55 protein-coding genes (2 of these 55 only partly in view) are annotated in these 57,671 nt (G+C 36.2%); 24 read left to right on the top strand and 31 right to left on the bottom strand.

Annotated features, from left to right (window positions below):
• On the bottom strand, positions 1-1,736 hold the 5' portion of the coding sequence (locus ATE49_RS01590) for a S46 family peptidase (RefSeq protein ID WP_065080807.1). Its footprint begins 400 nt before the window's first position; only the first 1,736 of its 2,136 coding nucleotides appear in the window; it begins with the start codon at positions 1,734-1,736; its stop codon lies off the left edge, out of view.
• A 133-nt stretch (positions 1,737-1,869) separates the two neighbouring features.
• On the opposite strand from ATE49_RS01590, the gene ATE49_RS01585 reads away from it, so the two are divergent.
• Positions 1,870-2,349 carry a copper resistance protein NlpE gene (locus ATE49_RS01585; RefSeq protein WP_065080806.1) on the top strand — a complete coding sequence of 160 codons (480 nt, stop codon included), beginning with the start codon at positions 1,870-1,872 and terminating at the stop codon, positions 2,347-2,349.
• A 49-nt stretch (positions 2,350-2,398) separates the two neighbouring features.
• Here ATE49_RS01585 and ATE49_RS01580 read toward each other — a convergent pair whose 3' ends face one another.
• The 9 genes from ATE49_RS01580 to ATE49_RS20660 form a co-directional block, all read right to left on the bottom strand.
• The gene (locus ATE49_RS01580; RefSeq protein ID WP_059154675.1) at positions 2,399-2,770 is read right to left on the bottom strand and encodes a hypothetical protein; all 372 of its coding nucleotides are present in this window, start codon (positions 2,768-2,770) and stop codon (positions 2,399-2,401) included.
• 11 nt (positions 2,771-2,781) lie between these two features.
• The gene (locus ATE49_RS01575) at positions 2,782-3,426 is read right to left on the bottom strand and encodes an MgtC/SapB family protein (RefSeq protein WP_065080805.1); all 645 of its coding nucleotides are present in this window, start codon (positions 3,424-3,426) and stop codon (positions 2,782-2,784) included.
• Between the two features lie 88 nt (positions 3,427-3,514).
• Positions 3,515-5,236, bottom strand: a complete 1,722-nt coding sequence (locus tag ATE49_RS01570) for a HAMP domain-containing sensor histidine kinase (protein ID WP_065080804.1) — start codon at positions 5,234-5,236, stop codon at positions 3,515-3,517.
• A gap of 5 nt (positions 5,237-5,241) precedes the next feature.
• Positions 5,242-6,351, bottom strand: coding sequence for a histidine kinase (locus tag ATE49_RS01565; protein ID WP_045180765.1), 1,110 nt, complete (start codon positions 6,349-6,351; stop codon positions 5,242-5,244).
• Positions 6,352-6,487: 136 nt separating this feature from the next.
• The gene (locus tag ATE49_RS01560) at positions 6,488-7,576 is read right to left on the bottom strand and encodes a porin (protein WP_179195572.1); all 1,089 of its coding nucleotides are present in this window, start codon (positions 7,574-7,576) and stop codon (positions 6,488-6,490) included.
• A 93-nt stretch (positions 7,577-7,669) separates the two neighbouring features.
• Positions 7,670-8,236, bottom strand: a complete 567-nt coding sequence (locus ATE49_RS01555; protein ID WP_045180759.1) for a potassium-transporting ATPase subunit C — start codon at positions 8,234-8,236, stop codon at positions 7,670-7,672.
• 12 nt (positions 8,237-8,248) lie between these two features.
• A complete protein-coding gene (gene kdpB, locus ATE49_RS01550; RefSeq protein ID WP_065080802.1) occupies positions 8,249-10,288 on the bottom strand; it encodes a potassium-transporting ATPase subunit KdpB in 2,040 nt (679 codons plus the stop codon).
• Between the two features lie 24 nt (positions 10,289-10,312).
• On the bottom strand, positions 10,313-12,007 hold the full coding sequence (gene kdpA / locus ATE49_RS01545) for a potassium-transporting ATPase subunit KdpA (protein WP_065080801.1): 1,695 nt from the start codon (positions 12,005-12,007) through the stop codon (positions 10,313-10,315).
• A 6-nt stretch (positions 12,008-12,013) separates the two neighbouring features.
• Positions 12,014-12,091: a potassium-transporting ATPase subunit F gene (locus ATE49_RS20660; protein WP_165698305.1), complete on the bottom strand. Its 78-nt coding sequence runs from the start codon at positions 12,089-12,091 to the stop codon at positions 12,014-12,016.
• A gap of 500 nt (positions 12,092-12,591) precedes the next feature.
• On the opposite strand from ATE49_RS20660, the gene ATE49_RS01540 reads away from it, so the two are divergent.
• A complete protein-coding gene (locus ATE49_RS01540) occupies positions 12,592-13,617 on the top strand; it encodes an OmpA family protein (protein WP_065080800.1) in 1,026 nt (341 codons plus the stop codon).
• Positions 13,618-13,621: 4 nt separating this feature from the next.
• Here the strand turns inward: ATE49_RS01540 and ATE49_RS01535 are convergent, their stop codons facing one another.
• From ATE49_RS01535 to ATE49_RS01505, 7 genes are all read right to left on the bottom strand, one after another.
• Positions 13,622-14,950 (bottom strand): sigma-54-dependent transcriptional regulator, encoded by a 1,329-nt coding sequence (locus ATE49_RS01535; RefSeq protein WP_059154682.1) that lies wholly within the window; start codon positions 14,948-14,950, stop codon positions 13,622-13,624.
• 110 nt (positions 14,951-15,060) lie between these two features.
• Positions 15,061-15,513 (bottom strand): HAD domain-containing protein, encoded by a 453-nt coding sequence (locus ATE49_RS01530; protein WP_065080799.1) that lies wholly within the window; start codon positions 15,511-15,513, stop codon positions 15,061-15,063.
• A gap of 9 nt (positions 15,514-15,522) precedes the next feature.
• Positions 15,523-15,903, bottom strand: a complete 381-nt coding sequence (locus tag ATE49_RS01525; RefSeq protein WP_065080798.1) for a ParB N-terminal domain-containing protein — start codon at positions 15,901-15,903, stop codon at positions 15,523-15,525.
• A 122-nt stretch (positions 15,904-16,025) separates the two neighbouring features.
• A complete protein-coding gene (locus ATE49_RS01520) occupies positions 16,026-18,011 on the bottom strand; it encodes a heavy metal translocating P-type ATPase (protein WP_065080797.1) in 1,986 nt (661 codons plus the stop codon).
• A 57-nt stretch (positions 18,012-18,068) separates the two neighbouring features.
• Positions 18,069-18,776, bottom strand: coding sequence for a LytR/AlgR family response regulator transcription factor (locus ATE49_RS01515; protein WP_065080796.1), 708 nt, complete (start codon positions 18,774-18,776; stop codon positions 18,069-18,071).
• Positions 18,776-19,930: a sensor histidine kinase gene (locus tag ATE49_RS01510; RefSeq protein ID WP_065080795.1), complete on the bottom strand. Its 1,155-nt coding sequence runs from the start codon at positions 19,928-19,930 to the stop codon at positions 18,776-18,778. Before ATE49_RS01510 ends, ATE49_RS01515 begins: the two co-directional genes overlap by 1 nt.
• Positions 19,931-20,005: 75 nt before the next feature.
• Positions 20,006-20,743, bottom strand: coding sequence for a CPBP family intramembrane glutamic endopeptidase (locus ATE49_RS01505; RefSeq protein WP_065080794.1), 738 nt, complete (start codon positions 20,741-20,743; stop codon positions 20,006-20,008).
• Positions 20,744-20,907: 164 nt separating this feature from the next.
• Here ATE49_RS01505 and ATE49_RS01500 point away from each other — a divergent pair, with 164 nt between their 5' ends.
• The gene (locus ATE49_RS01500) at positions 20,908-21,393 is read left to right on the top strand and encodes a DUF6265 family protein (protein WP_065080793.1); all 486 of its coding nucleotides are present in this window, start codon (positions 20,908-20,910) and stop codon (positions 21,391-21,393) included.
• 4 nt (positions 21,394-21,397) lie between these two features.
• On the opposite strand, the gene ATE49_RS01495 is transcribed toward ATE49_RS01500, so the two are convergent.
• Positions 21,398-21,766, bottom strand: coding sequence for a Fur family transcriptional regulator (locus ATE49_RS01495; RefSeq protein ID WP_065081004.1), 369 nt, complete (start codon positions 21,764-21,766; stop codon positions 21,398-21,400).
• 191 nt (positions 21,767-21,957) lie between these two features.
• Between ATE49_RS01495 and ATE49_RS01490 the strand changes: the two genes are divergently transcribed.
• Positions 21,958-22,422 (top strand): hypothetical protein, encoded by a 465-nt coding sequence (locus tag ATE49_RS01490; RefSeq protein ID WP_059343981.1) that lies wholly within the window; start codon positions 21,958-21,960, stop codon positions 22,420-22,422.
• A 60-nt stretch (positions 22,423-22,482) separates the two neighbouring features.
• On the opposite strand, the gene ligA is transcribed toward ATE49_RS01490, so the two are convergent.
• From ligA to ATE49_RS01475, 3 genes are all read right to left on the bottom strand, one after another.
• Positions 22,483-24,489, bottom strand: coding sequence for an NAD-dependent DNA ligase LigA (gene ligA, locus ATE49_RS01485; RefSeq protein ID WP_059343982.1), 2,007 nt, complete (start codon positions 24,487-24,489; stop codon positions 22,483-22,485).
• A gap of 75 nt (positions 24,490-24,564) precedes the next feature.
• A complete protein-coding gene (locus ATE49_RS01480; RefSeq protein ID WP_065080792.1) occupies positions 24,565-27,021 on the bottom strand; it encodes a DUF5686 family protein in 2,457 nt (818 codons plus the stop codon).
• Positions 27,022-27,149: 128 nt separating this feature from the next.
• Positions 27,150-28,484: a carboxylesterase family protein gene (locus ATE49_RS01475; protein ID WP_065080791.1), complete on the bottom strand. Its 1,335-nt coding sequence runs from the start codon at positions 28,482-28,484 to the stop codon at positions 27,150-27,152.
• Between the two features lie 101 nt (positions 28,485-28,585).
• Here ATE49_RS01475 and ATE49_RS01470 point away from each other — a divergent pair, with 101 nt between their 5' ends.
• Both ATE49_RS01470 and ATE49_RS01465 read left to right on the top strand, forming a co-directional pair.
• Positions 28,586-29,080 carry a thermonuclease family protein gene (locus tag ATE49_RS01470; protein WP_233174420.1) on the top strand — a complete coding sequence of 165 codons (495 nt, stop codon included), beginning with the start codon at positions 28,586-28,588 and terminating at the stop codon, positions 29,078-29,080.
• A gap of 73 nt (positions 29,081-29,153) precedes the next feature.
• On the top strand, positions 29,154-29,867 hold the full coding sequence (locus ATE49_RS01465; protein ID WP_059154775.1) for a 3-ketoacyl-ACP reductase: 714 nt from the start codon (positions 29,154-29,156) through the stop codon (positions 29,865-29,867).
• A gap of 68 nt (positions 29,868-29,935) precedes the next feature.
• Here the strand turns inward: ATE49_RS01465 and alaS are convergent, their stop codons facing one another.
• The 3 genes from alaS to ATE49_RS01450 form a co-directional block, all read right to left on the bottom strand.
• Positions 29,936-32,539, bottom strand: a complete 2,604-nt coding sequence (gene alaS, locus ATE49_RS01460) for an alanine--tRNA ligase (RefSeq protein WP_065080789.1) — start codon at positions 32,537-32,539, stop codon at positions 29,936-29,938.
• Between the two features lie 213 nt (positions 32,540-32,752).
• Positions 32,753-33,601 carry an ABC transporter permease gene (locus tag ATE49_RS01455; protein ID WP_059154694.1) on the bottom strand — a complete coding sequence of 283 codons (849 nt, stop codon included), beginning with the start codon at positions 33,599-33,601 and terminating at the stop codon, positions 32,753-32,755.
• Between the two features lie 5 nt (positions 33,602-33,606).
• Positions 33,607-34,497, bottom strand: a complete 891-nt coding sequence (locus ATE49_RS01450; RefSeq protein WP_059154695.1) for an ABC transporter ATP-binding protein — start codon at positions 34,495-34,497, stop codon at positions 33,607-33,609.
• A gap of 98 nt (positions 34,498-34,595) precedes the next feature.
• Here ATE49_RS01450 and ATE49_RS01445 point away from each other — a divergent pair, with 98 nt between their 5' ends.
• Positions 34,596-35,939 carry an ATP-binding protein gene (locus ATE49_RS01445; protein WP_065080788.1) on the top strand — a complete coding sequence of 448 codons (1,344 nt, stop codon included), beginning with the start codon at positions 34,596-34,598 and terminating at the stop codon, positions 35,937-35,939.
• 171 nt (positions 35,940-36,110) lie between these two features.
• Here ATE49_RS01445 and ATE49_RS01440 read toward each other — a convergent pair whose 3' ends face one another.
• On the bottom strand, positions 36,111-36,677 hold the full coding sequence (locus ATE49_RS01440) for a Crp/Fnr family transcriptional regulator (RefSeq protein WP_059343988.1): 567 nt from the start codon (positions 36,675-36,677) through the stop codon (positions 36,111-36,113).
• A gap of 175 nt (positions 36,678-36,852) precedes the next feature.
• Between ATE49_RS01440 and prfB the strand changes: the two genes are divergently transcribed.
• The 6 genes from prfB (at position 36,853) to ATE49_RS01410 (ending at position 42,393) form a co-directional block, all read left to right on the top strand.
• Entirely contained in the window at positions 36,853-37,962 is a 1,110-nt protein-coding gene (gene prfB / locus ATE49_RS01435; RefSeq protein ID WP_059154698.1) for a peptide chain release factor 2, read from the top strand.
• 9 nt (positions 37,963-37,971) lie between these two features.
• The gene (locus ATE49_RS01430) at positions 37,972-38,448 is read left to right on the top strand and encodes a cupin domain-containing protein (protein WP_059154699.1); all 477 of its coding nucleotides are present in this window, start codon (positions 37,972-37,974) and stop codon (positions 38,446-38,448) included.
• Between the two features lie 94 nt (positions 38,449-38,542).
• Positions 38,543-39,220: a DedA family protein gene (locus ATE49_RS01425; protein ID WP_059343989.1), complete on the top strand. Its 678-nt coding sequence runs from the start codon at positions 38,543-38,545 to the stop codon at positions 39,218-39,220.
• Between the two features lie 95 nt (positions 39,221-39,315).
• Positions 39,316-41,235 carry a DNA primase gene (dnaG, locus tag ATE49_RS01420; RefSeq protein WP_059154701.1) on the top strand — a complete coding sequence of 640 codons (1,920 nt, stop codon included), beginning with the start codon at positions 39,316-39,318 and terminating at the stop codon, positions 41,233-41,235.
• 70 nt (positions 41,236-41,305) lie between these two features.
• On the top strand, positions 41,306-41,989 hold the full coding sequence (gene clpP, locus ATE49_RS01415; protein WP_009091431.1) for an ATP-dependent Clp endopeptidase proteolytic subunit ClpP: 684 nt from the start codon (positions 41,306-41,308) through the stop codon (positions 41,987-41,989).
• 170 nt (positions 41,990-42,159) lie between these two features.
• Positions 42,160-42,393, top strand: coding sequence for a hypothetical protein (locus ATE49_RS01410; RefSeq protein WP_009091434.1), 234 nt, complete (start codon positions 42,160-42,162; stop codon positions 42,391-42,393).
• On the opposite strand, the gene ATE49_RS01405 is transcribed toward ATE49_RS01410, so the two are convergent.
• From ATE49_RS01405 to ATE49_RS01395, 3 genes are all read right to left on the bottom strand, one after another.
• A complete protein-coding gene (locus ATE49_RS01405) occupies positions 42,394-42,810 on the bottom strand; it encodes an EamA family transporter (RefSeq protein ID WP_059154702.1) in 417 nt (138 codons plus the stop codon). It abuts the gene before it with no gap.
• A gap of 17 nt (positions 42,811-42,827) precedes the next feature.
• Positions 42,828-43,526, bottom strand: coding sequence for a VIT1/CCC1 transporter family protein (locus ATE49_RS01400; RefSeq protein WP_065080787.1), 699 nt, complete (start codon positions 43,524-43,526; stop codon positions 42,828-42,830).
• 155 nt (positions 43,527-43,681) lie between these two features.
• A complete protein-coding gene (locus tag ATE49_RS01395) occupies positions 43,682-44,104 on the bottom strand; it encodes a GNAT family N-acetyltransferase (RefSeq protein ID WP_065080786.1) in 423 nt (140 codons plus the stop codon).
• A gap of 142 nt (positions 44,105-44,246) precedes the next feature.
• On the opposite strand from ATE49_RS01395, the gene ATE49_RS01390 reads away from it, so the two are divergent.
• The gene (locus ATE49_RS01390; protein WP_260255533.1) at positions 44,247-45,164 is read left to right on the top strand and encodes a hypothetical protein; all 918 of its coding nucleotides are present in this window, start codon (positions 44,247-44,249) and stop codon (positions 45,162-45,164) included.
• Positions 45,165-45,185: 21 nt separating this feature from the next.
• Here ATE49_RS01390 and ATE49_RS01385 read toward each other — a convergent pair whose 3' ends face one another.
• Positions 45,186-46,106 (bottom strand): DMT family transporter, encoded by a 921-nt coding sequence (locus ATE49_RS01385; protein WP_065080784.1) that lies wholly within the window; start codon positions 46,104-46,106, stop codon positions 45,186-45,188.
• 129 nt (positions 46,107-46,235) lie between these two features.
• Between ATE49_RS01385 and ATE49_RS01380 the strand changes: the two genes are divergently transcribed.
• Entirely contained in the window at positions 46,236-46,706 is a 471-nt protein-coding gene (locus tag ATE49_RS01380) for an Lrp/AsnC family transcriptional regulator (protein ID WP_065080783.1), read from the top strand.
• Between the two features lie 82 nt (positions 46,707-46,788).
• Here the strand turns inward: ATE49_RS01380 and folP are convergent, their stop codons facing one another.
• Positions 46,789-47,649, bottom strand: coding sequence for a dihydropteroate synthase (gene folP, locus ATE49_RS01375; protein WP_065080782.1), 861 nt, complete (start codon positions 47,647-47,649; stop codon positions 46,789-46,791).
• Between the two features lie 53 nt (positions 47,650-47,702).
• Here folP and ATE49_RS01370 point away from each other — a divergent pair, with 53 nt between their 5' ends.
• The 8 genes from ATE49_RS01370 to ATE49_RS01335 all read left to right on the top strand — a co-directional run bounded on the left by ATE49_RS01370 (position 47,703) and on the right by ATE49_RS01335 (position 56,105).
• A complete protein-coding gene (locus tag ATE49_RS01370) occupies positions 47,703-48,239 on the top strand; it encodes a DUF1599 domain-containing protein (protein WP_059154709.1) in 537 nt (178 codons plus the stop codon).
• A gap of 41 nt (positions 48,240-48,280) precedes the next feature.
• Entirely contained in the window at positions 48,281-49,366 is a 1,086-nt protein-coding gene (locus ATE49_RS01365) for a BT_3928 family protein (RefSeq protein WP_065080781.1), read from the top strand.
• Between the two features lie 58 nt (positions 49,367-49,424).
• Positions 49,425-50,894, top strand: coding sequence for a M28 family peptidase (locus ATE49_RS01360; protein ID WP_065080780.1), 1,470 nt, complete (start codon positions 49,425-49,427; stop codon positions 50,892-50,894).
• A gap of 45 nt (positions 50,895-50,939) precedes the next feature.
• The gene (locus tag ATE49_RS01355; protein WP_059154712.1) at positions 50,940-51,293 is read left to right on the top strand and encodes a hypothetical protein; all 354 of its coding nucleotides are present in this window, start codon (positions 50,940-50,942) and stop codon (positions 51,291-51,293) included.
• 33 nt (positions 51,294-51,326) lie between these two features.
• A complete protein-coding gene (locus ATE49_RS01350; protein ID WP_065080779.1) occupies positions 51,327-53,453 on the top strand; it encodes a S9 family peptidase in 2,127 nt (708 codons plus the stop codon).
• A 22-nt stretch (positions 53,454-53,475) separates the two neighbouring features.
• Positions 53,476-54,234 carry a triose-phosphate isomerase gene (gene tpiA, locus ATE49_RS01345; protein WP_034871098.1) on the top strand — a complete coding sequence of 253 codons (759 nt, stop codon included), beginning with the start codon at positions 53,476-53,478 and terminating at the stop codon, positions 54,232-54,234.
• A 36-nt stretch (positions 54,235-54,270) separates the two neighbouring features.
• Positions 54,271-55,098 carry a 50S ribosomal protein L11 methyltransferase gene (prmA, locus tag ATE49_RS01340; RefSeq protein ID WP_065080778.1) on the top strand — a complete coding sequence of 276 codons (828 nt, stop codon included), beginning with the start codon at positions 54,271-54,273 and terminating at the stop codon, positions 55,096-55,098.
• Between the two features lie 62 nt (positions 55,099-55,160).
• On the top strand, positions 55,161-56,105 hold the full coding sequence (locus ATE49_RS01335; RefSeq protein ID WP_222149596.1) for an SH3 domain-containing protein: 945 nt from the start codon (positions 55,161-55,163) through the stop codon (positions 56,103-56,105).
• A gap of 195 nt (positions 56,106-56,300) precedes the next feature.
• Here ATE49_RS01335 and ATE49_RS01330 read toward each other — a convergent pair whose 3' ends face one another.
• Positions 56,301-57,146, bottom strand: coding sequence for a M23 family metallopeptidase (locus ATE49_RS01330; RefSeq protein WP_065081003.1), 846 nt, complete (start codon positions 57,144-57,146; stop codon positions 56,301-56,303).
• A gap of 189 nt (positions 57,147-57,335) precedes the next feature.
• Here ATE49_RS01330 and ATE49_RS01325 point away from each other — a divergent pair, with 189 nt between their 5' ends.
• Positions 57,336-57,671: the 5' end (the start) of an NAD(P)H-dependent glycerol-3-phosphate dehydrogenase gene (locus ATE49_RS01325; protein WP_057267694.1), read on the top strand. It continues 675 nt past the right edge of the window; only the first 336 of its 1,011 coding nucleotides appear in the window; the start codon lies at positions 57,336-57,338; the stop codon falls past the right edge of the window.

The raw sequence follows: 57,671 nt of genomic DNA, 5'->3' as shown, positions 1-57,671 counted from the left end.
TTAGAACCTTTTACTACACCATAAGTTACACGAAGTGTAGAATTAGCGTCCGGGAAGAATTTCTTATCCTTATCAGTTTCCAGCTGTTGCTTCATATACTTTTTCTGAAGCGCATCTATTTCAGTTTGTAAGGAAGTATATTTAGGCTCTACTTTCTGAGAGTAAGCATCCTTCATAGATAAAGCTAATTTGTAGAAAGGATCATTCTTAATAGCAGCTGCAAAACCAGCGTCAGCAAATATTTTGTCAATATTCTGATTTGTATAAGTGCCATTTAAAGCTTTACGCCCACTGATTATAGAGTTTTTAGACCAGTCCTCAACTACTGTAAGGTTTTTGTTTACATCACTGAACTGAGCAAATCCTGAAGGTAAAAATTCAGCCGGAGTTTTCTGTGCATATAAAGCCAATAATTTTGCTGTTACCTTAGCATCCAGTTCTCCTTCATAATCCTTGTAGAAAGAAGTTAAAGTGTTCTTTAGTTTCTTAGTAGATTCCGGAGTAGCTTTTCCGGATTCAACATCCTGAAAATATGTAATGAAATAGTTGGCAAGACGCAATGTCTCTGCATTTTTGGTAACCTCAGTATAGTAAGCATTGTTCAATGCATAAGGAGCCTGCTCATTATACAATTGGCTAAATTTATCAACAGTTGCTTTTACCTCCTGGTTTTTCTGTGCCAGAGTTTGTTCATAAGCCTGCTTTTTAGCTACTGCATTAGATTTTTTCAAACCTTCCACTTCGCCCATCCATTTTTTCCAGTAGTTGGCAACGGATGCATATTTAGATGCATATTTAATGCGGGTTGCATTATCAGTACGCATTTTTTCATCAAGAGTCTTCAGTGCAATATCACGTACTGTAATTTTAGCAGGATCTGTATCGTTGATGATCTTTTCTACAGCAATTGAAGGAAGGTATTCAGTCGTTTTTCCCGGGAATCCGAAAACGAATGTGAAATCACCTTCTTTAAGGTCTTTTACAGATACCGGAAGTGAATATTTTGGAGTGTATGGAATGTTATCTTTAGAATATTCTGCAGGTTTATTGTTTTTATCTGCATAGATACGGAACATAGAGAAGTCTCCTGTATGTCTTGGCCATACCCAGTTGTCTGTATCAGAACCAAATTTACCAATAGATTGAGGTGGTGCTCCTACTAAACGGATATCTTTGAAAGTCTCAATGATAAACGCATAATATTTGTTACCATCATACATGGATTTTATAACAACCTTCTGTGAAGGTTCTAATTTAAAGCTTGCTTTTGCAGCCTCTATATTTTTTTCAATTGCAGCTTTTACATCCTTAGCAGCCAGATTTTCTGTTCCCGGAAGAATTTGATTAGTCACCTCTTTAATATCGGTGATGAAATCTACAACCACACCAGGGTTTGGAAGTTCTTCTCCCATGTTTTTTGCCCAGAAACCATTACTTAGAAGGTCATTTTGTACAGTGGAATGAGCTTGAATCTGTCCGAAGCCACAGTGGTGATTTGTCAATAACAAACCTTTTGGAGAAATAATTTCAGCAGTACAGCCTCCGTTGAATTGCACTACAGCATCTTTGATACTAGGTTTTTGAGTATTGAAAATATCTTTCGCAGAAATCTTCATGCCCAATTCCTTCATTTCCTTTTCATTTAACTCTGTAGGAATCCACATTCCTCCCGCCTGTTGAGCAAAAGCCGTTACTGCGGGGAGTAAAGCTAGTGCTAATAGGATGTTTTTCTTCATAAACTAAAATTTGCCCTAATTTACGAAGAATATTTAGGATAGACGGACTTTATATTAATTTCCGCAAGTAGGTGAAAATGGCTTGAAATTTGGATTGTAGGCGATAAATTTCACACCTAAAATTAACTAAAAGATGAAAAAAAATGTATTACTATTTGCTGTTACAGCAGGAGCTTTATTAATGTCATGCTCACAAAAGAAGGAATTAAAACCAGAAAGTGGTGCCGAAGTTACAACAACTGAGATTAAAACAGATTCTATTGCATCTGTAACTCCGATTACCGATGATGGACACAATGCACAGAATTCTTTAGACTGGGCAGGAACTTATGAAGGAACATTACCGTGTGCAGATTGTCCGGGTATTAAAACGACTATTACATTAAAAGATGATAATACCTATACAATCTCAGAAGAATATCTGGAAAGAAAAACAAAAGCAGAAGATAAAGGAAAATTTGAATGGGATAAAAGCGGTAGCAAAGTATCCTTAATCAGTAAAGATGGTAAGAGACAGTATTTTGTTGGTGAAAATCAACTAATCCATTTGGATATGGACGGAAAAGAAATTACCGGACCTAATAAAGATCTTTATATTCTTAAAAAGAAATAAGGTTTATTGATAACAAAAGAGAACTCCCTGAAATTATTCAGGGAGTTTTTTATACCAGTCTGCATGGAACATCCAGATCCTCTGTCAGATAATAGCTGCTGCATAAACGATGGTATCCATCGGCTATAATTAATTCATTTTGGCCTCTTACCAACAAAATAGGAGAGAGCTTTTTATTCTTTTCTACTTTCTTCAGGTTTTCTTTTACATGAATATTGGTTTCAGGAAGCAATGCTAGTTTGCTCGCTCTTAGTATATCTTTGGATTTTTTCTTTATAGTAGAAGCTTTTTTTAGTTTTGCGACAATTTTCTGTGCTTCATCTGGTACAAAAAGAAGTTCTAAATAATCCTGTGCTGCAGGAAAATCATGTTCTTCCGGTTCTCCCAGCCAGATATCTGCTTTTGGTGTAGTTTTCTTCATTTAAATATGTTTTAGAATTGGTACGAAGTGATTTTTTCATCATCCATCAACTGATGGATGAGGGCCTGGTGATGTCTGTTTTTACCAGAAAGTCTCCATGTTGTGGCCAATATTCCCTGCCCGTATTGTTGTTTGGTAATAGTAAAATTAAGATGGTGCTTTTTAAAAATGCTTTCGCAGTAGATAAAGTCATCTTGTGATGAGGTCGTGATTTTGTATTCCCGGATTTTGTGATGATTGTCGATATAATCCTGAAGATAGGTTAATAAACTAAGAATAGCCATTACCAGTGCAAAGCCTAATAATGCCAGATAAACATAGCCAGAGCCTACGCACATCCCAAGTGATGCTGTAGCCCAGATTGTAGTGGCTGTAGTAATTCCTCCAATTTTATTGTCATCTTTGAAGATAACTCCGGCACCCAGAAATCCAATACCAGTAATAATATTGGCAGCTAACCTATCCGGATTTTCAACGCCTATTTTTATAGAAAGTATGGTAAATAAACAGGAACCGAAACATACCAGAATAAAGGTTCGTAAACCAGCTGATTTATTCCTGTACTCCCGCTCAGCACCAATAATGAGTCCAATAATAACGGAAATAATAATAAGTAATAATTCATTCTGTACAGGAAGTTTATCAAATATATCCATAATGCTGAAAATGATAAATAAATGTACAAAAAAACCTGTTACGTTTTATGGTTTTAGTAACAGGCTTTTTAATCTTGTATATTTTTATTTATGCATCAGAAAGGGGCAGCGTAAAATAAAAAGTACTGCCTTGATTCAGGGAACTGAATACACCGATTTCGCCATGTTGCTTTTCAATAAAATTCTTGGATATTGCCAGCCCCAAACCTGTACCGCTTTGATGTTCTCCAGGAACCTGAAAATAACGGTCAAATATTTGGCGGTGGTATTTTTCGTCAATTCCTTTTCCGCTATCAGAAATTCCGAACCGTACAAATGCACCTTTCTTTTCTATGAGAATGCGGATGCTTTCTTCGGGGAATGAATGTTTGATAGCATTGCTTAGAAAATTATTAATAACCCACACCGTTTTATCAAAGTCCGCAACTACACGGTCATCTTTATTTGTCTTTATCTCTGTGATAACAGAAATATTTTTTTGTTCCACCAGCATTTCTACATTCTTAACGGCTGTATAAACTAATTCTTCCGGATTACAAGATTCAACATTCAGACGGATATTACCGCTTTCTACCTGAGAAAGGTTTAATAACTCACTGGTTATGGTTAATAAACGTTGCCCGTCCTCATCAATACTTTTTAATAATTCCTGCTGTTGTTCATTAAGGGAACCAAATTTCTGATTACCCAATAGCTGAACGCCCATTTTAATAGCCGCAATTGGTGTTTTCAGTTCGTGAGAGATAGTTGCGATAAAATTGGTCTTGGCGAAGTCTAATTCTTTAAAAGGCGTAATGTTGCGAAGGAGAATTACCTTACCAATGTTTTTCTTTTCTTTTTCACCGGTTTTAATAGCACTGATAGGAATTACATCCTGTTCAAAATAGCTCTCTTTATTATCAGCTACAATTTTTATAGGCTCTTCCGAAGGATTGTCAATGTTTTTAAGGAGTTCACGAAGCAAATCATTATTGATAGCCACCTCATGAGCTGTTTTTCCCATCAATTCTTCTTTTTTCAGATTGGTTATTCTTAATGCCTGATCATTGATCATGTAGATGAAATGATTTTCATCCAGACCAATAACAGCATCGTGCATATTATTAACAAGCGCTTCAATACGCTTTTTATCCATTAATTGTTTGGACAAATTGCTGCTTTCATATTCCTCAAGCTTTTCAGCCATAATGTTGAATGAGTCCGCAAGGTCATTGAATTCTTCACTGCCTTTGAAGTGAACTCTTTCATGATAATTTCGTCCGGCAATCTGACGGATACTTGATGTAAGCTGACGAATAGGCTCGGCAATGGTCTGTGGGAGATTAAAGAGAAGTGTAAAGGCAATCATGAAGCATACCGTTCCCAAACTGACAATCCAAAAGGTAGCATTACCAGCTGTAACAATAGCTGTATCACTTTTTCTTTCAATGGCTTTCATATTCAGTGACATGATTTTTGCCAGATCACCGCGGATTTGCTTTTCACCAGCATCTGTCTTTTGTTCCAGGTATTTTTTGAAATGGATATTCAGACTGTGGGTTGCCTCTTTCTCTCCGGGTTCCGAAAGATTTTTGTCCTGAAAAGCATTGTTTATTCTGAAATTTTTTACAGCCTGCGCACTATCTGTATCTATCTTATCCAGTGCCAGCATCATATTTTTAGCGTATTCCAGACTGTTATAATTGGCTGTAAGAATTTTTTCAGTATCGGATTTTAGCTTATTGATATACAATGCACCAATCACTGAGAGTAAAACAATCAGTAAAAACAGAAGCCCGACTCCTAAAGTGAGTTTTGTTTTAAGTTTCATAGTGCTTAAGATAAAATGATAATATCAATATGTTTTTCATTCAGTCGGTTCATTAACGTATAAATCCAGCTGTAGCCGGATATGCGTTGCCATAGTTTATGACGGGGTTTCCCTATACATACTGTGGTAATATTATGCTGGTTAACGTATTCCAGAATCCCCTGGTGAACACTGCTTTCTTTCATGCGTACAACTTTGGCTCCTAATTCCTGCGCTAAGTTAAAATTATTAATCAGGTAACGTTGCTTATCCAGAGCTATTTTTTCAGGACTTTCTGAAGGTTTCTGTATATAAAGGACAGTCCACGGACTACTGTAGTAACTTGCCAGACGGGCTGTTTTTCGGATAATGGTTTTTGCTACTTTTTCATTACTGCTGATACAGGCTAGAAATTTAACCGGTTTAAAATTTTCTGTTTTTATTTCGGCTTCTACCTTTTTTTCTACGTGGGTAGCGACTTCTTTCAAAGCCAGTTCTCTGAGCTGAAGAATATGATTGCTCTGAAAGAAATTGGCAAGTGCAGTTTCTATTTTTTCTTTTTTATAGATTTTACCTTCCTTTAACCGGGTTAGCAATTCATCAGCCGTAAGATCTATGTTTACAACTTCATCTGCGAGTGCCAAAACTTTATCAGGAACACGCTCGGATACCTCTATTCCGGTAATATTTTTTACATCTTCATTCAGACTTTCTATGTGCTGAATATTCATTGCACTGATTACGTTGATTCCGTTTTCCAGAATTTCCAGTACATCCTGCCAGCGTTTTTTGTTTTTAGAGCCTTCTACATTAGTATGAGCCAATTCATCTACCAAAACGACTTCCGGATGATCGTTAATTATAGCCTGAAGATCCATTTCTTCCAGATATTTCCCTTTATAGAAAATCGACCTTCTTTCAATAGTTGGGATTCCTACAGCAAGAGCATCTGTTTCCTCTCTGCCGTGGGTTTCGATAAAACCTGCTTTTACATCGATACCGTTTCTCAAAAGGGTATGTGCTTCCTGAAGCATGCGGAATGTTTTTCCTACTCCGGCACTCATGCCGATGTATATTTTGAATTTTCCCCGTTTGGACTTCTGGATAAGTTGTAAAAAATGGTCTGCTGATGACATAACCTAAATTTATTGATGTTTGAATGAATTGTAAAATTGTGGAATCGTAAAGTTGTTTTTTTGTTATTCTGCAGCTTTACAAATACACAAAAAAACAACTTTAGAGTTTATTACCTCTCTTTGTAGTTGTAATTTTTTAAAACCATACGTTAAGACTTGATGTTATAATAAAATTAGCTTTTTTAAAATTATCATTTTTAGCAAAAACAGCATCTTTAGAAGTAAAGCCTCTTGCTTCTGTACGGAACATTACATTTTTGAAAATAGTGTAATCCACATTTACGGAATAACCAAAAGTTTGGAATCCATTGGGTGTACCGGAATTGATAATTACCCCATTTTTATCATTATAATATTCCAGTCTTCCTGCTACAGCCCAATCCGGATTAAGCTGATATTTTAATAACAGGTTAGGAGAATACCAGATATTATAGGCATCACTACCTTTTACTTTTTGTTCTGCTCCTATATCAAAGCCAGCAATAGCAGAAAATTTATCAGTTAATTGAAAAGTTCCGTATAAATCGTGGAAATACCGCATTCTTTTTTCTTCTCTTGATTTATCGTTTCCGATAAATGAGCTGCTGTTCAGGGTTATTTTCTCTGATGGTTTGTAAGTAACCTGATGTCCGAAAGAAATGCTCTGATTACCTTCAGGTTTGGCTATTCTCTGCCATCCGTTTAGTACAAGTCCGCTGAGGTACCATTTTCCGTTGTCAGTAGTATAAGAAAGTCTGACACCTGTTTCAAAATACGGAGAGTTTTCAGCAGCTATACTTCGGGTTAGCGTGTAGTTGTCTTTGCCAATTGCACTTTCCCATCCAATATGTGATGGCATAATCCCTGCATCGATCCATAAATTTTTGTTTTCAGAAATTTTCACTCCAATATTGGCTTCATTGATGTAGCGCAATGCTCCCTGTTCTGCAACCATATTGTCCTGAGGATAGGTTCCTGCCATTAGGGCTAGGTTGGCTCTTATACGCTTGTCCTGATAAGTTGCTTTTGCAACGGCCAGATTGAGGTTGATCTCATTATGGCGGTTAAAATTGTACAGGAAATTCTGATGTATATGTTGTCTTGGTTCATTGAAATTATAACTGTAAAATACTTCTGCATAGGCAGAGAATGTTATTTTTTTAGCTGTTGAAATACTGTCTGAAGACTGTGCTTTTGCTGAAAAACTCAGTCCCATTACCACAAGGGCTATCATGCTCTTTTTCATTCGTAGATTTTTTTAATTTGCTGCTTTCCTGCAGCTGGTGCTTTTGTCAGATGCAATGCCGCTTTTTAGAAGCATTGCAAAAACGTTTCATGATTATTGGTGAGTACTAAGTTTGTCTAATGCCAGATTCAGCTCTAATACGTTTACTTTAGCAGGTCCCAGAAGGTGAAGAACTGGTGGAGTTGTATTTTGGGTAACAAGATTCTTTACTTCTTCCTCAGAAAGATTACGAACTTTAGCAATTCTTTTTACCTGATAGAGGGCTCCTTCAGGAGAAATATCCGGATCCAAACCGCTGCCACTGGCAGTGATAAGTTCCACAGGAACTTTTGTGTTTTCCATGCCAGGGTTTTCCATTTTCAGCGTATCGAGTCTCTTTTGTACAATATCCAGATACTCTTTATTACTTGGCCCTTTATTGCTTGCGCCACTTCCGTCAGCTTTATAATTTACTGAAGAAGGACGTCCGTGAAAGTATTTTGGAGATTTGAATTCCTGTCCGATATTTCTATAGAACTTTTGACCTTTGTAAGTAATAATTTCGGCATTTCCACCGGTAGGAAGAACTTTTGAGCCAGCATATACGAACATAAGATAAATGCCAACGAGTACTGCCATCACAAATGTGAGTTTTACGGCAGGTAGAATATAATTTTTCATTTTTTTTTAACTTTAAAAGAATACACTGATTAACAGATCAATAATTTTTATTCCGATGAAAGGAACAATGATTCCTCCTAATCCGTAGATAAGCAGATTTCTTCTCAGAAGAGCACTGGCACCTATTGGTTTGTAAGCCACACCTTTTAGTGCAAGCGGAATAAGAATCGGGATAATTACAGCATTGAATATAATTGCTGATAATATAGCCGATTGCGGACTGTGGAGCTGCATAATATTAAGCTTCTGAAGCGCAGGAATAAAGGTGATAAACAAAGCCGGAATAATCGCGAAATATTTGGCAACATCATTAGCAATACTAAAGGTAGTCAGCGTTCCACGGGTCATTAGCAATTGTTTTCCAATTTCCACAATTTCAATAAGTTTAGTAGGGTCATTGTCTAAATCCACCATATTTCCGGCTTCTTTTGCTGCCTGTGTTCCGCTGTTCATTGCTACACCTACATCTGCCTGAGCTAATGCGGGCGCATCATTCGTTCCGTCTCCCATCATCGCAACCAGCTTACCAGATTGCTGCTCTTTTTTGATGTAGTTCATCTTATCCTCAGGTTTAGCTTCGGCAATAAAATCATCTACTCCTGCTTTTTCAGCAATGTATTTTGCAGTTAAAGGATTGTCTCCGGTAACCATTACCGTTTTTACACCCATTTTTCTTAACCGCTGGAAACGTTCCTGAATTCCGGTTTTAATAATGTCCTGTAATTCTATTACACCAATTACTTTTTCATTAAGTGATACCACTAATGGGGTACCTCCGTTCTCAGAAATCTTGATTACCGCTTCTTCTGTTTCTTTAGGGAAAATATTTCCTGCTTTCTCTGTCAGTTTTTTTATCGCATCATAAGCTCCCTTTCTGATTCTGGTATCGTCGAAGTCTACACCCGAGCTTCTTGTTTCAGCTGTGAAGTTTATGTAATGAGGATTGTTTACTTTCAGGTCTTCTGATTTCAGCTGGCTTAGCTCTATGATAGATTTTCCTTCAGGGGTTTCATCTGCAACAGAGCTTAAGGCAGCAGCTCTTACAAAATTATCTTTCGCTACAGCCAGACAAGGGTGAAACTGAGTGGCCTTACGGTTTCCTATTGTGATAGTTCCGGTTTTATCCAGAAGCAGTACATCTATATCTCCGGCAGTTTCTACGGCTTTACCACTTTTAGTAATTACATTAGCGCGAAGTGCTCTGTCCATTCCTGCAATTCCGATTGCAGAAAGCAAACCTCCAATTGTAGTGGGGATTAAACAAACGAAGAGGGAAATGAATGCCGCTATAGTAATTGGGGTTTGCGCATAGTCTGCAAAAGGTTTCAGTGTTACAGTAACGATAATAAAAGTAAGGGTAAAGCCTGCCAGAAGTATTGTTAATGCTATTTCATTAGGTGTTTTCTGGCGGGAAGCTCCTTCTACAAGAGCAATCATTTTATCCAGAAAAGATTCACCAGGTTTAGTTGTAACTCTTACTTTTATTCTGTCGGATAGTACTTTTGTACCTCCGGTTACAGAGCTTTTATCACCTCCGGCTTCACGGATAACAGGAGCACTTTCTCCGGTAATGGCTGACTCATCAATAGTAGCTAATCCTTCAATAATCTCACCATCCATTGGAATCTGATCTCCGGCTTCACATAAGAAGATATCTCCCAACTGCATTTCCGCAGATCTTTTCAATGTGGTTTCTATCTGAAATCCCGGCTGGTTTTTTGTGATAACTTTTGCGGGAGTTTCCTCACGGGTTTTTCGAAGAGAATCGGCCTGTGCTTTGCCTCTGGCTTCAGCGATTGCTTCAGCAAAATTGGCGAAAAGAACAGTAAAAAATAATATAATAAAAACTAAAAAGTTATAAGCAAAGCTTCCCTGGCTTGTATTTCCTGCAAGGCTGAATAATGATACGATAAACATAACTACTGTACCAATTTCTACAAGAAACATCACCGGATTTTTAAACATAATTTTCGGATTCAGTTTTACGAAAGATTGTTTCACCGCTTCGTTTACCAAATCTTTTTGAAATAATGTTTGAGATTGATTTTTCATTTTTTTAATGTTAAAAATGTTCTGTTATTTGGAAAAATATTGAAGCTGTTCTGCGATCGGTCCCAGTGTAAGAGAAGGGAAGAAGGATAGTGCAGCAATTAATATGATGACAGCAAGCGTCATGAATCCAAAAGTTAATGTGTCAGTTTTTAGTGTTCCGGAACCCTCAGGAATGAATTTTTTCTCGGCCAGACATCCTGCAATGGCTATAGGGCCTATAATCGGGATAAATCTTGAAAGAAGAAGGACAATCCCTGTGGAAATATTCCACCAAGGTGTATTGTCTCCCAGACCTTCGAAGCCCGACCCGTTGTTTGCTGAAGAAGAAGTGAATTCATACAGCATTTCGCTGAAGCCGTGGAATCCCGGGTTGTTTAATGTCTTTGTACCAAATTCCGGCAGATAGGCTGTAAGTGCAGTTCCTGCAAGAATAAGAAACGGGTGGAATAATGCTACAATCATAGCGATTTTCATTTCTTTGGCCTCAATCTTTTTACCCAGAAATTCCGGAGTTCTTCCAACCATTAGCCCGCTGATAAATACTGCCAGAATAATGAAGATGAAGTAATTGAGAATTCCGACACCACAACCTCCATAAAAGCAGTTAATCATCATTGCCAGAAGCTCGTTCATTCCGGAAAGAGGCATCGTACTATCGTGCATAGAGTTTACAGATCCTGTAGAAATTACAGTGGTTGCAATGCTCCAGTAACCTGAAGAAGCACTGCCAAAGCGAATTTCTTTGCCCTCCATCGCACCGAGACTGCTATCTGCACCCATCTGAGTAATGAGTGGATTTCCGGAAGTCTCATTGATTACATTAGGAATTGCTAATGCAAGAAAGCCTACAGTCATTACTGTAAATATAATCCGGGATAATTTTTTTCTTTTAAGGTAAAAGCCCAATGCAAATACTAACGCAAACGGAATGATCATCTGAGTAGCCATTTCCGTAATATTGGTAACGTAATTAGGATTTTCTAAAGGGTGAGCAGAGTTAGTACCGAAAAAACCGCCACCATTAGTTCCCAGGTGTTTAATAGCAACAAATGCAGCTACAGGACCTCTTGAAACGTCTGATTTTTGCCCTTCAAGTGTTGTAATATGATCTTTCCCTTCAAAAGTCATTGGACTTCCATTTGCAGAAAGAATAAATGCTACGATAATGGAAATAGGAATCAGGATTCGGGTCATGGATTTCATGAAATAATCGTAGAAGTTTCCTAATTCTGTAGTTGTTTTTTCTTTAAATGCTTTAAATAGTACAGCCATAGCCGCCATTCCGGTTGCAGCTGTTACAAACTGAAGAAACATCAGGAAAAGTTGAGTAAGATAACTGACCCCGGTTTCACCAGCATAATGCTGAAGGTTACAGTTAACAAGAAAAGATATCGTCGTATTAAAGGCTAAATCCGGTGACATATTAGGGTTGTTGTCCGGATTCAGAGGCAGCCATTGTTGGGTTTGCAGGAGGATGAACCCGATAACAAACCAAACCAGATTAATGGTAAGCATGGCATACATATTTTGCTTCCAGTTCATCTGGCGATTGGGATTTATTCCTGATATTTTGAAGAATAACTTTTCAACAGGATTAAAAACCGGGTCTAAAAAGGTTTTCTCATAACCATACACACGGGCAATATATTTTCCTAAGAAAAGACCTATGATTAAGGTTAGAACAAACATGGCAATAATGCCTAAAATTTCTGTATTCATAATAATTTAAAATTTTTCAGGCTTCATAAGCACATAACAGATGTAAATGAATGCCAGAACGGAAAGGATGAATAAACTCCACATGATATGTTATATTTTATCAAAAAATTGAACTGTTTTATACAAAAGCCAGAACAAAACAATACTGAGTAATAAAAGGACTAAAAGCATCATATTATTCTAATAATTAAGGTTAAGACCACGAGTGCTGCCAGAAACGTCAGTAACCAGGTGTAAGAAGACTGGCTGGGCTTCTGACTGGTTTTTTTTAAAGTTGTCATTTTTCATAATTTTTATCTGAACGATATATGCCAAAACCAATTCCAATTAGCTTTAAAAGTTTTTAAATTATTGTTTTATAGTGTTTTATGTTTGTTTTTGGAAGCTCGTTAAATAAGAAAAGCTTATCAAAATGATAGGCTTATATTCAAAATGATAAAAACGGATTACTGAAAATGAGATTTTTTAAGATGATATGATATTTCTTAACAGAGTGAATACTTTGTATTCGGAATAATATTATTAGTTTTGGAGGTAATATTTTAAAATAAACACAAATCATTATTATTTAACTAAAAACAAGTATGAAAAAAATAACCTTTGTAATACTTTCTGTATTAATCGTTTCATGTGGTAAGAAAAAAGAAGAGGTATCAACAGCTCAGGAGGTATCTCAAACAAGTGTTAAAACTTCCGAAAATAATGGTGAATTTGATATTACCAAGATTCCTGTAAGTGATAAAGGCCTGGGTGTGTTTCCTTACCTGAATCCGCCGGAAAATTATTGTTACGGTGTTTGCAGCAACTGGAAAGGAACCGTTGAACAGATGGATATAAAAGATTTTGACAAGGAATACTTTGCTGTTAACGGAAAACTTATTCCGGTAGAAGGGAAAGCGCTAAAGGTTGCGATCGAAAAAAACAGAAGTAAGGATCCTGCGGCTTTTAATAGTCTCTTGGTGGAAAAAGCTTATGAAAAAGCAATATTAGATTTGGGTGGAGTACAGGTTAATAATGTTTCTGTACCGAAAGAAGAAATTGACCGCATAGGAAAAGAAAACCTAATGTCTGCTACATATGGAAATTCAATTGACTTTAATGGATTGGATCGTATAAAAACTTATGTTATCCGTACCAATAGTAAAGAAGTATGGATTCAGTTTTCTCTGCTGAACGAAGAAAGTGGAAAAATTACTATTCTGGAGAAGGCAACAGCTGAAGTTCCAAAGGTTGAAAAAATTACTTCTTCCCAAATGAAAAAAGATATTAACGAGTCTGGGAAAGCTGTATTGAATATTAATTTTGATAATAATAAAGCTACTCTTACAGCAGATGGCAAAATTGTGGCGGATGAGATCCTAAAGCTGTTGAATGAAAATCCTGAATTAAAAATTTCTATAGAAGGGCATACTGACAACAATGGTACAAAAGAACACAATAAGAAATTATCATTGGACAGAGCTACAACAATATATACTTATTTAACAGATAAAGGTATTAAATCTGGTAGACTACAAACAAAAGGTTTTGGACAGGATAATCCTTTGGCTGCTAATGACAGTGATCTTAATAAAGCGAAGAACAGAAGGGTAGAATTGGTGAAAATATAAAATTCTATCTTAACTGGTATTCTTCCAGTTTACGATATAACGTTGCTATACCGATTTCTAAAAGTCGCGCAGCTTCAGCTTTATTACCTTTAGTATATTGTAATACTTTCTGGATGTGTTCTTTTTCAAGAGTCTTAATACTCAATGAATCTGTTTCTGCAGAAGTTTGTTCTGAATATAGAGGAAGGCTGTCGGCATCCAGAATATTGTTATTCATCAGAATAAGACTTCTTTCAACAGTGTTTCTAAGCTCACGAATATTTCCCTGCCAGTTATTTTTCTTTAAGGTTTTATAATAATCTTCGGAAACCTGAACTTTTGAAATCAGATTCATTTTTTTACTGAAGACATCGATAAAGTTTTTGGCAAGAATTTTCAGGTCTTCCTTTCTTTCACGCAATGCCGGCAAGTGAATTTCAAAAACATTGAGTCTGAAGTAGAGATCTTCTCTGAAATTTCCCTGTTTTACTTCTTCCAAAAGGTTTCTGTTGGTTGCGGCAATAAGACGGAAGTTAGAGGTAGATACTTTCGTTTCACCCATTTTAATAAATTCTCCGGTCTCCAGTACGCGTAGCAATTTCGCCTGCAAATCCATTGGCATTTCTCCGATTTCATCAAGAAAAAGAGTCCCGTCATTGGCTTCTTCCACCAATCCTTTTTTATCTTTTACAGCACCGGTAAAAGCACCTTGCTTATGTCCGAATAATTCACTTTCCAGAATTTCTTTACTGAAGGCAGAGCAGTTGATCGCAACAAAATTTTTATTGCTTCGGCTTCCTGTTTCATGAATAGCATGGGCGAATACCTCTTTCCCGGTTCCTGTTTCTCCGGTTAACAATACGGTAGCGTCTGTATGAGCAACCCGTTCTGCCAATTTTTTTGCCTGAAGAATAGATTCTGCAGTTCCCAGGATTTGATCCAGCCCTTTTAACTTACATACCGGGGCTATATTATGGGATTTGTTATCTTTTGCTTTTTCAATAGCTCTGTATACGAGGGGAATAATTTTCTCGTTATCATCTCCTTTTACCAGATAGTCATATGCGCCGTTCTTCATTGCCTGTACAGCATCTGAAATATTCCCGAAGGCTGTCATCAGAATCACTTCTTTTTCAGGATATTTGGTTTTAATAGCCTTTACAAGCTCTACACCAAATGCATCCGGAAGACGGACATCACTCAGCACAACGTCAAAGTCATGCTGTTCCAGCATATTCATGGCTGATCTTGCAGTTGAAGCTTCCTTTACACTAAAGTTTTCCTGAGAAAGAATCATTCCCAGAAGTTTCAGAAGTTTCAGCTCGTCGTCAATGATGAGGATAGTTCCCGGCATATGATAGAATTGAGATGCAAACTTACGTATTATTCGGCATCGAAAAACAGAAGAAGTAATTCAAAATATAAAAAATAGCCAGAAACCTGCTTCTGACTATTTCTATTGATTTATTTCTCGGATAAAATTCTTTTTAATTCCTTAGAATCCATTAATCCTGTATAAGGATTGGTTAGAATTAATCTCTTTTTTAAATTCTCCGGTAGAGCATTTAATGATTTATCATCATCAATAATAATAACATCATTCGAATTAATATGATGATCTGCAATCCATTTTTCTATCTCTGTCTTTCTGGAATATTTATGATTTAAATCTTGATTTATAATAGATACTTTATCAAATCTGATTCCTCTTTTATTAAAAATATGTTTCCATTGGCGGAGATTAAATCTAAATCTATGGGAAGTTGAAAGGACTAATTCAATATTGGTGTGATCAACTGAATTTATAGCATCAACAGCCTTATGATTGAATTTATAGAACCCATCATCTTCCATTTCCACTTGCCTATACGGATTGGCATGAACCATAACACCGTCGATGTCTAAAAAAAGTTTCATATTGAATATTTATAAATCTTTAAGAAAATCATCATTACAATATTTTCTGTTTTTTTCACTATTCATGTCCCAATCTTCATTTGTTATTACTACAAAATCATTGATAGTGTTACATGGATCGCTATAGTTTTTATTCCATGGAATAATCTCAAAATCGAAACTAGCTAATTTATAAGCAATGTATCTGTGATTTCCATCTACAATAAGATTAGTCTTTTGATCTACTTTTATAGGTCCAAACTTAATACCATATCCGTCTAAAACTCTTCTGTGTATTCTTTCTATTATAGAGTAACAGACTTTAGTATGCGTAGTGAAAAGAATATGATCTGTATTTTTAATAAAATCAATTACTCTTTTATGAAAATCGGTATCTAAATTATTTTCCAAATCTTACATTTTTTATTAAAAAAATGTTATTTGTTTGGTAATCAAATTTATAAAAAATATTTTTAAGTACTTAGATATAAAAAAAACGCCAGAAAATATTTTCTGGCGTCTTCTAATTGATGTTAATTTTTAAAATTCATTCTCTGAATTCTTACTGCATTCAGAATAGCTAACAGTGCTACACCAACATCGGCGAATACCGCTTCCCACATAGTAGCTAAACCTCCTGCTCCAAGAACAAGTACAATAGCTTTTACGGCAAATGCCAGTATAATATTCTGCCATACGATTTTCTTAGTCTCTTTTCCTATTCTGATGGCAGTAGGAATTTTTGAAGGTTGGTCGTCCTGAATAACAACGTCTGCTGTTTCAATTGTTGCATCACTGCCTAATCCGCCCATCGCCATTCCGACATCACTTAGGGCAACAACCGGTGCATCGTTTACTCCATCTCCAATGAAAGCAACTGTTTCATTTTGTGCTTTAATGGCTTTTACTTTCTCAACTTTATCCTCAGGTAAAAGGTCGCCAAAAGCATTTTCAATTCCTATCTTCTGAGCTACTTCTTTTACTACAGCTGTTTTATCACCACTCAACATAGTTGTTTTTATATTGAGCTTTTTAAGCTCTGCAACAGCTTTTATTGCATCTGGTTTTATCTGATCCGAAATACTCAGATAGCCTGCAAACTGTCCTCCATAGGCAATAGCAATTAATGTATCTGAAATTGCAGAGTGATTAACCTGATACTGGATACTGAATTTATCCATTAGCTTGAAATTGCCGGCAAGGAAATCTTTTCCGTTGATTGTGGATCTCAATCCATGTCCCGGAATTTCTTCTGTATTTTCTAATACTACGGAATGGTCTACTTCGCCAACATATTCATGTACAGCAGTTGCAATAGGGTGTGTAGATTTACTTTCGATGACATTCAGATATTTCAGTATTTCATCTTTATCAAATCCGGTTTCAATATTTGCTGTTTGTACTTTGAACACACCTTCTGTCATTGTTCCGGTTTTATCCATTACCACATTCTGAATATTGGCTAGTGCATCCAGGAAATTACTGCCCTTAAAAAGGATTCCGTTTTTACTTCCGGCACCAATCCCGCCAAAGTAGCCTAAAGGAATAGAAATAACCAGAGCACAAGGACATGAAATAACCAGGAATATCAATGCGCGGTATAACCAGTCTCTGAATTCATATTGCTGTACAAAGAAGTAAGGTAAAAGACAGATGGCAATAGCCAATACGACAACAATTGGAGTATATACTTTAGCAAATTTCCGAATAAACAATTCTGTTGGTGCTTTTTGAGAAGTGGCATTTTGTACCAATTCCAGAATTTTGGAAAGTTTACTGTCTTTATATTCTTTCTGAATCAGTACCTGAGAGACCGAATTAAGATTGATCATTCCCGCAAGTACAGTTTCGCCTTTTCTTTTAGTATCCGGTTTACTTTCACCCGTTAGTGCAGCGGTATTAAAAGATGCGCTTTCTGAAATCAGTTCTCCGTCCAATGCCAGTTTTTCACCTGGTTTTAGCTGAATAATCTGTCCAACCTGTGCAGTTTCTGCTTTAACGGTCTTAGGAATATTATTTTCCAGAATTGTAATTTCATCCGGTCTCTGATCCAATAGTCCTTTGATATTCTTTTTGGCTCTCTGTACGGCCATCGTTTGGAATACTTCGCCTACAGAATAGAAAAGCATTACGGCAACTCCTTCTGGATATTCTCCGATAGCAAAAGCACCAAGAGTTGCAATACTCATCAGAAAGAACTCTGAAAAGAAATCGCTGTACCGGATACTGTTTATTGCATCTTTTAGTACCGGAAGCCCCACAGGAATATATGCTGCTACATATAATACAATTCTTACCCAGCCTTTGAACCATTCAGGTTTTATATAATTGTCCAATGCGATTCCTACCATAAGCAGAACGAAGGAAATCACAGCTGGCAAAAATAACTGGAAAGTTGTTTTATCGCTATTATCATGAGAATGGTCGTGACCATGATCGTGATCATGTCCATCCCCGTTGTGCTGATGATTGTGTTGTTGCTGCGGTTTTGTGCTGCAGCAGTCGCTATTTGAACTCATAACTTTTAATTTTTATCAAAGATAATGCGGGGAAGCATGCAACCCTATTGCAAAGTTTTATTTTATGCCTAACAGACTGAACAATTCATCTTTTTTATTCAGCGCTATTGATATTGTTTTTCCATTGATAAGTTCTACCATATTGGCATTTACACTTCTTATAGCTTCTGTATTCAGTATAAATGAACGTTGCACACGAAAGAAACCAGGTGAGATCAGTATCTCTTCCATAGATTTTAAAGTGGCTTGTGTGGTGTAAGTTGCAGAATCTATTACAATTTTAAGATAGTCACCCTGAGCCTCCACATACAGGATTTCATCCAGTAATATTTTAATGAGTTTGCCTTCAGATTTTATAAAGATTCTGTCTGTATTAACCTGTTGTATTGAAGGAATCTGTTTTAAAGCGATATAATCCTTGGCTCTGTTAACAGCCTTTAGAAAACGGTCAAAACGTACCGGTTTTACAAGATAGTCTGTGGCTCCGGTATCAAAACCATCCAGTGCAAAATCACGATGGGCTGTAATAAAAATAATGACGGGTGGATTTGATAGTGATTTTACAAGCTCCATTCCGTTGATTTTAGGCATCTGAATGTCACTGAAAACAATGTCTACAGTATTATTCTGAAGATAGAGCAGGGCTTCTGTAGGATCTCCATATGATTTTATTAAACCAAGAAATGGAATCTCCTGTACAAAGGATTCTATAACTTCTCTTCCAAGAGGTTCGTCGTCTATAATTATGCAATTCAGTTTTTCCATTAGTTTTCTAAAACTATTTTTAACGTTACTTTAAATCTGTTTTCAGTGTTTTCTATTTGTAATTCATGCTGGTCAGGATATAGTAATACCAAACGTTTCCGCATATTTTCCAATCCTATTCCGCCAACGGATATGCCCTGGTTTATTTTTTCTATATCGTTTTCCAGTTGAAAATAAAATATGTTTTTTTCTGTTTTTATATTTAAAAGAATAAATTGTTCTTTTGAGCTTCTAAGACCATATTTGAAAGCATTTTCTATACAGCTGAACGTGAGCAAAGGTGCTATATATAAACCTGAATTTCTACCTTCATTAGAAATATTTATCTGAATATTGTTATCGGCCGGATAGCGCATTTTTTCGAGTTCAAAATAATTTTTGATGAAGTCTAGTTCTTTGTCCAGAGAAACTTTATCCGTATTTGATTCGTATAAAGTGTAGCTCATCATCTCCGAAAGATTAAGGATAACCTCCGGAGTCTGATTGTCTTTTTTTATAGCCAAGCCATATAGGTTATTTAGTGTGTTAAACAGGAAATGTGGGTTAAGCTGGGCTTTCAGAAAATCCTTTTCCATATTAATATTCTGAATTTCTACCTTCATTTTCTGCTCTTTCAGTTTTAATGTTCTATTATACATTCTGAAAATTTCAAAAAGAATTTTAACAAAAAAGAAAGGTGATAAGAGTGAAATGACAATAATAATCTGAGATAAAACTCTTCTGAAAGATAAAGCCTGTGCAAAATTTTGTTCAGCGGCTTTAGAAATAACGCCTTTTAGTTCGCCTGTAGGTATATCGAATCCAAAATTATTGTAAACCAATGTAATAAAGTAAGTGATGGCCATCCACAAATAGATACAGAATGGAATACTAAGAAGTAATAATACAATAGCCTTTATTTTCCCGCTTTCAAAGATTCTGGGTAAAAGAATATAGAAGAAAGTATAAAAAACTGCCATATTACAAATTGTCATGCGCAGGGTTAGAATCAGACTATGAAGTGGTGGAACATCATAAGCTAGAATATAGCTGAGCAGTAAAAAAGTGGCAAAAAGCAACCACATAGTATTGTGGAATAAGATTCTTCTTTTTTTAGTATAAAACTGGTCAAAATCGAATGTGGCAATTTTATCCGAAAAGTTATTATTAGACACTGGTATATTTAGTATTTTGCATATTTAAAAGCAACTTCAAATATAGTTTTTTGAAGTTGCTTTTTGAGATTTGTATTATAGAATTCTTATAATGGCGTTGATGGTATTAATCAGATTATGCCCCAATACAGGGTAAATAAGATTGCCGGAGAACTTTCGCAAAATACCAACGCTAAGAGAGGAGATGATAGCAAGGTAAACAATCGTGATAATATCTGTTCTCAGTTGGTAGGTGTCAGTCAGTACAACGCCATGCATCACTGCAAACAAAATAGTTATAATAATAAAGCCCCATCCAAATTGAATACCTTTGAAATTCCATTGAGATGGAAAAGCTTTTTCCAGCATCCATAAGAGAATTCCCCTGAATAATATTTCTTCACTCAGACCAGGCATTGTCGCCTGGAAGATGAAAGTTTCAGCATCAAAAGCACCTCCTTTTGGAAATAAAATTAATTTGAATATAATATCGAATATTGTAAATCCCAGAAATACTAAAAGACCATACCGGATTTGTTTTTTGCTATTTGTTTTTGTTGTAAATCCAATAGCTTCCCGTTCACTTTTGGATGCTGAAAATATAAAGATTAAAGCAATGCTAAGGCTTATTAATTTACTTGCCCATGCAAATTTTAATCCTATAAATTCAAGATTTATATACTGTTTTCCTAATATGAGCAGATATGAGTCTGCAAGAAAATAAAGAATAAAATAAGCCAGGTATTTAATGTTTAGGCTTTTAGACTTTATAAACGCTAAAATGATAATCGGAAGAAGAATTAGAATCCAGATAAAGGGGGTAAATAATGACATAGTTTTTGATTTTTTTTCAAAGGTATTTTTATCCCGTATGGATATCGAAAGCTACCGATGAAACCCTCTTATTAAACGATAAAAAGATGTTATTAGCAGATTAAGATTTTGGGGTTACAGAGGTGAAGTGTGGTTTCTGTATATTTGAAATAAGAATCATTGGTATGAAAACGAAGTCTGTAAAAACATTTTTGTCTGCAATTATTGTAGTATCTGTTGTGAGCAGCTGGGCTCATTATTATGTAAAACCAATTGATAAGGCTATGTGGCTTATTGGTACGTGGGAGAATAAAACCTCTCGTGGAAGTGTTTATGAATCCTGGAAAAAAATAAACGAAAATGAGCTGTCAGGAAAAAGCTATACTGTTAAAGGTGCAGATACTATTATATTCGAAACAGTACAGCTAAAGCAAGAAGAGGACAACTTATACTACATTCCGACAGTAAGAAATCAGAATGACGGCAAACCGGTTAGTTTTAAAGCTTATACTATTACAGATCATAAAATGGTTTTTGGAAATCCTGAACATGATTTTCCACAATCTGTTTCTTATAGAAGACTGAATCATGATTCTTTGATAGCAGAGATTTCAGGCATTCAAAATGGAAATGTACGCCATGAGACTTTTCCTATGAGAAGATTAAAATAACTGATTATTGAATAGTTTCACGACATTCTTTACAAATACCTGTGGCCAGAAACTTTAACTCTTTTACCAGATAGTCATCCGGAAAAGGTACATTATTGAAGCTTACTTCTTCCAGACAAGTCGTTTGCTTGCATTCGGTGCAATAAAAATGCAAGTGATAGTCATGATGGATTTCCTCATTACAGTCATCACTACATAAGAGATACTGTGTCGTATTATGCTCCTGGATACCATGAATAAGACCTTTCTTTTCAAATGTTTTCAGGGTACGGTACAAAGTGCTACGGTCGGACTGTGCCAGTTTTTCTTCCAAATCGGACAGCGAAAGAGCTTGTGGAGCCTCTAGAAAAGCATCCAGAACCAGCATCCGCATAGAAGTAATGGGAATCTTTTTATTGTCGAGGATATTTTCTATTCTTTGCGTATTCACCGGATTAATAATTAGATTTTTGATGTTATAACAAATTTAAGGATAAATTTTAAATTTTTGTTAAAACAAATATTTTATAATTGATTAATAATCAGTTTTTTATAAATTGTATATGGATATGTAAAAACCTGATTATGGAAAATACTAAAAAAAGACTGCAAGAGTACTCTTTTGATAATTATAAACTGGTTTTAAACTTTGCGACTTTCGAGGATGCAGAATTATATGCTCAGGAACATCAGGGAGATCTTGTGGAAATAGGATTTACAGACGGTGCAGATAATCCGTTATTCGATGATTTTGCGAAGCTCATTAGTAACCGTGCTGTGTTCAGAGTGAAACTTCCTGCAGAGTATGAAATTTTATATTCTCATGATGAACGTTTTCAGGAGCTGGCAGAAGATATTCTGGAAGCTATGAAACGTAAAGAAAATGATGTAGCCCCGGAAGACTGGCTTGCCGATCAGAATATAGCGCCAGGAGACAGAATTATTATTCTGAGGGACGGTAGTATTAATACAGTAACAACAAGAGAGAGAATTAAATTCCTAATGGCCGGGAAGCTTTATGAGATCGCAGTGCAATTGCCTAAAAAATAATAAAAAACGCCTCACAGACTTAAACAGTTGTGAGGCGTATATTTTTATAAATTATTTCTCTTAGCTATTGACAAGATCCAAAAATTGCTGTTCATCCAGAATCGTAATAGTTCCGATATCCTGAGCTTTTTTCAGTTTGCTTCCGGCTTTTTCTCCAACAATCAGATAGTTTAGGTTTTTAGACACAGCAGAAATATTTTTGCCACCATGTTTTTCTACCATTTCTTCAGCCTGCTCTCTGGTGAAAAGAGATAATTTCCCAGTGAAAAGAAAAGTCTTTCCGTCCAGAACATTACTGATTACGTCATTGGTGTTTTCCCCCTTTTCCAGTTGTACACCATAATTTTTCAGACGTTCTATCATCAAAAGGTTTTCCTGATTCGCAAAAAATTCGGTAATACTTACAGCTATTTTTGCACCGATATCTTCTACCTGGCAAAGCTCTTCTTCAGTCGCATTCTTTAATTCCTCTATGCTTGGGAAGTTTTTAACCAGTTTTTTAGCAACTGTTTCCCCTACATGCTTGATGCCTATTCCGTACAATACTTTTTCAAAAGGTATTTCTTTTGATTTTTCCACACCATCCAGAATATTTTGTGCAGATTTTTCAGCCATACGCTCTAGCGGAAGCAATTGTTCTTTGGTTAGGGTATAAAGATCGGCTGGATTTTCAATTAGCTTTTCACGGTAAAGTTGTTCGATAGTTTCACCTCCCAGATTTTCTATATTCAATGCTTTACGGGAAACATAGTGGATCATTCTGCCAACTACCTGTGGCGGGCAATGCAGTTCATTGGGACAGAAATGTATCGCCTGATCTTCTATTTTTACAAGTTCGGTCCCACATTCCGGACAATGCTTTATATATTCTATTTCTTTACTTTCAGATGTTCTTTTTTCAGTATTGACGCCTACAATTTTAGGAATGATTTCACCACCTTTTTCTACATAAACAAAATCGTTCTCATGAAGATCTAATTTTTTGATAATATCCTCATTATGCAGTGATGCACGTTTTACAGTTGTTCCGGCTAATAAAACAGGACGAAGATTGGCTACAGGAGTAATAGCACCAGTTCTTCCGACCTGATAAGAAACGCTCAGAAGCTCAGTTTCTACTTTCTCAGCCTTAAATTTATAGGCCATAGCCCAACGTGGTGATTTGGCAGTATAGCCCAATTCACGCTGGTGTTTTAGAGAGTTTACCTTTATTACAATACCATCAATTTCAAAAGGCAGGTTATGTCTTTCCTGATCCCAGTAATTGATGAAATTCTTTACATCGTCTAAAGTTCTGCATAATTTTGCCTGATCTTCAGAAACTCTGAACCCCCACTGTTTTGCATTGGCTAATAAATCCCAGTGGGTTTCCGCAGGAAAATTCTCTGCGATATATTGATATAATACTGCAGAAAGTCCACGTTTTCTTACCTCACCGGAGTCCTGCATTTTAAGACTTCCGCTGGCTGTATTTCGTGGATTCATAAAGGGATCAAGTCCCTCTTCCTCACGAAGTGCGTTAAGTTTATCAAAATTTTTACGGGTAAGATAAATCTCACCACGCATATAAAAACGTTCAGGAAATTCACCTTTCAGTTTCAACGGGACATCGGAAATAGTTCTTACATTACCTGTAATTTCATCACCCTGGAATCCATCTCCACGGGTTACTGCCTGAATAAGTTTTCCATTTTCATAAAGAATGGAAATAGAAGCACCATCATATTTTAGTTCTGCAACAAACTCTACAGGCTCGTCAATAGTTTTTATTATCCTTTTTTCCCAATCTTCCAGATCATTGAAGTCATAAGAATTATCCAGAGAGTACATTCTGAACTGGTGTTGTACAGTGGGAAAGTTTTTGGTAACCCCACCGCCAACTCGTAAAGTAGGTGAGTTAGGATCATTGAATTCCGGATGCTGAGTTTCCAGATCCTGAAGTTCCTTCAGTTTTGCATCAAATTCAAAATCCGAGATAGAAGGTTCATCCAGAATATAGTAATTGTAATTATGCTGATGAAGCTCTTCTCTTAGCTCTTCTATCTTTTGTTGAATATTTTCGGACATAGGGTCAATAAATGTTTTTACAAAAATAAACAATCTGTTATTTTAATCATATTGTAAACTCTAAAAAGAAATTTTCTAAAAAGCATTTAGTTTGATTTGGAATCCAATATTGTCTTTGAATGCCGGCATCTGATAGTAACCTAATCTGTAAGAAAAACCTACACCAAATTTACTGCCCAGAAATCTGTTCCATATAATCCCTACTTCCTGATAGTTGTGATCTAGCACTCTAAAATTGAACTGATGATCTGTACTGTTTTTAAAATTACCTACTACAGTCTGATATTCCAGTTCTATATTAGAATAAGCTTTTCCAAGAGTTCTGAATCTGAATGGCAGATATTGAGAAATCTGAAAACCAACAAATTTGTCTGCATAGAATGTTCCAGCTGGCATGGTAACAAATCCCAGATTAGAAGGCTTATTGATTTTTGAGGCCCAGTTACTGCTGATATCTCCGGTTTGTCCTGTTATCTCGAAGTTTTTCCAAATAGGGGCTGTTCCGGAAGAAAAACCACCAAAAACTTTAATATTGGTATAGCCTAATTTGGTTCCGAACTGATGAATGGCCAAGGCATCTAGTCTGTGATAATTAAGATCTCCGTCGAATATTTTGCTTCCTTTTTCATAGTTTACAAAGAAATATGGATAATGCTTTTCATAGGTAAGTTTTCCGCCAGGTGTCATCAGGTTTTTATCATTCGGAGCATATTTCAGAGACAGGGTAGTGCTGACATTTTTAAAGCTATTGCCCATATTCTGATACTGATAGTCGAACATAGCATTTTGATTTTCGTGATTAACACTGATTTTGGCACTTAGTGTATTGGACAGATCGTATAAAAAAGAAGCACCCCATTTCTGACTCCGGTAAAAGTTTGCATTGTGCATATCAACAAGAATATCTTTTAGCCTCATTGGATTGTCCCAGAATGTAGTATTAATTCTTCCGGCAGGAAAAACATCGTCAAGATAATCTATACGGAAAACAGATGTTCTTTTATCCGAAAGCTTCATATCCAAACCTGCACCATATTTCCAACGGTGATCTTTGAAACCATAGCCGAAATAAGCATCAGGAGAGAACGTTTTACTGAACTTTTCATTCAGTTTGACACTGGCTCCCAGTCTTATTCCCTGATATTTATCGTAATTAAGAATTTTGGTCAGGTCAAAATCCAACATTTTATAGCGTAGATTTCCTTTCATCAGATTGGTGAAAAGACTTACTTTTTTATCGAAATCATATTTTTGAACAAGGCTGTCTATTTTTACATAGGTGCCTTTTTCTCTTTCTGTAAGGCTGTCTGTTCTGTACTCCTGCAGAAGCTTTCCATCGGAATTTTTAACAGTCATAGTGTACCCCCGGAAATCTTCAGCTTTTTGTTCTTTATTGATTTCAAAACCAAAGAACTGATTCTTAATAAAAAGATAGTTGCCAAACCTCTTTCTTTTTAGTTTAGGTTTTTCGGAGGTCTTAGCGCTGTCTTGTACCTTTCCGGTAGTAAAACTTTGGTCACCCATTTTTATTTTCAGGTTTTCGTAATCCAGAAACCATTTGTTGTTGATTGGTCTCCATACAGAAACTACGTTTCCCTCGTTTGTCTTTTTACTATTGCTTTCTATTTTCTTTAAAGCATAATTTTCAGCATCTACATAGATGAAACCATTATATTTTCGTGGATTCTGCCTTAGTTTATTGTTGATCTCCTTGAATTTAATTACATAGGTTTTCCTGTTGTCTATAGTTGTTGTATCCGATATATAATAGTTGTAAATAGTTCTGCTTTCAGGTCTTATCTGTCTGGGAATTTTGTTGAGGTTAGAAATATTCAGTGCCAATGCTTCATAAATAGGATTAGGAAAGCCGGACATTCTGTTGTCCAGTATATTTGTTTTTTCTCCGTATTTTTTAGAAAAAAGATATTCCGAAACCTTCTCCCAAAGAAAATATTGGTTGTGACTTACAGTACTTATCAGATCCTCTTCGGCTAATGAATCTTTCTTTTTAGTTTCCGGGGTTTTCAGATTTCTCTTCTGAATTTTACCAATAGAGTCTTTTCTTTTAGCAATAAAATCCTGATAAGCACTAATAGAGTCTTTATCAAAGTCAATAGATATTTTGCTGTAAGATTTGAAATTGTAAGAGTCTAATGACTGCGGACTGTTTTCTTTGTAGCGCTTTAAAAGCTCATCAAGAATTTTTAAGGCACGCGGATCGCTTTTATCGGCGATAGTGATCCGATTGATACTCTTTGTTTTTTCGGAAGTTGGTTTCAGGGAAACAAGCATTTCCTTGCTTACTGCAGCCTCTTCGTCTTCAAAGTCATTAGCCAGAATATCAACTTTCTTACATTTGGTTTTAAATGTTAGAATACCGTTCTGGCTGGTTTTTCCAAGTAAATTGTCATCACAGTAAACAGAAGCATCTGGAACGGGTTTTTTATTATCAGCATTAATAACTTTTAGTTGGGTCTGACTAAAATAAAAGCTTACAAAGAAAAGGAGTAGAGTGGATAAAGCTTGTTTCATATATTGTTTTTATATAAGACAAAGCTATGTGTAAGAAAGTTACAGAAAACACAAACAAAATTTAAATTTTTGTTAAAGTAAATATGCCGGAATGCTTATTAATAAGGTGTTTGGCCCGAAATGTATTATTAGTCCCTTATTTGTGATATTTTTAAAACTTCGGGTTTGTCAGAATTTTCTGAAACAGATCCATTTTTGGCAAACTCTGCCCAAATAGCCCGTATTTTCTTTCCAACTTTATCAATTTCCGCCCATGGAATACCTTTTAATAGTTCTGCATGTTTCCATGCTTCTTCATTACCAAATAACAATGGAAGATCTAAACAATGAGCCGCCCCTATTTTATTGCTTTCCAGCTTTGAGAAAATCCTGAATAAATATACATTTCCTCCGGCCTTTGCATAGGATGAAGCAAATTCAGCCGCAGGTTTTCCATAGATATTTTCAGTAGTCAGACGTATTGTTTTATCCAGTATTTTTTTTCCGAAGCCTTTCTCTGTATATTTTTGTAATGCTCCGGAAGTCCTTAGGTAGAATGCTGTCTCTTCATCATTCAGTCCAATCAGGACATCATATTTTGCAGCATGATCCTTCCATAATTTCCGAATCTTATTTTCTGGTGCCATAGGGGGAAAACCATATTGCAGACCGAATGGCATAGCTGCTTTTAAACCGTATTTTAAAAGAGAGGGACGAAATTTTGAATATTCGTCTACCATTTTCATAAAATCTGAATCATCTTTGATAAGGCTTGTTTTCAAAGAAAACTCTTCTGACATTTTTTGTCGTTTCTCACGAAGTCCTAAGGGAGCACTTTGGATAATAGCTCTCTTAAATAAACCTTCGGCACCTTCAGCAATCATAAGGTGGGTGACAGCATCACCTCCGGAAGATTGTCCTAGCAGAGTTATATTTTCGGGATTTCCTCCGAATGCTGAAATGTTGGTTCTAATCCATTTCAATGCTTCGATAATATCAAATAATCCCAGATTAGCAGGTCTTTCATCATAGCCGCCTAAAAAACCAAATAGCCCCAGGCGATAGGAAACCGAGACAACAATAATGCGCTGTTCTTTTACCCAAACTGAAGGATCTGAAGTGGGAAGACTTCCACATCCTATCTCATAAGATCCGCCATGAATCCATACAATGACAGAGAGTTTTTCATCTGGTAAAATGTCTTTTGGAAATGTAATGGAAAGATATTGCGGAGATTCCTCAACCAGAAAATCTTCAACATGGGTAGGTTCAATCAGTCTTTCCAACATTGCGCTTTGGTGCTGGGGACAGACAGGTGTCAGTACAGGTATATCAGCTAACGCTTCAGTAATGCTTACGGGGATTGGCAGCTGATAGCGTTCTGATTTGGCATACCGGATATTTTTGGCTTTAAAAACCCCGTTTACTTCCTGAATTTTAATCTTTTCTGAACCAATACTGAAAGTGTAATCTTCCAAAAGCATAAATACTGTGTTTTTTGACGATTAAAAATACGGACAAATTTCAAATAAACAGCGTTAGTAAAAGAAACTAATTCGCATTGTATATGCTTATATTTGCGACCATGAAAAAAATAATAGCACTATTATTATTTCCTGTTTTATTGTCTGCACAGACAGTAGCAAGAGTAGTAGGAATTAAGGATGGGGATACTGTTGTGGTTCTTTTAAAGGGTAATGTCCAGAAAACATTAAGACTGGCAGAGGTAGACTGCCCGGAAAGCAGGCAGCCTTTTGGTAAAAATGCTAAAAAATTTACTTCTTCAGAAATTTTCGGAAAAAGCATCACTTATGTAGAAACTGATACAGACCGCTATGGAAGGTCAATAGCTAAAGTATATTATGACAATGGAAAATATCTTTCTGCAGAACTTATCAAAGCCGGATTGGGCTGGTGGTACTTTAATTATTCAAAGGATAAATCTTTGGGTGATTTACAGGAGGTCGCTAAGAATCAGAAGTTAGGGTTGTGGCAGGATGTTCATGCAATAGCGCCGTGGGAATACAGAAAGCAACAAAGAAATAAGATAAAGCAAAGCAATAACGGTTTCGGAGGTTAAGGATTTAATGTTTTGTAAACATTAGTCTATAATGCTTTTTGTAAATTTGTATACACAGATAAAAAATAACATAATGGATCTTAAGGGAAAAAACGCCATTGTAACCGGTGGTGGAAAAGGATTAGGTAAGGCAGTTGCTTTAGCACTGGCTAATGAAGGAGCAAACGTTGCAATTACCGGAAGAAATGAAGAAAATTTAAAGAGTACTGTAGCTGAATTGGAGCAGTTGGGTGTAAAATCGGCTTATGCAGTATTCAATGTAGATCAGGAAGCTGAAGTACAAAAAGGTATTGCTGATCTTGCAGGCCAGTTAGGAAGTATAGATATCCTGATAAACAATGCCGGCATTGGAAATATGGGAACGCTTGAAGATATGTCTTCGGAGGTTTGGGAGCAGGTAATTAAGACCAATCTTTTTGGTGTTTATTATGCGGCTAAAGCAGTTTATCCATTCATGAAAGAAAACGGACAGGGAGATATAGTAAATGTGGCTTCTACTGCAGGTTTAAAAGGTGGTGGCGGAATGTCTGCTTATGCGGCTTCCAAGGCAGCAGTAATATCACTTTCTCAGTCGATGATGGCAGAGTGGAGAAAACAAAATATCCGTGTGATTACGCTTACGCCAAGTACAATAGCTTCTGATATGAGTATCGGAGCTGGCTTAACGGATGGTAATCCGGATAAAGTATTACAGCCGGAAGATTTTGCAGAGTGGGTTAGAGATATCTTGAAAATGAACAGGAGAGCATTAATTGCCAACGGTTCTATTTTCTCTACCAATCCTTAGTAAATAAAGTTTTACAAAATAAAAAAGCTACCTGATTCAGGTAGCTTTTTTATTTATCAGTTTTGGTATTATAACTGTTGTGCTTTCTCAAAAGCTTTTTCCAGTCCGTCTAGGTTTTTACCTCCGGCTGTAGCAAATGCAGGAGCACCGCCACCGCCGCCTTGTATCTCTTTAGCAAGATCTTTAATTAAAGCTCCGGCCTGGTAAGTCTGAGTAAGATCATCAGAAACTCCGATTGTAATCATTGGTTTGTCACCAGCATTAGATAAGATAATCGTTAATGATCCCGGAATCTCTTTTTTCAACTGGAACACAATATCCTTAATAGACCCTGCGTCCATTGATGTTTTCTTTACCAATAGCTTTTTATCACCTTTCTCCTGGTATTCATTTTTCCATTGTAAAGCTTCTTGTTTCGCTTTTTCAGCTTTAAAGCTTTCAATTTCTGATTTTAAGGATTGGTTTTCTTCTACCAGTTTCTGAACAGACTTCAATACATCTTTAGATTTCAGGAACTGTGCTATTTCCTGATAATTTTTCTCCAATGTTTCGAAATATTCTCTGGCTTTAGATCCGGTGATTGCTTCAATTCTACGGATTCCGGCTGCAGCCGAACCTTCAGATTCTATTTTGAAAAGTCCTATTTCTCCGGTATTTTTTACGTGTGTTCCTCCACATAATTCTTTGGATGTTCCAAATTCTATCATGCGGACATTATCACCGTATTTCTCACCAAATAAAGCCATAGCACCTTTGTCCATAGCTTCCTGAATCGGAATGTTTCTGTATTCCTGAAGTGCTATATTTTTTCTGATCTTTTCATTTACCTGTTGCTCTACAGCAACCCATTCTTCTTCTGTCATTTTGCTGAAATGCGAGAAGTCGAAACGTAAATAATCTGGACCTACAAATGAACCTTTTTGTTCTACATGCGTTCCTAATACATTTCTTAAAGCTTCGTGTAAAAGGTGAGTAGCAGAGTGGTTGTTTTCTGTATCCTTTCTTTTGGAGAGATCAACCTTTGCTGTAAAGCTTGCTTTTACATCCTGTGGAAGAGTAGGAATTAAAGAGATGTTAAGGTTATTCTCTTTTTTAGTATCCAGGATTTCAATGCTTTCGGCAGCATTTTCTAGCACACCTTTATCACCTACCTGGCCACCACCTTCTGCATAGAAAGGAGTCTCATCCAGTACGATCTGATAAAACTCACCATCTTTATTCTCAATCTTTCTGTATCGGGTAATTTTTACTTCATTTTCTGTAAGATCATAACCTACAAAATTTTCAGGTTTCTCTTCCAGTATTACCCAGTCATAAGTTTTAGAAGCTGAAGATTGTTTTGAACGTTGCTTTTGCTTGTTCATTTCCTCCTCAAAACCAGCTTCATCTATGCTTAAACCTTTTTCTTCAGCAATGATACGGGAAAGGTCAGCCGGGAATCCGAAAGTATCATATAATTCGAATACCTGCTCACCCGGAAGGTTTTTCTCGTTATTATTGATGGTAGCCTGGATAATTGCATCCAATCTTACCAATCCGTGTTCAATAGTTTTCAGGAATGAATTTTCCTCTTCCTTAATCACTTCAGTAACCAACTTCTCCTGTTTTATAATTTCCGGGAAGAAAGATCCCATCTGATCTTTTAGTATAGCTACAAGTTGATAAAGGAAAGCTTCCTTCATATCCAGGAATCTGTAAGCATAAGAAATAGCACGTCTTAGGATTCTGCGGATAACATATCCGGCACCACCATTGGATGGCAGTTGTCCATCGGCAATAGCAAATGCTACCGCACGGATATGGTCTACAACTACACGAATGGCAATGTCCTTTTCGTTTTCCAGAATACCTGTATATTTTTTACCTGAAATTTCTTCTACTTTGGAAATTAATGGTGTGAATACATCTGTATCGTAGTTAGACCCTTTTCCTTGTAAAGCCATACAAAGACGTTCGAAGCCCATACCTGTGTCTACATTCTGTTTCGGTAATTTTTCCAGAGACTTGTCAGCTTTTCTCAGGAACTCCATAAATACAAGATTCCATACTTCAACTACTTGAGGATGATCCTGATTTACTAATTCTCTTCCCGACACTTTTGCTTTTTCTTCTGCACTACGAATATCTACATGGATTTCAGAACATGGTCCGCATGGTCCGGTGTCACCCATTTCCCAGAAGTTATCTTTTTTGTTACCATTAATAATTCTGGATTCATCGATATGTTCTTTCCAGAAGTTGTAAGCATCCTGATCTCTTTCCAGATTTTCGGAAACATCACCTTCAAAAATAGTTACATACAAATCGTCTTTGGAAATTTTATATACTTCTGTAAGAAGTTCCCACGCCCAGGCTATTGCTTCTTTTTTGAAATAGTCACCGAAAGACCAGTTACCCAGCATTTCGAACATTGTGTGATGGTAAGTATCGCGGCCTACATCATCTAGGTCATTGTGTTTTCCGGAAACACGAAGGCATTTTTGTGTATCGGCAATTCTAAGACTTGAAGGCTCTTTGTAGCCTAAGAAAAAATCTTTGAATTGCGTCATCCCCGAATTGGAAAACATTAATGTAGGATCATCCTTTAGCACAATTGGTGCAGAAGGGACGATCTGGTGTCCTTTTTCTTTAAAAAAATCTAAGAACCTTTGGCGTATTTCTTGTGAAGTCATATGAAAATTTGATGTGCAAAAATAATGATTTTAAAAGAAAGTGATGTACTGTATATGATGATATAAAAAACTAATATCAATAAAGTGTTGAATAAACAGAATAGTAAACTGTTTTGGGTAAAAAAATAAAGGAGCTTTCTCCTTTATTTTCGGGGAAAACTCCTTTTGAATATGGTCTGAATTTATGCTGATATAATATCGATCAGAATGGATTTACCAGTCTCTTTTCTTCAGAATATAGTAAGAACCATAAACGAAGAGTATACACCAGAAAATACATGCAATAACACTTTCGGTAGGGTATTCAAATTTATAAGGAACACCAAAGATTTTCATGGCTTTTAATCGCATTACCGGGTTTGGAATTAGTTGTGACATGCTTTCCAATGGAAGAACTTTTGAAATAAAGAATGAATCGTGCATTACAGTTGCTGCCTGCTCATTATTCAATCCTTTGAATTTGGAATAGCTTTCAATACCACCAAAGATAGCCTCGGCAATCCACCACATAAAAGATGCAAGCAATACAAAGATTGATTTTCTTAACAGAATCGACAGGAACATAAGGAAGCTAAAGAACGTAAACAGCTTCAGGAAATAGTGACCTATGAAAAATATTTCTTTGAAAATTAATTCGGATTGTGTCGACTCTGAATAGGAAAGACCTATTGCCAGGGTAATACCGAAAACAATAAGAGTGGAGATAAAGGTGAATATAAAAATAGTAAGCAGTTTTGAGCCTATAAATTCCTCTCTGCTGAGTCCGTCAATAGTATTTTGTTTAAACATTCGGTTTGTGAATTCCTGGCAAATAGAAAAGACAATAATAAGTCCAAGGAATATTTTCAGGAGAGCAACGATCCAGGTTGTAAAGTTCCAGATTTCCGGAAAATTATAAATTCCCTGATCTTTTAAATTGATCTGAAAGCCTTCTGAAAATTTTATATCGACAAGTCCGATAAACAGAAGAGCTATTAATATAATGAAATATAAGGTTGTAAATACTTTGAAAGGCCTGTAAGTAAGGTTTTTATAGTATTCTATTGCAATTAATCTTTTCATCGTTGTTATTTTTTTACAAGTTCAAGGAATTGAGCTTCAAGAGATTGTTTCTTTTTAGCGAGATGAGACAGGTAAATACCTTTTTCAGATACCTTTCTGTTAAGCTCAGAGGCCGATAAATCTTCATGAATATTGGCAATGATAATTTCTCCGTTTTGTTTCAGATCTGAAAACAAGTTAAGTTCTTCAAGTATTTTAAGAAGCAAGTCATTGTTATCTGCTCTCAGCTCAAAGTAACCTTTGGAATTTGTCATACCATCAACACTGCCACTGTATATTGCATTTCCTTCTTTTAGTACGATAACATGACTGCATATTTTCTCGATCTCATCCAGAAGGTGGCTTGCGATAATAATGGTTATGCCTTGTTTGGCAATATCAGAGATAATATTCCGGATCTGGATTATCCCTTCAGGATCCAGTCCGTTTGTCGGCTCATCCAGAATTAGAACCTGTGGATTGTTCAGTAATGCGGAAGCTATGGCCAGTCGCTGTTTCATTCCCAGAGAAAAAGTTCTGAAAGGATCATCTTTTCTTTCGAGAAGACCTACGGTAGAAAGTACTTTATCTATTTCCGAATAAGGAGTCCCTTTTATTTCAGCGACAATTTTCAGGTTTTTAGCAGCACTCAGGTAAGGATAGAAATTAGGCTGCTCAATAATGGCTCCTATCTTTTTTAAAGTTTCTGTGGAGGTTCCTTTTTTACCAAACCAGTACCATTCCCCGGAAGTTGGATTAATAGTTGTGAGAAGCATTCCGAATGTTGTTGATTTTCCACTTCCATTGGGTCCAAGAAGTCCATAGACATTTCCTTGTTCAACATCGAACGAAATATTGTTTACAACCGTTCTTTTAAATTTCTTTGTAAGATTCCTGACGGATAAAACTTTTTCCATTTTTAGTTTTATTTAATAGTAGTTAAAAAATCATAAATGTTACAATCGGGGAGAATTCTAATGAAATAGTTGTATCTTGAATTAAAATTTCAAAACGGATGAAACTAGCAGAGCTTACAAATGATCTTACAATTTCTAAGGAGAGTATAAAACAGTTTATACAGGATTTTGATCTGGGAGTAGAGGATGTAATGGATGGACAGCTGAATCTTAAAGATAATTTTGTACAGTTTGCAGAAGAAAATGCAGATTTTCTAAAGAAATATGCTGAAGATATTCGTGCTGAGAAAACATCTGAAGAGATTGCACAACGAATTAAGAAACCCGTAGAACAGGTAGATGAGGTCTTAAAGAAAGAATGCCCTAACTTGTTTGAAGCCAACGGCTATAAAACAAGTATTTCCAGTTATGGTATTGACAATAAACTGGGGGGAGACTACAATTTTATCTATAACTATTTTGGAAAACAAACCCCGCTTACACAGCATAATTTTATAGGATACAGAGATCTGTTTTTTTATGTTACGGATATTATAGAACCGTTTATTAATCCCAACCAGCTGGAAAATTGGGGAATTGCAAAACCTGCAGGTATTATACTGTATGGTCCTCCCGGTAGCGGTAAAATTTTCTGGGCTAAGAAAATAGCAGAAATGATTGGCTATGATTTCGTGGAGGTAAGAAACGATTATCTTTCGGTACGCTATAATGACGGTAAGATGAGAAAGTTTAAAGATTTTCTCTTTGGCAAAATGAAAAAGCCGAAAACATTACTGTTTATGGAGCATTTTGAAGATGTGGCATTGGAAAAAACAGCTGATGTTGTATTAACACCAGAGGCATTGGAAGTTAAAAATGCCATTTTACATGCTATACAGAATAATCTGAAAGATGAAGCTTTATTTGTAGGCTCTACAGATGCTCTTGCCGGATTCGATGAAGAAATACTGGCACCAGGCAGATTTGATTTACTCATTCCTGTTTTTCCACCCAATGAAGATGAAAGAGCACAGTTAATTCTGTATCATATGATGAAGAATCTGATAGAAAGTTCTCCACTCCTGAAAATTCTGAAAGATAATAAAGCGGACAAAAAGCCTTTCTGGGAAGGGACTGCAGAAAAAATGAAGCTATTCTCTAATACAATGATGATCGACTTTACTCAGGGAATAAAGAAAAGACTGCATTCCGAATATATGCGCCTGCAGGGACAGAATGTTATGATTTCTGAAAAGATTATTAATGCTGCCTTAAGCGAGTCTTTAGCAAAACTTACTCCTGAATACCTGAACCAGTGTGCTGTTTTTATCTCGGAGTTTAATCAGAATCTTTCTACGGAATTCCCGTTACGTATTCAGAAACTAAGTGAAGAGCTGGATCATTACCGTATTAAAGAAGAGCCTATACGAAAAATTGGATTTAATCAGGAGGATGAAGATTAAGATACAACCGAAGAAAAATATTGCCTGAATTAATCAGGCAATAAATTTTTTCTCAAAGCCTAGGTGCTTTTTTTTCATTTGTGAGTTTGAGATTTGAGAAAGGTTTAATCCTTAAAGTCAGAAACCAAGGCAAAAATATAGATTTTTTTAAACAGAGGAAATGAATTCAGGTTAAAAAATCCGTCTTCTGATCCTGCTTAAAGCCTGTGGTGTTACTCCGATGTAAGATGCAATATATTTTAGCGGAATTCTTTTTATGACTTCCGGATTCTGCTTAAAGAGGTTTTCATATCTCTCCTGTGGAGATTTAGTCAGCAAAGAAAACTCTCTGTCAGCCCTTTCTACATAAGCTTGTTCGTTCAGTATTCGTCCAATTTTATCCCACTTAGTAGATTGTTGATAGAGATCCTGTACATCATGCCATGAAATTCTTAAAAGATTGGTGTCTTCCAATGCCTGAAGTGAATATCTGCATGGCGTTTGAGTAATGAAAGAATCATATGCGGAAACAAAGTCATGCTCAAAGGCAAAATAGAAAGTAGCTTCAGCTTCACCTCTTTCTATAAAACGCCTTACGATGCCTTTTTCTATGTAATATGCATATCGTTCCACGCTTCCTTTAGGTGTTATAATATCTCCTTTTTTATAGCTCTTACTGGATATTTTTTGCTGGTAATAATTAAATTCAGCATCAGTTAGCCTGATAATGTTATCAAACAATTCTCTTATTTTTTCCATCAAATTAGTTGTGTGTTTTTAAAAAATGTGCTTTTATTTATTTGTATCTGTGTGTTGTATAGGTATATGATACCTACAATTATAGTAAATATAATGGTTTTTTTGAAAAATCAGAATTTTTTGTTAATTAATAAATTATTATCAGCATTCATTGTCTAAGTTTTATCTTTGCGAAATGATAAATAATGAGCAAACAAAAGATGTGCTAAAACGCATCGATGATCTATATAAATATCTACAGATTGAAAAAAAGCGGATAGAAATTGTTAATGATGATGAGAAAACAGCTGCTCCTGAATTCTGGAATGATCCCAAAGAAGCCGAAGTCTTTTTAAAGCAGCTTCGGGGGAAAAAAAGATGGGTAGAAGGCTATGATGAGATCAGAAGTACTTTTGAAGATTTATTGGTTTTACAAGAGTTTGCGAAAGAAGATCCTGAAAGTGAGAAAGAGTTGGATGAAGCATTTCCACAACTGGTTGAAAAAATTGAAGAGCTGGAGTTTCGTAACATGCTTTCTAATGAAGGTGATGAATTATCTGCGGTTGTTCAGATTACTGCAGGAGCCGGTGGGACTGAAAGCTGCGACTGGGCGAGTATGTTGATGCGGATGTATGTAATGTGGGCAGAAAAACAAGGTTTTAAGGTAAAAGAACTCAACTATCAGGAAGGTGATGTGGCCGGAGTAAAAACGGTAACACTGGAAATAGACGGTGATTATGCTTTCGGTTATCTGAAAGGAGAGAACGGGGTACACAGATTAGTGCGTATTTCCCCTTTTGATTCCAATGCCAAGAGACATACCAGCTTTGTTTCTGTATATGTCTATCCTTTGGTAGATGACACTATTGAAATTAATATTAATCCTGCTGATATTACTTTTGAGACTATGCGTGCCAGTGGAGCCGGTGGGCAGAATGTAAACAAGGTAGAAACTGCAGTACGTTTACGACATGCACCGACAGGTATTATCATTGAAAACTCCGAAAGCCGTTCGCAGTTGCAAAACAAAGAGAAAGCAATGCAGCTCTTAAGATCCAGATTATATGAAATCGAATTGGAAGAGCGTATGAAAGCCCGTAATGAAATTGAGGCTAATAAAATGAAAATCGAGTGGGGAAGCCAGATTCGTAACTACGTAATGCATCCGTATAAATTGGTGAAAGATGTACGCTCTGCATACGAAACCTCGGATGTAGATGGTGTTATGAATGGTAATATCACACCGTTCCTAAAAGCCTTCTTAATGAATGAAGGGCAGAACTCAGCAGAAGAAGATATATTTTAAAAAAGAAAAATGTCAGAAATTCCTAAAATCCCAAGAAGAATAGTTACAGGCATTAAAGATGGTAAATCTGTAATAGCAGAAGACAGTATTGTAACCAATATCAATGAAGATATTAAAGGTCTTGTACTTTCTGATATCTGGTCTACCGATACCTTTCCAGTAGATTTAGATAAGACTCTTGTTATAGAGAATACTCCCATACCAAAGGTGCCTGCTAATGGTACCTACTTTAGGTATGTAAGCATTCCTCCGGATAAAGAGCTAGGAATAGAGGTAAAAGAAGGGTTACCACATCCACTAATGCACCAGACAAAAACACTGGATTATATTGTTATTCTTTCCGGTGAAATATATTTGATATTAGAGGAGGGTGAGACTTTACTAAAACCTGGAGATATTGTTATTCAGCGTGGCACGAATCATGCATGGAGTAATCGATCGGACGAAAACTGCATCCAGCTGGCGATACTTCTGGATGCAAAATAAAATACGGACTGAATTTTAACAAAAGATTAAATAGATTCTGTCATTAGAATTTTTTAATTTTATTTATATTTGTCAATCATAATAAAACTACTGAATGGAAAGTTGGAAAGACCTGCTTAACCCCGATTTTTATATTACAAACGGAGGGCTTTGGATTGTGTTGTTTATTATTTTTGCTGAAACCGGTTTATTTGTAGGTTTCTTTCTGCCAGGAGATAGTTTGCTATTCGTTTCTGGTATATATGCAACTAAGATTATATCCGAAAGTTTTGGATCTACGGGAAGTGATTTTATTGACACAACAATATTAGCATCATTAATAGCTATTGCAGCTATTGTAGGTAATATGATCGGTTATTGGTTTGGATACAAAAGTGGACCAATGTTATATGAAAGAAAGGATACCTGGATTTTCAAGAAAAAATATCTGTTCAAAGCACATGATTTCTTCGAAGACCATGGTAAAGTAGCAGTTATTATGGCGAGATTTCTTCCGGTTGTGAGAACATTTGCTCCTATTGTTGCCGGAATCGTGAAAATGGACAAAGGACGTTTCTTGGTATACAATGTAATTGGAGGTGTACTTTGGTCATTCTCTTTGGTATATGCCGGACATTATTTGGATAAATTTTTCCAGGTTCAGTTTGGTATAGATTTGAAAAGACATTTGGAGTGGATCATTATTATTATTGTGATTATTACTACGGCTCCTGTTGTTATTAAATTGCTTTCAGGCGGAGATAAGAAAAAAGAAATAGAGGGGTCAAATTAATTTTCCCTGATATACAGATAGATTGAGATTGCTTTTGGCAATCTCTTTTTTTCTTCAATAAATAAATTAATATTTTTACTTTTTAAAAACTTAGTATGATTTCGAAAACCACAATAGATAAAATTTTCTCCGCTGTAAGAGTGGAAGAGGTGGTTGGTGAATATGTACAGCTAAAACGTGCTGGTGGAAATTACAAAGGTTTAAGCCCTTTTCACGATGAAAAATCGCCTTCATTTGTAGTATCTCCAAGTAAGCAGATCTGGAAAGATTTCAGTTCCGGAAAAGGGGGGACTGCAGTGTCTTTCCTGATGGAAATCGAAAACTTTACCTATCCTGAAGCATTGCGCCACCTGGCTAAGAAATATGGCATTGAGATAGAGGAAGATGTTCAGGAGATATCGGAAGCTGAAAAAGAATCCCGTAATCAGCGGGAGCTATTATATAAAATACATGAGGTTGCCAATAACTTCTTTCAGGAGCAGTTGTATGATACTGAAGAAGGACAAAATATTGGTCTGTCCTATTTCCGAGAAAGAGGTCTGAATGATGAGATTCTGAAAAAGTTCCAGTTGGGATATTCACCGGAACTTAAGAATGCTTTTACCAAATCTGCTAAAGAAAAGGGCTATGATAAAGATCTTCTGGAGAAATCTGGATTGTCTATTTTTCCGGAAAATGCTCCTGATGGTATCGACCGTTTCCGCGAACGTGTAATTTTTCCTATTCTTAGTTTTTCGGGAAGAGTATTAGGCTTCGGTGCCAGAATTCTGAAAAGTAATGTAAAAACAGCCAAGTATCTCAACTCACCCGAGACGGAGATCTATCATAAATCCAATGTACTCTACGGAATTGCTCAATCCAAACAGGCAATATCCAAAGAAAACCACTGCCTTCTTGTGGAAGGTTATATGGATGTTATTTCACTGCATCAGTCAGGCATTGAGAATGTTGTGGCCAGTAGCGGTACAGCCCTGACAAAAGAGCAGATCAAGCTAATCAAAAGGCTTACGCCTAATGTAACAATCCTGTTCGATGGTGATGCTGCCGGAATTAAGGCCTCATTCAGAAGTATCGATCTACTTTTAGAAGACGGGATGAACATTAAGGTAATGTTATTCCCGGACGGACATGACCCCGATAGTTTTGCCAAAGCCTTTCCACAGGACTACGTAAAAAGCTATATTGCAGAGCACGCAGTAGATTTTATTCATTTCAAAATAGATGTTCTTCAGAAAGATGCCGGAGACGATCCTTTTAAAAGAGCAGATCTTATAAAAGAAGTTGTAAAGAGTATCGCTTTTGTTCCGAACAATCTTCAACAGGAGATATTTATACAGCAGGCATCCAAATTATTACATGTTTCCGAGCAAAACCTGTTCAATGAACTACAGGTTCAGAAAACCGGAATACAACATCAGGAAAAACCTAAAACTCCGCAAATCCAGCCTAAACTGGAAAAAGTGGAGATGTCCCAGATTGAAACCATTAATCCGTTATTGCTATTAGAGGAAAAACTGGTGGAACTTATGCTGAAATATGGTGATAAAGAGATTGTAAGAAAAAAAGAAGAGGGAACGGTAAAGTCTTCTGTTATTCAGGAGATTTTGAATCATTTTGATGAAGATTCTTATGAAATTCAGATTCCTCTGCATCAGAAAATTGTTGATGAAATCCGGAAAGGAGCTGAACAAAGTGAACTAAGATCCGGAAAATTTTTCTTTAGTCTGATGGATGAAGAGGTGAACCAAAAGGTTGCCGATGCACTGATCGATCCTTACCAGCTAAGTGACTGGAATAAGTTCAATATTTACTTTAGCTCGGAAGAAGATGTTGTAGAAAAGATGGTTCAGGATATTATTCTCCGTCATAAACGGGAGTATATACTGAAGATTATAAAGGACTTACAGGTGAAAGTGCAGGAGGATCCGGGTAACGATGTACAGTATTATGCCACAATTGTAAAGCTCACCAGGCTTAAAATGGAACTGGACAAAGTATTATACAGGATATTGTAATTAATTTCTGCCAGAATGTCCGTATATTCGTTTGGAACAAAATTAGTAACACAATAGAAAAATTAATTCAATGGATATTAAAAAAGAATTTAGAGATTACGCAGTAAAACACCTTGGAGTGAATGGTCTTGCTGCTGATCAGTATATGGGTATATATGGTCCAACCAATTTAACGCCATACATTATGGAGGAGCGTCGTCTGAATGTAGCGCAAATGGACGTTTTTTCCCGTTTGATGATGGACAGAATTATCTTCCTTGGAACAGGGATCGATGATCAGGTTGCCAACATTGTAACGGCTCAGTTATTATTCCTGGAAAGTGCTGATCCTGCTAAAGATATTCAGATCTATATCAACTCTCCTGGTGGTAGTGTATATGCCGGATTAGGAATCTATGATACAATGCAGATTATCAAACCAGATGTTGCTACAATCTGTACAGGTATGGCAGCGTCAATGGGTGCTGTATTATTGGTAGCCGGAGAAAAAGGTAAGCGTTCTGCTCTTAAGCATTCAAGAGTTATGATTCACCAGCCAAGCGGAGGTGCTCAAGGGGTAGCTTCCGATATGGAAATCAACCTTCGTGAAATGCTTAAATTGAAAACAGAATTATACGATATCATCGCTCACCATTCAGGTCAGACCTACGAATGGGTAGAGAAATCTTCCGATAGAGATTACTGGATGACTTCTGAAGAAGCTAAGAGTTTCGGTATGGTAGATGAGGTATTACAGCGTAAAGAAGAGAAATAATTTTTTTCGTAGCATATTTGTTTAGAAGGAAGGCGTAAAATCTATAGATTTTACGCCTTCTTTTTATTTAATAAAAACACAATTTTGGAATGTTTCGATAAACATAAAAAATACATTTATATTTTCTAAGGAAGCTTTGACGGATGGAGAAGCTTTTTTACTTTTGCAGCATGAAAAATATTCAGATAAAAACCGAGGAGTTTTTTGAATTACTGAAGCTGCAGGATGCTTCTATGTGGGACGTTTTCGAGAAAATGATAGATGGAGAAGAGAAACAGATTATCTTCTTGGATAAGGATGAAAAAGTAGTAACAACTTATATTCTGCCTCAAACTATTGATCAGTTGAAAGCCGATAAAGAGATCTTCAATAAAACATTTACGGAGAAATTATCTCAGAACTAATTATTTTAGCAATAAAACAATTGTTCCGGCTATAATTAGTCCTGCACCAATTGCAGTTTTAGTATCTATTGTTTCGCGTAAAAATATAGCAGCTAATATTATCGTGAGTGCTATACTTAGTTTGTCTATAGGAGCTACTTTAGATACATCTCCCATTTGTAAAGCTTTAAAATAGAATATCCAGGATAGCCCTGTTGCTATTCCGGATATTGTTAAAAATATAATATTGGTTTTGGTTAGGCTTGTTATCTCTTTTGCTTCTCCACGTGCAATAACAATTCCCCATATCATGACAAGTACAACTACTGTACGAACAGCTGTAGCAAGATTAGAATTGATGTTTGAAACACCTATTTTAGCAAATATTGCAGTGAGTGAAGCAAATAAAGCGGAAAGAAGAGCATAGATCCACCACATAATATATTAATATTTAATTAAGATGCATTGACCCCGAACAGGTAGCCTACCAATGCCGTTAGTGCCATAGCAGCAGTTCCCCAGAAGCAGATTCTTATAACCGCTGTGCTGATTTTAGATCCTCCGGCCTTAGCGGCGACGGCACCCAGAATCATGAGGAATATAATGGAAAAACCATATTCGTAATAAAGCATTTGTGGTATTGGCGCAAATATAGCCACAAGAAATGGTAATATTGCCCCTACAGTAAACGAGGCAAATGATGAAGCGGCGGCTTGCAAAGGTCTTGCTGTTGTAATTTCATTGATCCCCAATTCGTCACGGGCATGAGCTTCCAGGGCGTCATGTTTTGTGAGCTCTTCTGCAACTTTTAAAGCCAGTTCAGAGTCTAGTCCGCGAGCTTCATATATTTTGGCCAGTTCTTTCAATTCTATCTCAGGGATTCTTTCCAACTCTCTTGCTTCCCTTTCTAAATCAGCTTTTTCAGTATCTGCCTGTGAGCTTACCGATACATATTCACCTGCAGCCATAGACATTGCGCCGGCAACAAGACCCGCTAATGCGGCTAGTATAATTGCTTCTCTTGAAGGTGTAGCAGCTGCTACACCAATAGTGATACTGGTAGTAGAAAGAATACCGTCATTAGCCCCCAGAACAGCAGCTCTTAACCATCCTACGCGATTTACATAATGTTTTTCTAAATGGTGATGCGTCATTTCCAGCTTTTTAAAGAATGATTGAAAAGTAAGAGATTTGATACTTACGTAAATTTATGTAAAAATCTGGTTAAAAGATAATGGAAGTGGCTGATTTACTTTAGTGAATGAAATTTTTAAATTGCCTAAATAAAATTAATCCAAATCATTTTCTTTTAATCAATCTTCTTCTGATAAAAGAAACGGGAAAATCCACGTGGGAAATCCTCTTCTGTTCCTACTTTTATAAATCCCAGTTTTTCATAAAACTCCGGAGCCTGATAAGAAAAAGTATTTAGGCTCAGGTAGCTGCATTTTCTTTTTTTAGCTTCTGTTTCTGCTGCAGATATTAGTTTTGATCCTATACCTTTGTGTCTGTAATCCGGATGAACAGCCAGGCGTTTTATTTCTAAGGTTCCCCACAAAGAACGGCCAATGATTCCACCAACAATCTCTTCGCCATCATAGATTACAATTTCTACATCTTCATTGATTTCATCTTCAAAAGAAATAGCACGTTCCTGATTGTATTGGTTAAGGAAATTAGTGATAACTTCATCGGTATGTTCGGTAATTACGGAATTGATTTCTAATTTCATAAGAAGTATTTATGTGAGGATATAGATTTTATGCGGACTAATATATTGTTTTTAGCTACCAGAGTATATAAAAAAACAATATATTTAATCAAAAAGCAAGTGTATGAAAATTAAGATAAGGTTATATTTTATATTTTTTTTGATGTCAGGTGTACTGATTCTGGCTCAATATAAGAATACAGATGTTGAAGGAGTCTATAATGGAGGAGGTACTTCTTTTATTATCAAACAAGATAATACCTTTTTAGTTGTTGCAATGGGTACTCTGATAAAAGGAACATGGGGTATTGATAAAAATATAATGACACTGACTCCTAAAAATCCTGATGCTCCGTTTTATCTTTATGCAAGAAAAAATCCGGATATAAAAGGCGGAATGCGGTTGATGATTTCTGGAAACGATTCTGCTAATGATATTTATTTGGGCACATTTCCCAATAAAATGAAGCGCCTTTTTAATGAAGAAGCAAACTGTTTTGACTATCCTTATGTACATCAATCGAAAGAACTTCCAGAAATTCTGACTTTTATAGATCGGACTAAATCGGATAATCCTTATCAGGCACAAGCGCAGAATATGATGCAGCATTTCCAGACAGCGGGTTATAATGATTTTATTGTGCAGTATATGAGTCCTAATCTTTATCATAACCCATTCCGGTTTGAAATAAAAAAAGAAGGATTAAAACCTTTATTTGATACAGATAGTAAGATCATCAAAAAACAGAATTTAAAAGAATTCTTTAAAAATGAAAAAGAGCTGCAGTTTTTAGAAAACTCTTTTGACATGGCTTATAATACAGATTCTAAACTTGTCAATTATGCTTACAATACTAATGATGATATGTCTGAAAAAATAGACATAACTCAATATAAATACGATCCGGTACGTAATGTCTATGTCAATCCTTATGCACCATCCAAAAGTTTAAACTATAAAAGCGATGATTTTCATTATACCGATGTTCTAATGAAGTTTGACAGGATAAAATCCGAAAATAAAACAGTTCCGGACTTTAAACCACTTTCTGGTTCTGTATTCGTTGCAAAATGTCAGTAAAAGCTCTGTTAATCTAAAAGATTAGGTACCAGACAGGCGCAGGGTTTTTTCCTTTTTGGTTTCATAGCTCAGCAGGAATATTGTAGATATGATCAGTAAGCTCCCAATCCAGTCGATATAAGTAAAAGGTACATGTAACCATAATACTGCAATAATCGTTGCAGAAAGTGGTTCGCCGGAAGCCAGAAGACTGCTTTTTTGACCACCAATTAGCTGAACTGCTGTCAGGTAAAAATAGAATGGAATTAATGTTCCGAAGATGACAATAAATGCAGTATACAGATATGCCTGGGTATCCCAATGCCCTTCAGCTTGCCATGGAGCTTTTACAAAGGAGAAAGCAATGCCGCCAATCAGCATTCCCCAGCCAATGATAACAGCTGAATTATATTTATTAAGAAGCTTTATGGGTTGTAATGTATAAATAGCAAGAGCAAAAGCTGAGGCAATACCAAAGAATAAAGCAGTGGAGGATATATTTAGTCTTCCCATATCACCATGTGTTACCAGTATAAAAGTACCGAGAACAGCAAAGGCTATAGCCACAAAGTCTATGAATCTGGGGATTTTTTTGTTTTTAATAGCCAGATAAACAGCTATGATTACAGGTCCTGCATATTGTAATACGGTTGCCGTCGCAGCATTGGAATGTTTAATAGCAGCGAAATAAGTATACTGAACCATCAGCATACCCGTAATACCAAATAATACCAGTTTTATTGCATCTTTTTTATCTTTCCAGACAGTCCATAAATCGGGTTTTTTACCAAAGGCACCAATGGATAAGAGTATTGCACCGGAAATAAGCATTCGAACGGTAATCATCCATTCTACACTGACCCCTCTCTGTTGGAATAGAAATTGTCCGAAGGTACCGGAGATACCCCATAATGATGCAGCGATAAGTGCTAAAAGAAAGCCTTTGGTGTTTGTACTTTTCATATCGTTGTGAAAAATTAGGAATAGAAATTAGTTTATCATATTTATTGTGCGAAATTACTTCAAAACTCATGTGTTTTTTCTTTAATTTTAACCACTTATTTGCAATTTTGTTTCATATTAAACCTGCTTATGGAAGATTTGGATAAATTCGATTTACAGATACTGGATATTCTGCAGAAGGATAATCAGACTTCACAACGTGATATTGGTGATAAAATAGGGCTTTCTGCTGCTGCTGTACAGCGGCGTATTAAGCGGATGCGTGAAAATAAAATTATTACATCAGATATTTCTGTAATTGATCCGGAAAAAGTAGGTGCACAAATCTTGTTATTTGTAGAAGTAGAGCTGGATACCGATAAAATTGAATTTATTGATGATATTAAAAGAACCTTCAGTAAGGTACCTCAGATTCAGCAGTGCTATTATGTAACCGGCGAAGTAGATTTTGTGCTGGTAATGGTCGTCAATACAATGCAGGAATACGAATTATTGACAAGACAATTATTCTTCAGCAATACCAATATCAGACGTTTTAAAACTTTTGTCAATATGCATACAGTGAAAAACGGCCTACAGATACCTATTTTAGGAAGTTAGAAGTACGAGATTAGAAGTTAGAAAATGTAGAGTAAACAATTCAACGATTCAACAATTTAATAATATATAAAAAATAGGTGAATCAATAATTGTTCAGGAAAAGATCAATTGTTTTTTTAGTTTCATCGACATCGTGTACCCGCAAGATTTTTGCTCCTTTATGCAGTAATTTTAAATGTAACTTTTGGGTTTCTTCTACAATTTCCAAAGGTGATTTACCCAGAGATTTATAAATAAAAGATTTTCTGGAAATACCAATAAGTAAAGGAAGTCTTCCGAATCCGAAATATTCAGCTTCTTCAGTCATTTTATACTGGTCTCCTATTGTTTTTCCGAATCCAAATCCGGGATCCAATATAATATCGTGTACCCTTAGTTCTGTGAGCTCCCGAACTTTTTCAGAGAAAAACTGATTGATACTAAGTGTAATGTCCTTGTGCTGTATTTTATCATGCATCTCTCCAAAGCTTGGATTAATATGCATTAAAATATAAGGCAAGCCTGTTTCAGCAGCCGTTTTAAACATTTGGTAATCAAACTGACCACCTGAAATATCATTGATGATGTCCATGCCTTCATCTGCTGCATATTTTACCGTTTCAGCATAAAACGTATCAACAGATATCAGCGTTTCCGGAAACTCTTTTTTCAGTAATGAGATTACTTTACCCAAGCGCTCCGTTTCTTCTTTTGCATCAATCTGCTTTGAATTAGGATTGGTAGACTGGGGGCCTATATCGATGATAGAAGCACCTTCTGAAATCATTTTTTCTGCATGCTTCAAAGCTGCCTTTTCCTGACCAAACTGTCCGCCATCAGAGAAAGAATCCGGAGTGAGGTTCAGAATTCCCATGATGAGTGGTTTTTCAAGGGAAACTAATTTTCCACGGCAATTGATACTAAAATTATGATTTACAGAAAGTTGTTTTTTATAAGTGTTCATCAGCTTTTTCGCTTTAGGCTAAATTTGTATCTTTGGCATTACAACGCTAATTTATGCAAAATACAGCAATTGAGTTTGATGAAATAATCTCTGGGTGCAGAGATTTGTTTAGTAAAAAAATGCACGATTACGGAGCTGCTTGGCGGGTATTACGCCCAAGTTCTATTACCGATCAGATTTACATAAAAGTAAACCGTATCCGTACCCTGCAAATGACGACAGTGAAGATGGTAGATGAAGACGAAAAGGGAGAGTTCATCGCTATTGTTAATTATTCTATTATTGGATTAATTCAGCTGGAAAAAGGACTTGCCGAATCACTGGACGACGATCAGGAGCAAATCCTGAAGTTATATGATCATTATGCTAACGAAGCCAAAGAGCTTATGCTGCGTAAAAATCATGATTATGGCGAGGCATGGCGTGAGATGAGGATTTCCTCCATTACCGATTTAATCTATCAGAAAGTATTGAGAACAAAACAGATTGAAGATAATAAAGGGAAAACTCTGGTTTCCGAAGGTTTAGATGCCAATTATTTTGATATGCTGAACTATGCCGTTTTCTGTCTCATTAAAATGAAAGATTAGGCATCTGAGCTAAAATTTATTAAACACCATAATTATATAAGATGAAAAGATTTATCAGAGTTTTTGTAGCCATTATATTTATTATATCGGGCTTTGTAAAAGCAGTAGATCCTGTAGGATTTTCCTTTAAACTGGAAGAATATTTCTCGCCTTCAGTATTTAATATTCCTTTTCTGGAAAAACTGGCATTGCCTATCGCTATAATAGTCGTTACAGTGGAACTTCTGTTAGGCGTTTTGCTGTTACTGAAAATAAGAGTAAAACGTACATTACTCTCACTTCTTATCATCTGTATATTCTTTGCTTTCCTTACTTTCTATTCTGCATATTTCAATGTGGTAACGGATTGTGGATGTTTCGGTGATGCGCTGAAAATGACACCATGGACCTCTTTTACAAAGGATATGGTATTGTTGGTGCTGATAGCGATATTGCTTAAAATGTATAATAATGACGAAAGCAATAAAGTGCATTTTCTGAAAAGTGGATTCCCGCGAATGACATTGTTTCTGTTAAGCTGTATTTTCCTTACTGTTATTATACTGAAAGGGATACTGGGAGAACCTTATATTGATTTCAGAGATTATAAAATCGATACAGACCTGAAAGCTGAAAAAGCGAAAATAGAAGCTAATCCTTCCGAATACGAGGTTTTCTATACCTTGAAAAATACGAAGACAGGAGAAGAGAAAACAATGTCCCAGAACGACTATCTTTCTACCAATATCTGGAAAGATGAAACCTGGCAGATAGAGTCTGATAAGACTAAGGAGAAACTGAAAAAGCAAGGTTACGATTCTACTATTAAAAACTTTAAGATTACAGATTCAGATGGACAGGATGTTACAGAGCAGATCCTTAACGAGCCAAGAATTGTAATGATCTTTACCTACAAGCCCGAAAAACTGTCGAAGGAACTGATTAGTAAAATTGAAAATGGGCTTTTAAGCAAAAAGTCTAAAGTATACGCGGTTTCTACACAGGAAAATACATTTACCAGAGTGCCGCACGGTACAATGGATGGTACGGCTATAAAAACCATTGCACGAAGTAATCCATTTGTATTAATTCTGGAAAATGGAAAAATTGTTTTCAAGCAGGAAGCGAAAGATTATTTTAATAATTAAGAATTCGGACTCTAGAAGGCTCTGACATTTTACATAGTAACCAGGTTTAATTAACAGAATGAAAAAGAAATATTTACAAGTGGTTATTGGTCTGGCATTTTTTTGCCTGGGCAATGCACAACAGTATAAAAAGCCATTGGTTTCGGCCATCAAAGAATCAGATCTTAGAACCGATATGTTCGAGATTGCTGCAGATCAATTTCGTGGCAGGGAAGCGGGAACCCTAGATGAACTTAAGGTATCTATGTGGCTGGCTAATAAAGCCAGTGAGTCCGGAATGAAACCTGCAGGAGATAACGGAACTTTTTTTCAGTTTTATGAAATGTACAGACATCAGGTGTCTCCGCAAAGCAGCCTGAAGATTGGAGATCGTGATTTAAAATTATGGAAAGACTTTCTGGTAACAGAACCGGTAAATGCTAGTATCAATGCTGATATGTTATATGCCGGAAATGCAGAACCGGAAGACTTACAGAAATTGAATATTAAAGGAAAAGTTCTGGTTGTCAACAGTTCGGCAAAAGGGATAAAGCAAGATATGTTTCTTTTCCAGAGACGGTATCCTGGATTTGTAAAAGCAAAATACTATAATACCGCTTTTAAGCTTGGAGCAAAGGCTATTATATTTATTACCGATGATATTGCTGAAAAAAGCTGGGTAGAAGTATATCCGCAGATGACAAGAGGTCTGTATGGAGTTGAGGGGCTGAGAGAGAAAGTAGAAAATAACATGCCTGTATTATGGATCAGAAAATCTGATGCAGATCAGTTGAAAAATAGTACAAAGGTTTCATTAAATCTGATGACCGATACTTACAGATATCCTTCTGTAAATGTTATTGGTAAAATAGAAGGTACAGACCCGAAATTAAAAAATGAATACGTTCTGATTAGCGGCCACCAGGATCATGATGGAATACGGCATCCTGTAAAGAATGATACAATTTATAATGGTGCGGATGATAATGCCAGTACCTGTGTAGCAATGCTGGCTATGGCAAGAGCCTATAAACTGCAGCCCGGTAAAAGAAGTATTCTTTTTGTATTTCATGGTGCTGAGGAAAGGGGATTATTGGGATCCAGATGGCATGCATCCCATCCTGTAGTTCCGAAAGAGCAAATCGTCGCTGTACTGAACGGAGATATGATCGGTAGGAACAGTAATGATGAAGCAGCTTTATTAGGCGGAAATACTCCGCATAAAAATTCCGAAGAGCTTGTGAAGATGGCTGAGGAAGCTAATAATGAAGGAACAAAATTCAGATACCTGAAAGACTGGGATTCTCCTGAGCATGCTGAATATTTTTACTTCAGAAGCGATCATCTTCCATATGCAAGGATTGGAATTCCGGCATTGTTTTTTACCAGTGTTTTGCACAATCAGTATCATACCCCTCAGGATGAGTCAGAAAATATCAATTACAAAAAACTGTATAAGATGACAGAATGGATGTACAGAACTTCATGGAAAGTAGCCAATGAATCTCAACGTCCGGGTTTAATTCCTAATTTTTCTTTAGAAAGATAGAAGATGGAATTTTAATAACTAAATTTGAAAAAGAAACATATAAAAATGACACATAAATCGAACAAATCAATCGCAGGATACCACCTGTTAATGATTTTATCAGCAGTAGATTATAAATTTCACCCTGAAGAAGAGAAGGTAATTAAAGAATATATAGAAGACGAGTTTCCTTTTTTTGTAAGCCTTGATGCTGAAACAGAAATAATAGCTAATCTAAGTCCTAGTGAATGGGAAAAGCATTTTGAATTTCATGCACAGTGCTTTTATGATGATTCTACAGAAAAAGAAAGAAAAGATTTTCGTCAGTTTGCTAAAAAACTAATTAAAGCAAATGATGAGGTGAGCGAAGAAGAACACCAGTTTTATTCCTCGATGAAATCTATCTGGAAGATGAAATAATACCAGACAACACACAACACAAAAAGCGAATATATGAAAAATAAATACCTAGGATTAATATTTATGAGTACGACTATACTTCAGGCTCAGCAATTTCCTGATATAAAAGCACCAGTTGCCGAAAAACAGGAACATATACGGGAGATTCACGGCGATAAAGTAAATGACCCTTATTACTGGATGATAGATTACTTCAAAAAAGGAGCTAACTCTGAAAAAGTTGTAGACTATCTGAAAGCTGAAAATACTTATTGGACAACGATGATGAAGAATACGGAACCTTTCAGGGAGAAACTTTTCCAGGAAATGAAGAACCGCATCAAGGAAAAGGACGAATCTGTTCCGGTTTTCAGAAATGGTTATTACTATTATACCCGTACAGACGCTGGTAAGCAATATTTTAAATACTGCCGGAAAAAAGGAGATCTTAAAGCTCCTGAAGAAATACTTTTAGATGTGGATAAACTTGCCGAAGGACATCCTTATTATTCTGCAGTAGGTTTTAGTGTAAGTCCGGATAATAATAAGATGATTTATGGTGTAGACGATGTATCCAGGAGACAGTACAAGCTTTTCCTGAAAGATTTGTCTACAGGTAAAACCACTGATCTGGGTATTATAAATACAACAGGGGGCGCAACCTGGGCTAATGATAACAAGACTATTTTCTATACAGCTAAAAATCCCGAAACACTTTTAACGGAAAAAATCTTCAGACATAGCTTGGGAACCGATCCTTCAAAAGATGTGCTGGTGTATGAAGAGAAAGATAAAAGTAACTATATCGGTGTTGGGAAATCTAAGAATGAGAAATTCATTATGATTTCTTCGGGAGCTACAACTTCTTCCGAAATAAGATATCTGGATGCAGATAACCCTGCAGGAACATTCAAGGTGTTCCAACCAAGAATGAAGGATGTGATATATGATGTTACGCCTTTGGAAGACAGATTCCTGGTTACAACCAACAAAGATGCCTTAAACTTTAAAGTTGTAGAAACTCCTTTGGACAAAACAGGAATTGAAAACTGGAAAGACTTTATCCCGCACAGAAAAGATGTGCTAATGGAAGGGATTACAGAATTCAAAAATTATCTGGTATTCAGTGAAAGACAAAACGGACTTTCACAACTGGTGATATATGACAGAAAAACCGGTAAAAAAGAGTTTCTGAAATTTGATGAACCTGCATATACCGTTTATTCATCCGGAAACCCGGAATATAATACCGATAATTTCCGTTTTGGTTATACTTCTATGATTACGCCGAGTTCTCAGTTTGAACAAAATCTGAAAACAGGAAAAAGAACATTGTTGAAACAGCAGGAAGTTCTGGGTGGTTATGATAAAAATAATTATGAAACCGAAAGGCTTTTTGCTATAGCAAAAGACGGGACTAAAATTCCTATTTCCATTGTTTATAAAAAAGGCTACAAGAAAGATGGCAAAGCTCCTTTACTTTTATACGCTTACGGTTCCTACGGAAATTCTATGGATGCCACATTCAGCAGTACAAGATTAAGCCTTTTGGACAGAGGATTTGCTTACGCTATAGCACATATCCGCGGTGGACAGGAGATGGGAAGACAATGGTATGAAGACGGTAAAATGATGAAAAAGAAAAATACTTTTACCGATTTTATTGATGCCGGAGAATATCTGGTGAACCAAAAATATACTTCTCCAAAGCATCTGTACGCTCAGGGAGGAAGCGCTGGAGGTCTGTTAATGGGAGCTGTTGTAAATATGAAGCCTGAACTGTGGAATGGTGTAATTTCCCAGGTTCCGTTTGTAGATGTTGTAAATACAATGCTGGATGAAAGTATTCCGTTAACCACAAATGAATATGACGAGTGGGGGAATCCTAATAATAAAGAAGCTTATTTCTATATGAAGTCTTATTCTCCATACGAGAATGTAGAAAAGAAAAACTATCCTAATCTTTTGGTCACTACAGGTTTACACGATTCTCAGGTACAGTATTTTGAACCTGCGAAATGGGTGGCGAGATTGAGAGATATGAAAACCGATAAAAATGTACTGATGCTGAAAACCGATATGGACTATGGTCATGGCGGAGCTTCAGGAAGATTCGATTATCTGAAAGACGTTGCTTTAGTATATGCTTTTATGTTCAAACTAGAAGGAATTAATAAATAACTTAACAAAACTTATATAAACTATGAGAAAGAAAATCGTTGCAGGAAACTGGAAAATGAATAAAAATTATACTGAAGCTCAGGAATTAATGCATGAGCTAGACAGATATAAAAAGCATAATGCTATCAACTGTGAGGTTTACATTGCACCACCAGCGCTTTATATAACCACTGCAAAAAATATTTTCCTAAATGATAACGTAGGAGTTTTTGCTCAGGATATGTCGGAACACACCAGCGGCGCTTATACTGGTGAGATTTCAGCTGATATGCTGGCTTCAGTAAATGCAACAGGTGCTATTATTGGGCACTCTGAGAGAAGACAGTATCATGGAGAAACCGACAGCCATTGCAATAGAAAAGTGAAATTAGCTTTAGATAATGGTCTTGTACCAATCTACTGTAACGGAGAAACTTTGGAACAGCGTAAATCAGGACAGCATTTTGAAGTTATTAAAAACCAGACTGAGGTTGCACTTTTCACACTTTCAGCAGAAGAAATTAAGAAAGTTGTAATCGCTTACGAACCAGTTTGGGCTATCGGAACCGGAGAAACTGCTTCGCCAGAGCAAGCTCAGGAAATTCATGCACATATCCGTTCACTTATTGCAGCTAAATACGGACAGGAAGTAGCTGATGAAATTTCTATCCTTTATGGCGGAAGTGTAAAACCGGATAATGCAAAAGAAATTTTCTCTAAACCAGATGTAGACGGAGGTCTTATTGGAGGGGCTGCATTGAAAATAGAAGATTTCACTGCAATTATTAAGGCTTTTGACTAAACTTAAGCTAACTTTGCCAATTGCAACATTTTATAAATGACACAATACTTAGAATTCGATTTTAAAATAGAACCTGTAGAGCCTTGGAATGAAATTCTGATGGCTGAATTGATAGAGCAGGGATTTGACAGTTTTACTGAGAACCCGGATGGGATCTTAGCTTATATTCAGGCGGAATTACTTAATGAAGAAGAGCTTAAAAATCAGTGGCTGCTGAATCATGATGAGGTAAAGATTTCTTATACCTATAAGGAAATGCCTAACATCAACTGGAATGAAGAATGGGAGAAAAACTTCCAACCGATTAATGTAGAAGATAAAGTTTTAATCCGTGCGGAATTCCATGAATCACAAGGATTGGAAGAAGAAATTATCATTCAGCCGAAAATGTCTTTCGGAACCGGGCACCATGCTACTACATATCTTATGATCCAACAGATGATGGATATGGATTTCCATGGGAAAAAAGTGCTGGATATGGGATGCGGAACCTCCGTTTTAGCTATTTATGCTAAAAAGAAAGGAGCTTCAGATGTTTTAGGAATTGATATTGATGAATGGGCTGTGGAAAATTCCAGAGAGAATGCAGAACGTAATAATACACCAATGCGCGTAGAATTAGGAACTGCTGATAATCTGGGACAGGAAAAATTCGAGATTATTTTAGCAAATATCAACCGTAATATCCTAATCTCCGATATTCCACGTTATGTTGAGGTATTGGAACCGGGAGGCTCCTTATTGCTTTCAGGTCTGTGTTTCTTCGATGTAGACGATATTTTACAAGTCTGCAACGAACAGAATCTTCAGTTACAGAAGAAGTTACAAAGAGAAGAATGGGTTTCATTACTTCTGACTAAATAAAAATAAAGCCGAATCTAGTAAGATTCGGTTTTTTCTTATCTTTGAGAGCATTAATGATGATTATGAAAAAAACAATTTATTATTTTTTGGCTCTTAATATTTCTACCTTATATTTTGCTCAGCAAACAGCTGCTGTAGAAGTTGCTGTAAAGGCGCGAGATGCTGCGGATAAAGCTGCAGCTATTGCGGTACCAGTGGAAGAAGCTTATGAAAATTATATATTTCACAAAGAAGTTGGAAGTACTGCTAAAATATTTGTAGATAAAACCAATATCAGAGATCTTCCGGGTTTAACCGGAAATATTGTGGATGCATTGCCACAAGGGACTTCTGTGAAAATTATCCAGGAGACTAATATTATAAATAAGATACAGGAAAGAAGTGCCCAGTGGTATAAAATCCAGTACAATGGGAAAGAAGGATATGTCTGGGGAGCGAATCTAAGTGTAGCCAATAAGCTAGTGGATGGAAAAGAGTTCCTTTTTGGAATTAGCGGAACACAGAAGGTTATAGATATAGAAGGCATCAGCAGCAATGCATTAAAAGGAGAGGTGAGTGTTCTGGAAAAAGGAGAGCTTCTAGGTTTCGGAGTTTTCAATGCAGGTACCATGGAAAATATAGCAGGAGTTGAATTTAAGGTTGACAGAACTAAAAAATTCAAGAATATTGATTATATCATAGATGTATCTGTTTCTGGTGAAGCTTGTGGTATACCTACCTATAAGCAAACTTACTTTATGAAAAAGGAAGGATTCCTGGTGGCTTTACCCTTGTTGCAATCTGTAGGAGATGCCGGTGTTTATTACCATTCAGAAGATTATAACTTTACCGGAAAAACTGCAAATCAGTTTGTCATGACGACAGAAGAGGCAGAAAATGCTAACCCGGATAATGATGAGTATAAAATGGATGGATTTACCAAAACAGCTGTCTATGAATGGGACGGAGATAAAGTTATGGAAATGAGTTCTTCAGTTAAAAAATTTAAAGGAAAAAAACTACAATAAGTATTTAATATAATCAGAGGCCATTCTGATTAACAACACATAAAGAAAAACCCTCACATTTGTGAGGGTTATATTTTTTAGCTCGGTCGAAACATTTTCATTCACGAATGGTTAAAAAATCCTTCGACAGGCTCAGGATGACAGAGTGAAATACTTTTGGCATTTGAGACAGTCTCTTGTATTTTTTAGCTCGGTTTATTTTATTCCCAGAAATAATCTTGGGTTAACCGGAGTATTATTCTTATGTACTTCGTAATGAAGATGTGGTCCTGTGGAGCGCCCTGTATTTCCTGACTTTGCAATGACTTCACCTACTTTTATTTGCTGGTTAGGACTTACCAATACGCTGGATAAGTGCCCATATAAAGTAGCTAATCCGTTTCCGTGAGATACAATAACACAGTTTCCGTAGCCTCCTTTCTGTCCTGCAAATATTACAGTTCCCTGTGCAGCACTTCTTACATCAGAACCAAAAGGAACGGCAATATCCAAACCTTTATGAAACTGCATAACTTCCGGATCCTGGATTGGTTTTACTGTAGCTGTTGCAGTTCCTGCAGAATCCGTTTTAGGAAGGTTTACACCAGCCATCACAATTCTTTTTGGAGGAATAGGATTCTTTCTGACACCAAAGTTGGATGAGATTTCTCCGTTGGTGGGAATCCCAAGAGGAATTTGCTGAAGCTTTGTCTGATAGTCTACAAGAGCTTGCGTATACCGGTTAGCCTGCTGGCTCAGGTAAATACCGTTTGAAAGATTTTCAGCATCCAGAGATTCAATTTGTGGAGCCTCAATATTATTAGATGTCAAAAAGTTGGAAAGACTTTTAACAACTCTGTCCAATTGTGTAAGGTTGTTTTTTACTTCCGTATAATCCAGACTGTCTTTTTTATCTTTTATCTGTACCAGATTCACCTGATAGACTTTATCATCTTTTTTGTTTATAAAGTTTATCATAACTACAGCCTGTACCAGAACAACAGCTAATAGACCATATATAGTATATCTTAGATTCTTACGGGACGAAAAAAAATGTTTCATAAGCATGAAATGTTAGGGAGGCAAAAATAAATAAAATATTATAAAAACTTTACTGGTAAAAGTTATATTATGTTGTCAATCTGTTAATTAATGTTAAATATTTTGGTTCCTTTTCCTGAATAAATAAAGCCCAAAGTCTTGAATGTTTTATTGGTTAAGTTGTATATTTGTGGAACCTAAATTCTAATAATGGCTAAGAAGAAATCCGGGAACGGTATTAGCGTCGGCGTTGTAGGGAGCGGGAGTTTTGCTACTGCAATAGTAAAGATGCTGACAGAAAACTGTAAAACGATTCACTGGTGTGTAAGAAACGAATTTGTAAAAGGAGCGATAGAACTAAAAAAGCATAATCCTTCATATCTTACAGCTGTACTTTTTAACCTCAAACAGTTGCAAATAACAACAGATATCAACGAACTGGTATCTGCCTGTGATGTTATTATTCTGGCAACTCCCTCTATATATCTTGGTAAGACTTTAGAACCTCTGAATGTTGACCTTCAGGGAAAACTATTTGTGTCTGCA

It is taken from the genome of Elizabethkingia miricola, from assembly GCF_001675285.1.
GTDB lineage: Bacteria > Bacteroidota > Bacteroidia > Flavobacteriales > Weeksellaceae > Elizabethkingia > Elizabethkingia miricola.
Note: the sequence above shows the minus strand (reverse complement) of the source record. Positions and strands in the feature narration are given on the sequence as shown.

Coding starts and splice junctions, on each gene's coding strand:
- ATE49_RS01390 (WP_260255533.1), top strand. CDS start 44,247: ATGTCAGGTGTACTGATTCTGGCTCAATATAAGAATACAGATGTTGAA.
- prmA (WP_065080778.1), top strand. CDS start 54,271: ATGACACAATACTTAGAATTCGATTTTAAAATAGAACCTGTAGAGCCT.
- ligA (WP_059343982.1), bottom strand. CDS start 24,489: ATGTCCGAAAATATTCAACAAAAGATAGAAGAGCTAAGAGAAGAGCTT.
- ATE49_RS01385 (WP_065080784.1), bottom strand. CDS start 46,106: ATGAAAAGTACAAACACCAAAGGCTTTCTTTTAGCACTTATCGCTGCA.
- ATE49_RS01425 (WP_059343989.1), top strand. CDS start 38,543: ATGGAAAGTTGGAAAGACCTGCTTAACCCCGATTTTTATATTACAAAC.
- ATE49_RS01470 (WP_233174420.1), top strand. CDS start 28,586: ATGAAAAAAATAATAGCACTATTATTATTTCCTGTTTTATTGTCTGCA.
- ATE49_RS01490 (WP_059343981.1), top strand. CDS start 21,958: ATGGAAAATACTAAAAAAAGACTGCAAGAGTACTCTTTTGATAATTAT.
- ATE49_RS01430 (WP_059154699.1), top strand. CDS start 37,972: ATGTCAGAAATTCCTAAAATCCCAAGAAGAATAGTTACAGGCATTAAA.
- ATE49_RS01405 (WP_059154702.1), bottom strand. CDS start 42,810: ATGTGGTGGATCTATGCTCTTCTTTCCGCTTTATTTGCTTCACTCACT.
- prfB (WP_059154698.1), top strand. CDS start 36,853: ATGATAAATAATGAGCAAACAAAAGATGTGCTAAAACGCATCGATGAT.
- ATE49_RS01450 (WP_059154695.1), bottom strand. CDS start 34,497: ATGGAAAAAGTTTTATCCGTCAGGAATCTTACAAAGAAATTTAAAAGA.
- ATE49_RS01440 (WP_059343988.1), bottom strand. CDS start 36,677: ATGGAAAAAATAAGAGAATTGTTTGATAACATTATCAGGCTAACTGAT.
- ATE49_RS01355 (WP_059154712.1), top strand. CDS start 50,940: ATGACACATAAATCGAACAAATCAATCGCAGGATACCACCTGTTAATG.
- ATE49_RS01395 (WP_065080786.1), bottom strand. CDS start 44,104: ATGAAATTAGAAATCAATTCCGTAATTACCGAACATACCGATGAAGTT.
- clpP (WP_009091431.1), top strand. CDS start 41,306: ATGGATATTAAAAAAGAATTTAGAGATTACGCAGTAAAACACCTTGGA.
- ATE49_RS01365 (WP_065080781.1), top strand. CDS start 48,281: ATGAAAAGATTTATCAGAGTTTTTGTAGCCATTATATTTATTATATCG.
- alaS (WP_065080789.1), bottom strand. CDS start 32,539: ATGACTTCACAAGAAATACGCCAAAGGTTCTTAGATTTTTTTAAAGAA.
- ATE49_RS01480 (WP_065080792.1), bottom strand. CDS start 27,021: ATGAAACAAGCTTTATCCACTCTACTCCTTTTCTTTGTAAGCTTTTAT.
- ATE49_RS01335 (WP_222149596.1), top strand. CDS start 55,161: ATGAAAAAAACAATTTATTATTTTTTGGCTCTTAATATTTCTACCTTA.
- ATE49_RS01520 (WP_065080797.1), bottom strand. CDS start 18,011: ATGAGTTCAAATAGCGACTGCTGCAGCACAAAACCGCAGCAACAACAC.
- ATE49_RS01370 (WP_059154709.1), top strand. CDS start 47,703: ATGCAAAATACAGCAATTGAGTTTGATGAAATAATCTCTGGGTGCAGA.
- ATE49_RS01360 (WP_065080780.1), top strand. CDS start 49,425: ATGAAAAAGAAATATTTACAAGTGGTTATTGGTCTGGCATTTTTTTGC.
- ATE49_RS01530 (WP_065080799.1), bottom strand. CDS start 15,513: ATGAAACTTTTTTTAGACATCGACGGTGTTATGGTTCATGCCAATCCG.
- folP (WP_065080782.1), bottom strand. CDS start 47,649: ATGAACACTTATAAAAAACAACTTTCTGTAAATCATAATTTTAGTATC.
- ATE49_RS01475 (WP_065080791.1), bottom strand. CDS start 28,484: ATGCTTTTGGAAGATTACACTTTCAGTATTGGTTCAGAAAAGATTAAA.
- ATE49_RS01560 (WP_179195572.1), bottom strand. CDS start 7,576: ATGAAAAAGAGCATGATAGCCCTTGTGGTAATGGGACTGAGTTTTTCA.
- ATE49_RS01580 (WP_059154675.1), bottom strand. CDS start 2,770: ATGAAGAAAACTACACCAAAAGCAGATATCTGGCTGGGAGAACCGGAA.
- ATE49_RS01505 (WP_065080794.1), bottom strand. CDS start 20,743: ATGTCATTATTTACCCCCTTTATCTGGATTCTAATTCTTCTTCCGATT.
- ATE49_RS01465 (WP_059154775.1), top strand. CDS start 29,154: ATGGATCTTAAGGGAAAAAACGCCATTGTAACCGGTGGTGGAAAAGGA.
- ATE49_RS01535 (WP_059154682.1), bottom strand. CDS start 14,950: ATGCCGGGAACTATCCTCATCATTGACGACGAGCTGAAACTTCTGAAA.
- ATE49_RS01445 (WP_065080788.1), top strand. CDS start 34,596: ATGAAACTAGCAGAGCTTACAAATGATCTTACAATTTCTAAGGAGAGT.
- ATE49_RS01575 (WP_065080805.1), bottom strand. CDS start 3,426: ATGGATATATTTGATAAACTTCCTGTACAGAATGAATTATTACTTATT.
- dnaG (WP_059154701.1), top strand. CDS start 39,316: ATGATTTCGAAAACCACAATAGATAAAATTTTCTCCGCTGTAAGAGTG.
- ATE49_RS01380 (WP_065080783.1), top strand. CDS start 46,236: ATGGAAGATTTGGATAAATTCGATTTACAGATACTGGATATTCTGCAG.
- ATE49_RS01455 (WP_059154694.1), bottom strand. CDS start 33,601: ATGAAAAGATTAATTGCAATAGAATACTATAAAAACCTTACTTACAGG.
- ATE49_RS01515 (WP_065080796.1), bottom strand. CDS start 18,776: ATGGAAAAACTGAATTGCATAATTATAGACGACGAACCTCTTGGAAGA.
- ATE49_RS01400 (WP_065080787.1), bottom strand. CDS start 43,526: ATGACGCATCACCATTTAGAAAAACATTATGTAAATCGCGTAGGATGG.
- ATE49_RS01495 (WP_065081004.1), bottom strand. CDS start 21,766: ATGCGGATGCTGGTTCTGGATGCTTTTCTAGAGGCTCCACAAGCTCTT.
- ATE49_RS01330 (WP_065081003.1), bottom strand. CDS start 57,146: ATGAAACATTTTTTTTCGTCCCGTAAGAATCTAAGATATACTATATAT.
- kdpB (WP_065080802.1), bottom strand. CDS start 10,288: ATGAAAAATCAATCTCAAACATTATTTCAAAAAGATTTGGTAAACGAA.
- ATE49_RS20660 (WP_165698305.1), bottom strand. CDS start 12,091: ATGTGGAGTTTATTCATCCTTTCCGTTCTGGCATTCATTTACATCTGT.
- ATE49_RS01555 (WP_045180759.1), bottom strand. CDS start 8,236: ATGAAAAATTATATTCTACCTGCCGTAAAACTCACATTTGTGATGGCA.
- ATE49_RS01540 (WP_065080800.1), top strand. CDS start 12,592: ATGAAAAAAATAACCTTTGTAATACTTTCTGTATTAATCGTTTCATGT.
- ATE49_RS01565 (WP_045180765.1), bottom strand. CDS start 6,351: ATGTCATCAGCAGACCATTTTTTACAACTTATCCAGAAGTCCAAACGG.
- ATE49_RS01585 (WP_065080806.1), top strand. CDS start 1,870: ATGAAAAAAAATGTATTACTATTTGCTGTTACAGCAGGAGCTTTATTA.
- tpiA (WP_034871098.1), top strand. CDS start 53,476: ATGAGAAAGAAAATCGTTGCAGGAAACTGGAAAATGAATAAAAATTAT.
- ATE49_RS01410 (WP_009091434.1), top strand. CDS start 42,160: ATGAAAAATATTCAGATAAAAACCGAGGAGTTTTTTGAATTACTGAAG.
- ATE49_RS01570 (WP_065080804.1), bottom strand. CDS start 5,236: ATGAAACTTAAAACAAAACTCACTTTAGGAGTCGGGCTTCTGTTTTTA.
- kdpA (WP_065080801.1), bottom strand. CDS start 12,007: ATGAATACAGAAATTTTAGGCATTATTGCCATGTTTGTTCTAACCTTA.
- ATE49_RS01500 (WP_065080793.1), top strand. CDS start 20,908: ATGAAAACGAAGTCTGTAAAAACATTTTTGTCTGCAATTATTGTAGTA.
- ATE49_RS01350 (WP_065080779.1), top strand. CDS start 51,327: ATGAAAAATAAATACCTAGGATTAATATTTATGAGTACGACTATACTT.